General features: G+C 41.9%; 46 protein-coding genes, 3 tRNA genes and 2 pseudogenes (1 of these 51 running past the window's edge). 39 read left to right on the forward strand and 12 right to left on the reverse strand.

Annotation, left to right across the window (positions count from 1 at the left end):
- Positions 1 to 160 precede the first annotated feature (160 nt).
- The gene (locus Q0110_RS14180; RefSeq protein WP_297907679.1) at positions 161 to 1,261 is read left to right on the forward strand and encodes a transcriptional regulator; all 1,101 of its coding nucleotides are present in this window, start codon (positions 161 to 163) and stop codon (positions 1,259 to 1,261) included.
- An 8-nt stretch (positions 1,262 to 1,269) separates the two neighbouring features.
- Positions 1,270 to 1,650, forward strand: a complete 381-nt coding sequence (locus Q0110_RS14185; RefSeq protein ID WP_297907833.1) for a hypothetical protein — start codon at positions 1,270 to 1,272, stop codon at positions 1,648 to 1,650.
- Here Q0110_RS14185 and Q0110_RS14190 read toward each other — a convergent pair.
- Positions 1,647 to 2,057, reverse strand: coding sequence for an N-acetylmuramoyl-L-alanine amidase (locus Q0110_RS14190; RefSeq protein WP_297907682.1), 411 nt, complete (start codon positions 2,055 to 2,057; stop codon positions 1,647 to 1,649). The genes Q0110_RS14185 and Q0110_RS14190 overlap by 4 nt on opposite strands.
- Positions 2,058 to 2,229: 172 nt before the next feature.
- Positions 2,230 to 2,718, reverse strand: a complete 489-nt coding sequence (locus tag Q0110_RS14195) for a DNA-binding protein (RefSeq protein WP_297907685.1) — start codon at positions 2,716 to 2,718, stop codon at positions 2,230 to 2,232.
- Between the two features lie 132 nt (positions 2,719 to 2,850).
- Between Q0110_RS14195 and Q0110_RS14200 the strand changes: the two genes are divergently transcribed.
- The 22 genes and pseudogenes from Q0110_RS14200 (at position 2,851) to Q0110_RS14305 (ending at position 26,875) form a co-directional block, all read left to right on the forward strand.
- Complete coding sequence (locus tag Q0110_RS14200; protein WP_297907688.1) at positions 2,851 to 3,282, forward strand: hypothetical protein; 432 nt, start codon at positions 2,851 to 2,853, stop codon at positions 3,280 to 3,282.
- A gap of 364 nt (positions 3,283 to 3,646) precedes the next feature.
- The gene (locus tag Q0110_RS14205; protein WP_297907691.1) at positions 3,647 to 5,581 is read left to right on the forward strand and encodes a nucleoside-diphosphate sugar epimerase/dehydratase; all 1,935 of its coding nucleotides are present in this window, start codon (positions 3,647 to 3,649) and stop codon (positions 5,579 to 5,581) included.
- 84 nt (positions 5,582 to 5,665) lie between these two features.
- Positions 5,666 to 5,893 (forward strand): annotated as a pseudogene (locus tag Q0110_RS14210) (AAA family ATPase); the annotation flags it as partial.
- Between the two features lie 76 nt (positions 5,894 to 5,969).
- Positions 5,970 to 6,122, forward strand: a pseudogene (locus tag Q0110_RS14215) (transposase); the annotation flags it as partial.
- Between the two features lie 304 nt (positions 6,123 to 6,426).
- Positions 6,427 to 7,851 carry a flippase gene (locus Q0110_RS14220; RefSeq protein ID WP_297907693.1) on the forward strand — a complete coding sequence of 475 codons (1,425 nt, stop codon included), beginning with the start codon at positions 6,427 to 6,429 and terminating at the stop codon, positions 7,849 to 7,851.
- 11 nt (positions 7,852 to 7,862) lie between these two features.
- The gene (locus Q0110_RS14225) at positions 7,863 to 9,074 is read left to right on the forward strand and encodes an O-antigen polymerase (protein ID WP_297907696.1); all 1,212 of its coding nucleotides are present in this window, start codon (positions 7,863 to 7,865) and stop codon (positions 9,072 to 9,074) included.
- Positions 9,075 to 9,134: 60 nt separating this feature from the next.
- Positions 9,135 to 10,010, forward strand: coding sequence for a hypothetical protein (locus Q0110_RS14230; protein WP_297907699.1), 876 nt, complete (start codon positions 9,135 to 9,137; stop codon positions 10,008 to 10,010).
- Entirely contained in the window at positions 10,003 to 10,887 is an 885-nt protein-coding gene (locus Q0110_RS14235; RefSeq protein WP_297907702.1) for a glycosyltransferase family 2 protein, read from the forward strand. Before Q0110_RS14230 ends, Q0110_RS14235 begins: the two co-directional genes overlap by 8 nt.
- A 5-nt stretch (positions 10,888 to 10,892) precedes the next feature.
- Entirely contained in the window at positions 10,893 to 12,272 is a 1,380-nt protein-coding gene (locus tag Q0110_RS14240) for a bifunctional cytidylyltransferase/SDR family oxidoreductase (protein ID WP_297907705.1), read from the forward strand.
- A 1-nt stretch (position 12,273) separates the two neighbouring features.
- A complete protein-coding gene (locus Q0110_RS14245) occupies positions 12,274 to 13,524 on the forward strand; it encodes a CDP-glycerol glycerophosphotransferase family protein (RefSeq protein ID WP_297907708.1) in 1,251 nt (416 codons plus the stop codon).
- Positions 13,521 to 14,039, forward strand: coding sequence for an acyltransferase (locus tag Q0110_RS14250; protein ID WP_297907711.1), 519 nt, complete (start codon positions 13,521 to 13,523; stop codon positions 14,037 to 14,039). Before Q0110_RS14245 ends, Q0110_RS14250 begins: the two co-directional genes overlap by 4 nt.
- 18 nt (positions 14,040 to 14,057) lie before the next feature.
- A complete protein-coding gene (locus Q0110_RS14255; RefSeq protein ID WP_297907714.1) occupies positions 14,058 to 15,338 on the forward strand; it encodes a nucleotide sugar dehydrogenase in 1,281 nt (426 codons plus the stop codon).
- The gene (locus Q0110_RS14260; RefSeq protein WP_366139681.1) at positions 15,338 to 16,330 is read left to right on the forward strand and encodes a glycosyltransferase family 2 protein; all 993 of its coding nucleotides are present in this window, start codon (positions 15,338 to 15,340) and stop codon (positions 16,328 to 16,330) included. Before Q0110_RS14255 ends, Q0110_RS14260 begins: the two co-directional genes overlap by 1 nt.
- Positions 16,320 to 17,129, forward strand: coding sequence for a hypothetical protein (locus Q0110_RS14265; RefSeq protein ID WP_297907717.1), 810 nt, complete (start codon positions 16,320 to 16,322; stop codon positions 17,127 to 17,129). Before Q0110_RS14260 ends, Q0110_RS14265 begins: the two co-directional genes overlap by 11 nt.
- A 12-nt stretch (positions 17,130 to 17,141) precedes the next feature.
- Positions 17,142 to 17,732: a sugar transferase gene (locus tag Q0110_RS14270; protein WP_297907720.1), complete on the forward strand. Its 591-nt coding sequence runs from the start codon at positions 17,142 to 17,144 to the stop codon at positions 17,730 to 17,732.
- Between the two features lie 14 nt (positions 17,733 to 17,746).
- Positions 17,747 to 18,991 (forward strand): aminotransferase class I/II-fold pyridoxal phosphate-dependent enzyme, encoded by a 1,245-nt coding sequence (locus Q0110_RS14275; RefSeq protein ID WP_297907723.1) that lies wholly within the window; start codon positions 17,747 to 17,749, stop codon positions 18,989 to 18,991.
- Positions 18,992 to 19,302: 311 nt separating this feature from the next.
- Positions 19,303 to 21,306, forward strand: coding sequence for a urocanate hydratase (locus Q0110_RS14280; protein WP_297907726.1), 2,004 nt, complete (start codon positions 19,303 to 19,305; stop codon positions 21,304 to 21,306).
- Positions 21,303 to 22,208: a glutamate formimidoyltransferase gene (gene ftcD, locus Q0110_RS14285; protein ID WP_297907729.1), complete on the forward strand. Its 906-nt coding sequence runs from the start codon at positions 21,303 to 21,305 to the stop codon at positions 22,206 to 22,208. The genes Q0110_RS14280 and ftcD overlap by 4 nt, the downstream gene beginning before the upstream one ends.
- 3 nt (positions 22,209 to 22,211) lie before the next feature.
- On the forward strand, positions 22,212 to 23,462 hold the full coding sequence (gene hutI, locus Q0110_RS14290) for an imidazolonepropionase (protein ID WP_297907732.1): 1,251 nt from the start codon (positions 22,212 to 22,214) through the stop codon (positions 23,460 to 23,462).
- 35 nt (positions 23,463 to 23,497) lie between these two features.
- Positions 23,498 to 24,121, forward strand: a complete 624-nt coding sequence (locus tag Q0110_RS14295) for a cyclodeaminase/cyclohydrolase family protein (protein ID WP_297907736.1) — start codon at positions 23,498 to 23,500, stop codon at positions 24,119 to 24,121.
- 3 nt (positions 24,122 to 24,124) lie between these two features.
- Positions 24,125 to 25,621 carry a histidine ammonia-lyase gene (hutH, locus tag Q0110_RS14300; protein ID WP_297907739.1) on the forward strand — a complete coding sequence of 499 codons (1,497 nt, stop codon included), beginning with the start codon at positions 24,125 to 24,127 and terminating at the stop codon, positions 25,619 to 25,621.
- A gap of 99 nt (positions 25,622 to 25,720) precedes the next feature.
- On the forward strand, positions 25,721 to 26,875 hold the full coding sequence (locus Q0110_RS14305) for an acyltransferase (RefSeq protein ID WP_297907742.1): 1,155 nt from the start codon (positions 25,721 to 25,723) through the stop codon (positions 26,873 to 26,875).
- A 238-nt stretch (positions 26,876 to 27,113) separates the two neighbouring features.
- Here Q0110_RS14305 and Q0110_RS14310 read toward each other — a convergent pair whose 3' ends face one another.
- Together Q0110_RS14310 and trmB are read right to left on the reverse strand one after the other, a co-directional pair.
- Positions 27,114 to 28,223: an Mrp/NBP35 family ATP-binding protein gene (locus Q0110_RS14310; protein WP_297907745.1), complete on the reverse strand. Its 1,110-nt coding sequence runs from the start codon at positions 28,221 to 28,223 to the stop codon at positions 27,114 to 27,116.
- A 25-nt stretch (positions 28,224 to 28,248) separates the two neighbouring features.
- Positions 28,249 to 29,007, reverse strand: a complete 759-nt coding sequence (gene trmB, locus Q0110_RS14315; protein ID WP_297907748.1) for a tRNA (guanosine(46)-N7)-methyltransferase TrmB — start codon at positions 29,005 to 29,007, stop codon at positions 28,249 to 28,251.
- A gap of 144 nt (positions 29,008 to 29,151) precedes the next feature.
- Between trmB and Q0110_RS14320 the strand changes: the two genes are divergently transcribed.
- Positions 29,152 to 31,050: a glycosyltransferase 87 family protein gene (locus Q0110_RS14320; protein WP_297907749.1), complete on the forward strand. Its 1,899-nt coding sequence runs from the start codon at positions 29,152 to 29,154 to the stop codon at positions 31,048 to 31,050.
- A gap of 138 nt (positions 31,051 to 31,188) precedes the next feature.
- On the opposite strand, the gene Q0110_RS14325 is transcribed toward Q0110_RS14320, so the two are convergent.
- The 3 genes from Q0110_RS14325 to Q0110_RS14335 all read right to left on the reverse strand — a co-directional run bounded on the left by Q0110_RS14325 (position 31,189) and on the right by Q0110_RS14335 (position 31,476).
- A tRNA-Asn gene (locus Q0110_RS14325) sits at positions 31,189 to 31,262 on the reverse strand.
- Positions 31,263 to 31,295: 33 nt separating this feature from the next.
- Positions 31,296 to 31,369 (reverse strand) — tRNA-Asn (locus Q0110_RS14330).
- Between the two features lie 33 nt (positions 31,370 to 31,402).
- Positions 31,403 to 31,476: transfer RNA gene (locus Q0110_RS14335), tRNA-Asn, on the reverse strand.
- 109 nt (positions 31,477 to 31,585) lie between these two features.
- Between Q0110_RS14335 and Q0110_RS14340 the strand changes: the two genes are divergently transcribed.
- Together Q0110_RS14340 and Q0110_RS14345 are read left to right on the forward strand one after the other, a co-directional pair.
- Positions 31,586 to 32,563: an adenosine kinase gene (locus Q0110_RS14340; RefSeq protein WP_297907752.1), complete on the forward strand. Its 978-nt coding sequence runs from the start codon at positions 31,586 to 31,588 to the stop codon at positions 32,561 to 32,563.
- 48 nt (positions 32,564 to 32,611) lie between these two features.
- Positions 32,612 to 34,342, forward strand: coding sequence for a S41 family peptidase (locus tag Q0110_RS14345; RefSeq protein WP_297907755.1), 1,731 nt, complete (start codon positions 32,612 to 32,614; stop codon positions 34,340 to 34,342).
- 45 nt (positions 34,343 to 34,387) lie between these two features.
- Here Q0110_RS14345 and Q0110_RS14350 read toward each other — a convergent pair whose 3' ends face one another.
- Positions 34,388 to 35,515 carry a metallophosphoesterase gene (locus tag Q0110_RS14350; protein ID WP_297907758.1) on the reverse strand — a complete coding sequence of 376 codons (1,128 nt, stop codon included), beginning with the start codon at positions 35,513 to 35,515 and terminating at the stop codon, positions 34,388 to 34,390.
- A 2-nt stretch (positions 35,516 to 35,517) separates the two neighbouring features.
- Positions 35,518 to 36,612 carry a metallophosphoesterase gene (locus Q0110_RS14355; RefSeq protein ID WP_297907760.1) on the reverse strand — a complete coding sequence of 365 codons (1,095 nt, stop codon included), beginning with the start codon at positions 36,610 to 36,612 and terminating at the stop codon, positions 35,518 to 35,520.
- Positions 36,613 to 36,801: 189 nt separating this feature from the next.
- Here Q0110_RS14355 and Q0110_RS14360 point away from each other — a divergent pair, with 189 nt between their 5' ends.
- The gene (locus tag Q0110_RS14360) at positions 36,802 to 38,091 is read left to right on the forward strand and encodes an ATP-binding protein (protein WP_297907763.1); all 1,290 of its coding nucleotides are present in this window, start codon (positions 36,802 to 36,804) and stop codon (positions 38,089 to 38,091) included.
- 219 nt (positions 38,092 to 38,310) lie between these two features.
- Here Q0110_RS14360 and Q0110_RS14365 read toward each other — a convergent pair whose 3' ends face one another.
- Both Q0110_RS14365 and Q0110_RS14370 read right to left on the reverse strand, forming a co-directional pair.
- Positions 38,311 to 39,003, reverse strand: coding sequence for a response regulator transcription factor (locus Q0110_RS14365; RefSeq protein WP_297907766.1), 693 nt, complete (start codon positions 39,001 to 39,003; stop codon positions 38,311 to 38,313).
- A gap of 8 nt (positions 39,004 to 39,011) precedes the next feature.
- Positions 39,012 to 40,388 carry a HAMP domain-containing sensor histidine kinase gene (locus Q0110_RS14370; RefSeq protein ID WP_297907769.1) on the reverse strand — a complete coding sequence of 459 codons (1,377 nt, stop codon included), beginning with the start codon at positions 40,386 to 40,388 and terminating at the stop codon, positions 39,012 to 39,014.
- A 160-nt stretch (positions 40,389 to 40,548) separates the two neighbouring features.
- On the opposite strand from Q0110_RS14370, the gene Q0110_RS14375 reads away from it, so the two are divergent.
- From Q0110_RS14375 to Q0110_RS14400, 6 genes are all read left to right on the forward strand, one after another.
- A complete protein-coding gene (locus Q0110_RS14375) occupies positions 40,549 to 40,686 on the forward strand; it encodes a hypothetical protein (RefSeq protein ID WP_297907772.1) in 138 nt (45 codons plus the stop codon).
- Between the two features lie 104 nt (positions 40,687 to 40,790).
- Positions 40,791 to 40,961, forward strand: coding sequence for a hypothetical protein (locus Q0110_RS14380; RefSeq protein WP_195474322.1), 171 nt, complete (start codon positions 40,791 to 40,793; stop codon positions 40,959 to 40,961).
- Between the two features lie 117 nt (positions 40,962 to 41,078).
- Positions 41,079 to 42,383, forward strand: a complete 1,305-nt coding sequence (locus Q0110_RS14385; RefSeq protein ID WP_297907778.1) for a radical SAM protein — start codon at positions 41,079 to 41,081, stop codon at positions 42,381 to 42,383.
- Positions 42,384 to 42,447: 64 nt separating this feature from the next.
- Positions 42,448 to 44,718, forward strand: coding sequence for a carboxypeptidase-like regulatory domain-containing protein (locus Q0110_RS14390; RefSeq protein ID WP_297907781.1), 2,271 nt, complete (start codon positions 42,448 to 42,450; stop codon positions 44,716 to 44,718).
- Positions 44,719 to 44,729: 11 nt separating this feature from the next.
- The gene (locus Q0110_RS14395) at positions 44,730 to 46,934 is read left to right on the forward strand and encodes a peptidase domain-containing ABC transporter (protein WP_297907784.1); all 2,205 of its coding nucleotides are present in this window, start codon (positions 44,730 to 44,732) and stop codon (positions 46,932 to 46,934) included.
- A gap of 4 nt (positions 46,935 to 46,938) precedes the next feature.
- Positions 46,939 to 47,124 carry a hypothetical protein gene (locus Q0110_RS14400; protein ID WP_297907786.1) on the forward strand — a complete coding sequence of 62 codons (186 nt, stop codon included), beginning with the start codon at positions 46,939 to 46,941 and terminating at the stop codon, positions 47,122 to 47,124.
- A 102-nt stretch (positions 47,125 to 47,226) separates the two neighbouring features.
- Here Q0110_RS14400 and Q0110_RS14405 read toward each other — a convergent pair whose 3' ends face one another.
- Positions 47,227 to 47,868 carry a SagB/ThcOx family dehydrogenase gene (locus Q0110_RS14405; protein ID WP_297907789.1) on the reverse strand — a complete coding sequence of 214 codons (642 nt, stop codon included), beginning with the start codon at positions 47,866 to 47,868 and terminating at the stop codon, positions 47,227 to 47,229.
- A 183-nt stretch (positions 47,869 to 48,051) separates the two neighbouring features.
- Between Q0110_RS14405 and Q0110_RS14410 the strand changes: the two genes are divergently transcribed.
- The 5 genes from Q0110_RS14410 to Q0110_RS14430 all read left to right on the forward strand — a co-directional run.
- The gene (locus Q0110_RS14410; protein WP_297907791.1) at positions 48,052 to 50,526 is read left to right on the forward strand and encodes an outer membrane beta-barrel family protein; all 2,475 of its coding nucleotides are present in this window, start codon (positions 48,052 to 48,054) and stop codon (positions 50,524 to 50,526) included.
- 105 nt (positions 50,527 to 50,631) lie between these two features.
- Complete coding sequence (locus Q0110_RS14415; RefSeq protein WP_297907795.1) at positions 50,632 to 52,386, forward strand: DUF6057 family protein; 1,755 nt, start codon at positions 50,632 to 50,634, stop codon at positions 52,384 to 52,386.
- A gap of 3 nt (positions 52,387 to 52,389) precedes the next feature.
- Positions 52,390 to 53,874, forward strand: a complete 1,485-nt coding sequence (locus Q0110_RS14420; RefSeq protein WP_297907798.1) for a hypothetical protein — start codon at positions 52,390 to 52,392, stop codon at positions 53,872 to 53,874.
- Between the two features lie 41 nt (positions 53,875 to 53,915).
- Entirely contained in the window at positions 53,916 to 55,916 is a 2,001-nt protein-coding gene (locus tag Q0110_RS14425; protein ID WP_297907800.1) for a fructose-1,6-bisphosphatase, read from the forward strand.
- Positions 55,917 to 56,124: 208 nt separating this feature from the next.
- A protein-coding gene (locus Q0110_RS14430; protein ID WP_297907803.1) for a TonB-dependent receptor crosses the window boundary here: on the forward strand, positions 56,125 to 57,671 show its 5' portion. 1,432 nt of this gene lie beyond the right edge of the window; 1,547 of the gene's 2,979 nt are visible here — the first part of the coding sequence; it begins with the start codon at positions 56,125 to 56,127; its stop codon lies beyond the right edge, outside the window.

The following is a 57,671-nucleotide window of genomic DNA, read 5'->3' on the forward strand; positions in this document are numbered from 1 at the left end:
AACGCTACTCGCCAAGTAGCAATCAGTTTGGCTACTCGCCAAGTAGCATGAATATTAAAGGGATGCAAATTTTCAGTAATTCCTTTTCGTTTTTATATAAGTGTTTATCTATCAGGATATTATAGGATTATCTTGATAAGGCTCTGAATTCTCTTCCTCAATGAATATCATGACAAGTAATAGCTCAGATAGAGCTATGGTGCATATACGCAATCGCCGTAGCCAGGAGATTGTACGCTGGTACGTACTGACGCTTCCTACCGCCATTGGGGGACGTGATAAGATCTATTCGTCAAAAGGACTAGATGCCGAGCTTTCCCGTCGTAAACATTGTGGGGAACCCTTGTTCGAGTACTTCGCCCCCTCGTATGTCGAGGCTCGTAAGGTGGGAGGCAAGATGGTCAATACGAGGAAGCCTCTTTTATACAACTATGTGTTTATCCATGCTTCGGAGAATGAGATTTTCCGTTTGAAACGTATCATGCCCTTGTATAATCTCCTTCCTCGGGTATCTGTGGGCGAACACTCTTATTTCCCTTACCTGTCGGATCATGAGATGGAGACCCTACGCTGGATGGCAGAGTCTTATTCCAATGAACTTCCGGTGTATGTACCGGATAGTGGTCGCTTGCTGAAAGGTGACCGTGTACGTATCACATCGGGTTCTTTTATGGGAATGGAGGCTGAGGTGGTAGTGCAACCGGGTGGAGGTCATAAAGATGTCATGGTACGTATCCTTGACTGTATGTGGGTTCCTCTGTTTGAGGTAAGGCAGGGCGAGTATGAGTTGATAGAGTTGAATACGAAAGGCAAGCACGTTTATACCCATTTGGATAATGATCGTTTATCGGAAGGTATGCACAAGGCGTTGGGGCGTTATTATCTTTCGGGCAAATTGGAAAAGGAAGATGAGCTTTTGGCTCATGAGGTATTGAAGGGCTATGCTTCCCTACGTGTGGAGACCGACGTGATGCGTTGCAAGGTCTATTCATTACTCCTTCCGGCCTATAAGCTGTTGGCCCAGGAAGAGGAGTTCGAACGTTTGCATTCCACCCTACGCAATATGCTTCCATTGGTTAAGGCGGTGAATTCTCGTGCTTTGCTGCTTGTTACGCTTTACGGCTGCACGAATAGCAACCTGTATTACCGTATGGCGCATGAGCTAGTAGATCCTTGGCAGGATACCCCTTCGCCTAAGAGAAGTAAGGCCCAGTTGATACAGCGTTTACACGATTACGATATTTGGCTAAAACACGAATAGAGTTGAATATGTCTCCCCTTCCCTCCGGTATCCGTTTGATGCTATTGTTGAAAGAGCATTTGAGAGAGATCATGGATCGTGAGCGTACGAATCAGGACTCAATCCATTTATATTGTACAGGATCTTATTGGGTTGCGTTCGAGCGTTCCGCTTATCAGTTGCGTCGTGCCTTTCCGGATAGTGAGATCACGCCGATGCGCCTGTACGCTTACCCTTTTCCGGTTGTCATGGTTTCCGTGACGGATCGTTCGCTTCGTTTGTATGAACGAAAACATATAGCTAAGCAGAGCGGGACGGATTACAAGTTATTAACTGTACCTGAACTCTCCGTTCCCGCCTACCAAGCATGGCATACGAAGGAGGTGAAAGGGCTCCCTGTGTTAAACTAACCGGGAAACTCGCTCACCACATCAAAACAGGGACAGGATTTCAACGGGTCTAAGTCTCGATGTCCCACGATCAGGGCTTTGGGGAATCGTTGACGCAATTCACGAAGCAAACCCTGCAGGGCTTCTCGCTGAGTTTCCGTTCGGGTATCCATGGGAGTCTTTCCATCGTTGGCGAGTCCTCCGATATAGCAAACCCCGATACTGTGCCGGTTATGGTTCTTGCAGTGAGCGCCCACTTGTTCAAGAGGTCTGCCGATCTCGATCGTTCCATCGGTAGGGATGACAAAGTGATATCCACAACCTTTCCAGCCGAGCGAGCGATGCAGGCGGTCGATGTCTGCCATCCGTAAGGCACTGCCCTGCCGATTGGCAGAGCAATGCACGATAATCAGCGTGATGGTTCTCATCCGATCAAACCGCTAGCAGCTCCACCGGCGGCACCGGTGATGATCAGTTCGACAATACGGATGATGTAGAGCAAGACGCTCTTCCAATTTGTTTTTTTCATACTTGTAGTCTTTAAATAAATGAATAAAATAAGCTTCATGGTTTAAGAATCGTATTTCTCAATGGCTGGATTTAAATCTCATCGGGAGATTCTGAGTCTCCTTTCTTCAATGCGGCCAAGTCCACCGTGTCTTTATTCTCCTTCACCGCTTTCAGCGATGCGGCTTGGATCGCACGGCTGGTTACTAGGTTGAACTCTGCTTTAGAACGTAGGTTCTCGAAGTCTATACCCGGGTTGAATAGAATGTTTACCGCCTTGATGTTATCGCTGGAGAAGTCCTTGAGTGTAGCGGCCGGCTCGCAGGTAATGGAGATACTAAAGATGCCCAGTTCTCCGAACTGTACCTTGTAGCCGTTCAGCAATTGTTCCACTAGGCATGAGCAGGTGTCGCTTACCACGCCTTTTACCGTGCCGCGTGTGAAAACACCGTTGTGATCTGAGATGTGCTTCACGAAATCATCGAAACTCATCACTTTCGTCACTTGGTTCTTGGCGTACGCCTGTTCCTTTGCGCTCTCATCCAGTGGACTTTTCCACATGTAAGTTGAATAATTAATCATACTTCTTTTTTTTAAAGATTAAACTTATTGTTGACAATACGAAAGTACGGCCCCGGAATAGCGAAATCAAATCCGTTGATAACCGTTGACAAACTGTTTACTTTTCATTGACAAACGATTCATATATACCTTATGTCTGATATAACGATTACCATACACGGCGGCAACAACCAGATACTCCCTAACGCTACGGAAGCTGTCCAGAACTTCTATGTGGGGGAATATTGCGGGGAAACCTCCCAAGAGGAGGTGGACGGTAAATCCACCCTCATACCCGAAGCGATCCGTTTCCGTACCTATATAAATAAGGAAGAGGATTTGGAACGCTATCTTGCGCAGATCGTCGAGTGCCGGACGGTTACCGAGTTGGCCCAAGTTATTTTGGTCATGCAAGAGAACGAGCCGAAAATAACCCCCGAGGAGATGGTCAAAGAGCGTTTCATCTGCCTCTTTCTACCCATCACCCCACGGATTACGAAGGGTAAAAGCGTCAGCAACATCCGTGCCCGTATCAACGACGCATGGAGCAGCCGCCCCAGACACTGTTCAACTAACCGTTTTTGAGAAGATATACTGCATGTGCCCGAGGATATATACTATGTCGGGCAATTGATATGTACTTTACAGGGCAGTTCATATATACTTCGTTTTCCAAGGGAAACGAAAAGTGATAACCTTACTGAAAAAATTACGATATGACAGAAAACCATGAGCGGGCGGAACAAGCACGTTCCGTCCTCCATATCTACGGTTGCAATGTGCAGATCCTGCCCAATGCAACCCATGCGATCCAAATCGTCCACCAGAGTGATGGTACGATCTTGCGGATGGAAAGCTGTATTACGCCCGCCGCTTCGGGGCGCCATGAGTCGCAGGCACCTCCGTTGGAAAAAACTAGGCTTCTGAATATAAAACAAACAAAGTACAAATGATGGATTTTCATAAGGGCAGATGGCGATTAGCCTTGGGCCGTCTGGTGAATTTGCGGTATATCAACCGTTGGGTCATTTTTAGTGCGGATCTTTTCGTCTCGCTCTCCGTATCGTTGCTGGGCGTACTAGGAATGTTCTCCATCCTGCATATACGTATCGGAGAGCCAGATGTGCTGAAAGTGGGCCTCTCCTCATTCGTGGCCAGTGTCGTTTCATTCTTGTTGTTTAAGGCCTACCATGGGGTCATTCGTCATTCCACACTGCGTGGCTTGTGGCGGATCGGCGGTGTGGCAATCGGCAAGTCGCTCTTGATGTTCCTGCTGCTTTGGCTGTTGAAAGCCAGTTTCAGCCCTTCTATCTATTGGCTGGGTGGAATCATGGACGGTACGTTGACGATCGTGATGTTGGTTGCATTGCGTGTATTCGTGATCAATGTCTATAACAGTGTCCTCCTGCAACTTGGCAAGAAACGCAAGCGGGTGCTGGTCTTTGGCACGGAGGAGGAAAGCGTGATGATCGCCACCTCGGCGAACCGTCAGGTGTTCATGCAGAATTATAGCATCATGGGCTTCCTTTCCTTTGGCAGCTCCAAGAAAAGCATCCGGATCGCTGAGTTGCCGGTCTATCAAATCGAGAACTTGGAGGATTTGTATCGCTTGATTCCTCGCAACAATTTGGACGGTGTTCTTTTCCCCAATATAAAGGTTGCTCATCAGGAGCGTGACCGTTTGATCCGTTATTGTGAGCAGGCTTCCTTGAAGACGTTGGTAGTCCCGGAGATGGAAGAACTCCGTGGAGGCGAGGCGAAGCGTTCAGTCCGAGAGATCCGCATCGAGGATTTGCTAGGTCGTGAGGAGATTCGTATCAACCTGGACGAGATCGGCAATTTGTTGGAAGGGAAGACCGTTCTTGTCACGGGAGCAGCCGGCAGTATTGGTAGCGAGATCTGCCGTCAGTTAGCTCATTTCCCGATTCAGAAATTGGTTTGCTTCGACTCTGCCGAGACCCCGATGCATAATCTCCGTCTGGAATTGGAAGAGAAATACAAGGAACTGAACTTTGTCCCGGTGATCGGCGATGTCCGCAATCCGGAACGTGTGGATTATGTGTTCCGAAACTGGCACCCCCAAGTAGTGTTCCATGCGGCGGCCTACAAGCATGTTCCTTTAATGGAGGAAAACCCCTGCGAGGCGATCCGAACAAACGTGTTCGGTACCCGTGTGATGGCAGATGCCGCTGTAAGCTATGGTGTGGAGAAGTTTGTGATGATCAGTACGGACAAGGCGGTGAATCCCACGAACATCATGGGTTGTAGCAAGCGCTTGGCCGAAATCTATGTACAGAGCTTGAGCCTTGCGATCGAGCAAGGAAAGGTGAAAGGCGATACGCGCTTTATCACGACCCGTTTTGGAAACGTATTGGGTAGCAACGGTTCGGTTATCCCCCGTTTCCGTGAACAGATCGCTCAAGGAGGCCCCGTGACGGTCACCCATCCCGATATCATCCGTTACTTCATGACCATCCCAGAGGCTTGTCGTCTGGTATTAGAGGCCGGTACGATGGGTAAGGGCGGTGAGATCTTTATTTTCGACATGGGTGAACCGGTGAGGATAGCGGACTTGGCGAAACGCATGATTGAATTGTCCGGATTGCAGGTAGACAAAGACATCAAGATCGAATACACTGGTCTTCGTCCTGGCGAGAAACTGTACGAGGAGTTACTGAACAACAAGGAGAACACGAAAGAGACCCCTCATGAGAAGATTCGGGTAGCGGCGGTTCGTGAGTATGACTATAAGGATGTGGTAGAGCACATCCGTGTATTGACCGAATTATCCCTCCGTGTTCAGATCCTCCCGATGGTGAAAGAAATGAAATCTTTCGTGCCTGAGTTCAAGAGCCAGAACTCCCGGTTTGAGGAGTTGGATTGATGGGGAATATTTTCAGGAGAAATGTTTTCGGTAACAAGGAATTACATTATATTTGTCTTGACGAAACAATAAACAGAGACGAAGATGGAAGGACGGCGATTATATCCGATAGGGATACAGACATTTTCCAAATTGAGAGAGGGGAATTATGTGTATGTAGATAAGACGGAATTGGTGTACAGAATGATACATGGTGTGTCTGATTATATATTCTTAAGTCGCCCCCACCGTTTCGGAAAGTCGTAGTTCACTTCTATGCTCCATTGTTATTTCGAGGGGCGAAAGGATTTGTTTGAGGGTTTGGCTATCGAGTATGCGGGAGGCCCTGAATTATCTTCACAAGTTTTGGAAGGAGGCTTTCACTTATATATAAAGTGACGGCCGTTATCCGATCTCAAACAATCTGGTGGAGAGGGTGGTTCGTCCCTTTACGACCAAACGAAAGAACTCCCTACACTTCGGAAGCGATGAGGGAGCGGAGATTGTCACCGTATATCATAGCATAATCAGCACAGTGGAACTGCAAGGCAGATCCGCATAGGATTATCTTGGCAAATTTTTTACCGAAATCCTTAACGGTTGCAGATATTTTTTGAGCCTGACATCGCAAAATATAGACTTGGCTGTATGACAATAGTTAAAAATCAATCGAATTTGATAATATTTTTTTATAAGGCACCCATTCTGGTACCTTATAAAAAGGATATACTCTAAATTGAGTATTAACAACTGGTTAACCTGCTGCTACACAAATGGTAACCGGTTATCGTTATTGTTGGGAACTTGAACGGAATTTTCTGAAAAAATTATAAATATCTTTTGTTTTTAATCACTACAGGTCTAAAATGACCGCTTACGGTGGTTTGCAATTGAGTGTTTACAGTACATTGGCAAAAGCTCGTATTCTAAATAATGTTTTTTATAATGGTGCAGTCCAGACTTCAAGTATATTGTTGAATCTGCTGTTAATGCCCTATATTACTCGAATATTGGGAAAAGATGCACTTGGTATCAATTCGTTTGGGCAGGCTATTGTCGGTTATTTCGTATTGTTGGGGAATTTGGGAATCACAATTTATGGTGCTAAAGTAATTGCCGAATGTAGGGATGATAATAATAGAAAGCAACAGAAATTTGCAGAATGTCTAACTTATCAATTCTTTTTCAATGTAATAGCTATTCTTTTGTACAATAGTTGGGTGATTTTACAAGGAGATTATATATATTTCTTGTTTAATATCATCATGCTTACCTCTATGACAGATCTTTCATGGGCGTATACCGGTATGGAAAGATTTGATCTAATTGCTGTTCGCAATTTAGTAATTAAATTTGTAGGCACTTTACTCATTTTTCTTTTTGTAAAGCAACAGGAAGATTTGTCTTTGTTTATTATCATTCAGCAAGGGGTTTTATTAATTAGTAATGTTGTTTTTTGGTTTGAGTTGGATAAATTGGAGATTGTTCCTCGATTTTCATCATTAACTCTCTCTTTAAAAAATATATTTAAGCCTGCGATATTTGTTTTTATTCCAAGTGTTTTTACCTCCTTGTATCTTTCTCTAAATAAAGTCATGCTGGGGTATCTATCAAGTATAGACGAAGTTGCAATTTACGATTATCCCAATAGGTTAGTACGTATTGGTATTACTTTTATAGGGATTTTGGGAACTGTAATGATGCCCCGATTAGCCTATTTGCATCATAATCAGTCGAAGCAGGAATATCAGAATAAAACGAAGGATTTATTTAGATATTCATTATTAATAAGTGTTCCTGCTTTTTTTTTATTAGAGTTAGTATCATTACCGTTGTGCGACATATTTTTTTCTGAAACATTTGAAGGTGCCGACATGGTTATAAAAATAGTTGCACCCACTTTGATTACATCCGGCCTCAGTTTGTATGTAATTTATGTAAGTCTGAATAAAATGAAGACGTTCTTGAATTGTGTTGCCATAGGGGCATTGGTTAGTTTAGTTTTAAATATTTTACTAATGCCTCACTATGGAGCTATAGGAGCTGCTATCAGTCTGTTAGCAACCGAAATGGTAGTACATATATTGTTACTATACTATTTACGCTCAATTTATTCATTAAGATGGTTATTGCACTATCTTTTTAAAATAATTGCTATCTGTACGTCTATTTATGTACTGTTGGTAATTGTATTAGGAGACATTTTGTCTTTATTGGAAATGTGTCTTGCGATATTGTCTTATGGAATCTTATATGGTTTGTGCTTTCTGTTTTATTTAAGGAAAATGTAGTAACTTTAAGTATGTCTTTTGTAGTAATTATAATATTGCTGTTGTTAGCTTGCGCAACATATAGGATTTTTAAAACAATATCACATCCAGCTTTTATAACAAGCTTTTTGTGGTTTTGTATTCTATTGATTTATCAAACATTAGACCATGGTTTATATGCTTTATCTGATAAATTTTATGGAGTATTATTGCTGTGGAATATTGGTTTTTGCTTTTCTTCACTTGCTATTTGTTATGTACGTTTTCCTATATTTGTTAATTGGCGTTATGAAAGATATAATAGTGCAATGAAAGTTCTACTTCCTATATTTATTATTAGTTTAATAATTGCAATTTATGGTTTATATATAAAAGGGAATTATTATAACTCTGATAATATATTTAGAGGTATACGTGAATCAAGTGTTTTAGCAATGGAAGGGGAAGATGATTTCCAGTATCCGATATATGTAACTTTTGCAATGGCTGTAGTGGGGCAAAGTGTAGCGGTATTGATAAGTTTATTGTATGTAGAAAAGAAAAAAAATCTATTTGTTATTATATATGCATGTTTAGTTTTATTGTTTTTTGTGATGCGAAGTAATAAATATGCTATGGCGCAGTTATTATTAGCTTTTTGGGCTATTTCATCTTATAATAATACGCTTTCTAAAAGAAAATTATTTGTTTATTTGGTTTGTTTTTTAGGGTTGATGTTAACAGTTCATTTACTTAGAGCAGGCGATGGTTATGAATTTGATTTTGTGAAATTTATATCTGTTTATTTTTTAGCACCGTTGCCAGCTTTTGATAATGTACTAAACACCTATATTGATTATATCTCAGATTTTCATGGGGAATATACTTTAAGGTTCATTATCCCCTTTTTACAGACATTAGGTTTTTCTGTGGAAGGGAATCCTGATCCTTTTAATTTGTATAATTGGACATACACTCCACTACCAGTAAACGTCTATACAATAATGTTTAGTTATTATGTTGATTGGGGGTATTGGGGAATAATAGTATTTTCTATATTATTAGGCACTTTCTGGGGAGGAATTTGGAAAGGGATGGAGAAAGGATATAAAGTCGCATTGGTTATTTATTCTTCTTTCTTTTATATGCTTGTATTCCAATTTTTTGCAGATTTCTTTTTTCAATACTTTTGGGTGACATTTCAAACGATTCTATTTGCATTGTTTCTGTTTTTTAGTAAGCATACATATAAGAATAGAATTTAAGAAAATTGCATTGAAATAACCAATAATAATAAGTATCGTTAACGTCCAGTTTTGTTTGATATGTTATTCAGAATAGTGAAAGTGTATTTCCTAAGTACCTTTTTTATTATTTCATTATTTCTATTTTGTACTTGTAAAGCTTCGCAAAATGTAAAATACCTTCCTGTAGAAACCAATTATCAAAAGAAATGGGGACAAGGAATGGCGATCTATGAACAATATGCTTTTCTGCTGACTAATACAGGACTATGTAGGATTTATGATATGAGAAAAGATTTGTTTGTAGCCTCCTTAATATTAGCATCTGCTCATGCAAAAAATCATGCAAACAATGCTTGTTTTGGTGTTGAGTATCCAAAAGATAATAATAAATTTCCTGCATTATATATTTCTGAATGTGAAGCTCCACATAGATGTTATGTAGAGAATATTACAGTATATGAATCTCGTTTAATTCAGATAATACAATTTCGGATAGATAATAAACCTCAAGTAGTGCATGATTGGATTGTAGACAGAGAGACTAATCATATTTATGCTGTTACTCAGTTATATCCATTTAATAAAGAACGGAATGGATTTGCTACTCAAATTGTAAAATTTAACTTACCGTCTATTAATATCCCACAAGTAATATTGAGTGATGTTGATATAGAAGATTCTTTTGAAGTTTTTTTTCCTCATATTTTGCAAGGAGGGGTAATACACAATCATACTCTTTATTTGCCATCAGGTGCGTCTGCTGATAGTCAGGTCCAATATGGTAAAGAAAAGGCTATTGTTATAATAGATTTAAAGGAAAAAGAAATAAAAAGAATAATAGAAGTACAGGATATTTTGAATAATGAACCAGAAGGAGGTGCATTTTGGGGTAAATCTTTAATAATTTCTTGTGCTCCTAAAGGATTGTACCAATTTTTCTTAAAAGATGAATGATATATTAGTATCCATAATTATAGTAAACTATAATACATGCGCTTTGACATGTGCGTGTATAGATTCAATTTTTCAGAACGTTCACTCTTGTAAATTTGAGGTTGTTTTGGTGGATAATGCTTCTTCAGATAATTCAGTAGATGAAATAAAAAGAAGATACGCATCATCTGTTAAATTAGTTGCGAGTAATTATAATTTAGGTTTTGGACGGGCCAATAATTGGGGAACGAAGTATGCCTCTGGACAATATTTGTTTTTATTGAACTCAGATACAGTATTAAAAAATGACCCTTTCCCATATTTTTTGGAATTTCTTCATGCAAGAGAAAATTTAGGTGCATTAGGTACTTATTTGAAAGATGGTAATGGTATTTACACTAAAAGCGGTGGCAATTTTTATTCGATGAGAAAATATCTTATGATGGGAGTGAAAAGACTTTTTATGGTTCCTTCCAACGAGGAAATCCCATTATCGGATGCTTCCTGCAAAGTAGAGTACGTGATAGGAGCAGATTTATTTATTAGGAAAGAACTGTTTGAAGAAATAGGGATGTTTGATAAACACATCTTTATGTATTTTGAAGATGTGGAGTTGTGTAAACGTCTTTACGATGCAGGTTATCATTCCTATCTTATTCCAGGACCGGAAATTATTCATTTTGTGAAATCTAGTTCTACATCACAATTTTCACGAGTGTACAATACCGCTTCTCTGATGTATTGCATACAAAAGGAGCATAGCTATGTAAGATTTTTGTTTTTTCAGATAGCCTATTTCCTTTTGAAGACTCCTCTATTGCTGAATATTAAAGATATCAAAAAAGAATGGGAGTATATTATTAGCATATTTAAGTATAAACAATATTTGGTAAAATAAAAGACATGAAGAATATAGCCATAATTTTAGCTGGTGGTATTGGTAGTCGTTTGAACGCAGGAATCCCCAAACAATTTTTGAAGGTTGCAGGCCTCACAGTAATTGAACATACGATATCAACATTTCAACGTCATAGTCTTATTGATGAGATAGCCATTGTTGCCAATGAGGCGTATCATCATAAAATAGGGGAATATGTTGTAAAAAATAAATTCTCTAAAGTAAAGAAGATATTGATGAGTGGTGCGGAAAGACATTACTCTTCTTTATCTGCCATTAAAGCTTATGAAAATGAGGAAGAGTGCAATTTGATATTTCATGATGCAGTTCGTCCTTTGATAAGTTCTCAAATAATAGACCGAGTGATAGTGGCTTTGCAGAATTGTGAAGCGGTAGATGTTGCAATTCCATCGGCCGATACGATTATACAGGTTGGCAGTGACAATACAATTATGGGGATTCCCCCCCGTCGGGTGTTAAGAAGAGGGCAAACTCCTCAAGGATTCCGTTTGAACACCATAAAAGCCGCTTATGAGAAAGCATTAAGAGATCCCGACTTCATCACAACAGACGATTGTGGTGTGGTGTTGAAGTATCTTCCTGAAATAAAAATATATGTGGTAGAGGGGGAAGATAGCAATATGAAGTTGACTTATAAAGAGGATTTTTATTTGATAGAGAAGTTGTTTCAATTACGAATGACTAATTTCCAGGAGCATGTACTGACTGATGAGGAAAAAGAAAAATTGCGGGGAAAAGTAGTGGTTCTTTTCGGTGCATCATCTGGCATAGGTCTTGACGTAATGAATTTGTGCCGCGATTGCGGAGCTATTGTATATGGTTTCAGCAGAAGTATGAACCATGTAGATATCAAAGATTTGGATAGTGTACGTTCTGCTTTTTCTTCAGTTGCCAAAGAGGTGAATAGGATAGATTATGTTATTGATACGGCATCCGTTCTTTATAAAGAACCATTGGCTTACATGAGTTATGAACAGATAGAGGAGGCTATAGACATCAATTATAAGGGAATGGTACATGTGGCTAAAGAGGCATATCCCTATCTTGAAAAGAGCCGTGGGCAATTAGTATTCTATACTTCCAGTTCTTATACCCGTGGTCGCATGAATTATAGTATCTATTCTTCTACGAAATGTGCCACTGTAAATTTTGTACAGGCTTTGGCTGAAGAATGGGGAAGTTTGGGCGTTCGCGTGAATTGCGTGAATCCGGAGCGTACAAAGACTCCTATGCGTACCAAAAATTTTGGAATAGAACCTGAGGATACTTTGTTGAAATCAATGGATGTAGCAGTAGCAACAGCAAAACTTTTAGTTTCTGATTTAACTGGGCAAGTAATAGATGTAAAGCTAAAATTGATATAAAATGGCACCATTAAAATTGTTAAAGACATTTTTGAAAATGCGTGATAAACGATATCTTCTAAGTCGATTGCTAGAAGTCGTATTTGGATACCCTTTATATGTTTTCTCTTTTTTGTGTATTCGTAATAGAAATAAATGGCTATTTGGAACCAATGTAGGATTTACAGATAATGCTAAATATTTATTTATATATGCTAATGAACAGAAAGACGAGATTCGTCCCATTTGGATAACATCCTCCAGAGATACTGTAGAAAGAATTCATAAAATGGGATTTGAGGCATATCTTAAGTATTCGCTAAAAGGATTATATCACTCATTAACAGCTCATGTATATGTTTTTACATATCATTCTAAAGATATAAACTTCTTTACTTCTGGTAATGTGCGCAAGATTAACTTGTGGCATGGTGTTGGGATTAAAGGAGGAAATGGAGGTAAAAAAGATAACAATTTTGCTTCAAAGAAGAATAGTAGTTATTTAACAAAAATACTTCTTCCGCACATGTATGAAAAGAATACTTTGTTTTTGTCTACCTCCGATATGATGGATAAGCATTTTAAGCAAATGTTTTCTTTGGATGATAAGGTCGTTTTTGATGCAGTCTATCCCCGTTGTTATTATATGTGTAAATCTCAGAATGAAATTCTTTCATTTATTGATAAATATGAGTCCAAGTCAATGAGGGAAATGGTTGCTAAACTATCTCATTATGATAAAGTATATCTTTATATGCCAACTTGGCGAGGTAACTTGAGTGATGATTTTATACGTGAAGCTAATTTTGATTTTGAAAAACTGAATGATATTCTAATAAAACAGAATAGATTATTTATATTGAAACTTCATCCTGCAGTAAGAATATTGCAGAATGTAAATGAAAAGGAGTATTCTAATATTTATTTTTTAGATAAGAGATTAGATATTTATCCTCTTCTTCCTTTTGTTGATGTCCTTATAACAGATTATTCATCCATCTATTATGATTTCTTGTTATTAAACAAAAGCATTTTATTATATCCATTTGATAAAGAACGTTTCATAGAAAATAGTAATGATTTAGCCTTTGATTACGACGAATATACACCAGGAAAAAGAGTTTATTCTATGACTGATTTTTTATCGGTGATTGCATCAAACGATACTCTAAAGATTGATGATAAAGATAAAAAACGGATATTACATGCTTTTTGGGGTAAATCAGATAAAAACAGATTAGATCTCCTGTATAACAAGATAAAAACTGTATGAAGCATCGTTTACTCTTATTATATTCTTGGCTGGTTAAAACTGCGCTGTTTTTTTTTCCTGACATTCCGTTAATTATGAGGTTTCGGGGATTCATATATAGTTTAGGAATGCATTCATGTGGAAGTAATTTTCAAGTAGCTCATAACGTAACATTGAATTCTATTGAGGGACTTACTGTTGGAAATAATGTCTATTTAGCAATGGGGAATATCATATATGCTCATGGGAAAGCTATTATTGGTAATAATGTAATGTTTGGTCCTGGTTGTTTACTAACTACTGGAAATCATACTTTTTGGGATGGCTCATATCGTTACGGTATATCTGTAGAGAAAGAAGTCACAATTCAAGATGGTTGTTGGGTTGCAGCTCATTGTGTCATATTACCAGGTGCCATATTACCAGCACGTTCTGTATTGGCTGCAGGTGCTGTATTAACAAAACATTTACAGGAAGCGTGTGAAGATGCTATTTACACAGGTATTCCTGCCAAATTTGCAAAAAAAAGAATTTAACTCTTAGCAGAATATTTCATGAATCAGATTAAAATTGCCGTAATCGGTCTCGGTTACGTAGGGCTTCCTTTAGCCCGCCTTTTCTCGACGAAGTATAAAACAGTGGGTTTTGACATGAGCCAACCACGTGTAGATGCTTTGATGGCAGGACATGATGCTACATTTGAGGTTTCAGATGAATTGCTTCAAGACGCTATTCAAAATCATGGTTTTATCTGTACTACAAAGTTGGAAGATATTAAAGATTGCAATTTCTATGTCGTTGCAGTTCCCACCCCTGTAGATGTAAATAATCGTCCGGATTTGAAGCCGTTATGGGGTGCTAGTGAAACTGTTGGAAAAGTAATTTCAAGGGGGGATATTGTGGTTTATGAATCTACGGTTTATCCGGGGGTAACAGAGGAAGAGTGTCTACCAGTTGTAGAAAAAGTTTCAGGTTTGAAATTTAATGTTGATTTCTTTGCGGGTTATTCTCCAGAACGCATCAATCCTGGCGATAAAGAGCATACAGTAGAAAAAATTAAAAAAGTAACTTCCGGGTCAACTCTTGAAATTGCAGACATTGTAGATGGGGTCTATAATTCGATCTTAGTGAATGGTACGCATAAAGCACCTAGTATTAAAGTTGCGGAGGCCTCTAAGATCATTGAAAACTCTCAGCGCGATGTGAATATTGCCTTTATGAATGAATTGGCGAAGATATTCAATGCTATGGGAATAGATACGAATGATGTGATAGAAGCTGCTTCTTCTAAATGGAACTTCATTAAATTAAAACCTGGCTTGGTGGGTGGCCATTGTATCAGTGTGGATCCTTATTATTTGATACAGAAGGCGCAGGTTTACGGAGTGTTGCCACGTATTATGTCGGCTGCTCGTCGTTTGAATGATGGTATGGGGGATTATGTGGCTAACCAAGTGATTAAATTAATGAACAAAAAGGGCGTACTGGTGAAAGATGCCAAAATCTTGTTACTTGGTATTACATTCAAAGAGAATTGTCCGGATATCAGAAATACAAAAATTGTGGATATTTATAGTACATTGTCTGAATATACTGAAAATATTGCGGTATATGACCCTTGGGCAAATGCAGCTAAAGTTAACCATGAATATGGCATTGCTTTGACAGATTGTTCTTTGGAAGAGCTACGTGGACAATTTGATGCCGTAGTGTTAGGTGTCGCTCATGATGCCTTTAAAAAAGAGGATATCCGGTCGTTCCTGAAAAATGAGAACGGGGTCATCTATGATGTGAAAGGTATATTGGATAGAGAAGTAATAGACGGAAGACTGTAATGATGCTTTCTGTTATTTGTCCTATATATAATGAAGCGAAATATATTGATGTGTGCATTCAGTCTATTTTGTTTCAAGATTATCCCAAGGATTGCTTGGAAGTGCTGTTTGTGGACGGTATGAGCAAGGATGGCACTCGTGATATAGTGGAAAACTATGCAAGGCAATACCCTTTTATCCATTTGTTGAATAATGAAAAGCGTATAGTACCGATAGCTATGAATATCGGGATAAGGGTGTCAAAAGGGGATGTCATTATGCGTTTGGATGCTCATGCGCAATATCCAGCAAATTATTTCTCGGTATTAGTGAAAGCTTTGGAAACTATTGATGCTGACAATGTCGGGGCTGCTTGCAGAACGGATGTGCTTAATAAGACACCTAAAACTTTAGCTATTAGGGAAGTTTTAAGCAATAAGTTCGGTGTCGGAAATTCTACTTTTCGTTTAGGAGTTGACAAAGTGATGGAGGTGGATACGGTTCCTTTTGGCTGTTGGAAAAGAGAAGTCTTTGACAAATATGGAGTGTATGATGAACGCCTGATCCGGAATCAGGATATAGAATTGAACAAGCGTATAGTACGAGGGGGAGGACATATTTATATTGTGCCTGATACATATTGTGTTTATCTAGCTCGTGAGACATTTAAAGGACTGGCGAAGAATAATTACGGGAATGGGAAATGGAACGTATTGACGGTGTACTATACAAAACAAATGGGTTCACTTTCATTACGTCATTTTATCCCCCTGCTGTTTCTTCTTTCATTGATAGTTCCTTTGTTTTGCAGTTTGATTTGGTCGTCGTTTGTTTTTGTTACCATAGTTTCTTTGTTGACTTATTTATTGACCTTAGGTGGCATCGGAATGAAGTTGACAATAAGTAAACATTTGAGCTTTTGTTATTTATTGATTAGTTTCTTTGTCCTTCATGTGTCATATGGATGGGGATCTTTAAATGGTATAATTAGTGTTTTGAAGAATGGAAGATAGCTTTGCTTTATATAAAGGTTGCTGGTTGAGTAAATGCCCTCCGCATTATAGTTGTAATCTGCCAACGAATCAGTGTGTAAAACTGTTAAATAGGGGGGGGTATTTGTTAAGGAATGTGTACGACTGGGACTGTGGACATGAAACTTCATTTTGGTATGTCATAAAGGATTCTTTTGTAGGAATGGAAGAATTGTCTTCAAAAATGAGAAATCAAGTGAAGAAATCATTAAAGACATACGATGTATACCGTGTGCCTGCAAGTGAAATGCTTCGGGTAGGATTTCCCATTTTTCAAGCAGCTGTAGAAAGTTATCGTGTAAAAGCTTCTCCGATAACTATGGAGTCTTTTAGAAACCGGATACAACAAAGTGAAATAGCGGGTAATGTTGATTTTTGGTGCGTATATGAAAAGAAAACCCATAAAGTGGTTGCATTAGCTATTAATACCCTTCATAAGGATTGCTGCGAGTATAATACAATGAAAGCCGACCCTGCTTATTTAAGAAATTCCACTTATCCTTATTATGGGCTTATTTATGAAATGAACCGTTATTATTTGCAGGAGTTATGTTTGAAATATGTAAGTGATGGTGCTCGAAGTATTACAGAGCATTCAGGCATTCAGCCTTTTTTGATAGAGAAATTTCATTTTAGAAAAGCTTATTGCCAATTGCAGATTGTTTATCAATGGTGGATGAAAATAGCTGTAAATATATTATTCCCTTTTCGTAAGTTAGTTCCTGTTCAATCAGTAAAAGCGATTTTGAATATGGAAGCAATGCGTAGAAACAAGTATTGATAGTATTCCGTCATGTTTTTTAAATCTCTTTTTGACCGAGTATCCTCTCTATTCGGCCTGCTTTTTTTGTCTCCAGTCTTATTATTTATAGCTCTCCTGATCCGCATTAAGATGCCAGGAGGTCCTATCATTTTCAAGCAGAAGAGGGTGGGGCAGTACGGGAGGTTGTTTACCATGTACAAATTCCGTTCGATGACGGTTAGCCATTCGGGAAGTTCTGTCTCTGTGAAAGGTGAGAGCCGTATCACTCCTTTGGGGGCGAAATTGCGGAAATACAAGTTGGATGAATTACCGGAGTTGTGGAATGTGTTGATAGGTGACATGAGTTTTGTGGGACCTCGTCCGGATGTACCGGGCTATGCGGATAAGCTGGAAGGGGATGATAGGAGAATGTTACTCTTGAAACCTGGAATAACAGGTCCTGCTAGTTTGAAATATCGGAATGAAGAAGAGCTATTGGCAGAACAGGAAAACCCTCAAAAATATAATGATGAGGTACTGTTTCCGGATAAAGTGCGGATAAATATTGATTATATGGATCATTGGTCTTTTGGGAAAGATGTCAAAATAATTGTTTATACAGTGCTTGGAAAGGATCTTTAATCATAAAATAAATCATGAATAAACGAATTTATCTTTGCCTCGCTCACATGAGCGGTAAAGAACAAATGTATATCAAAGAAGCCTTTGATACCAATTGGGTTGTGCCTCTAGGTCCGAACGTGAATGGATTCGAGAAAGATCTGGAGGAATTCATGGGTGAGGATAAACATGTGGTGGCTCTGTCTGCTGGTACTGCCGCTGTACATTTGGCGTTGCTTGCCTGTGGCGTGAAGCCGGGGGATGAGGTGCTGGTACAAAGCTTTACTTTCTGTGCTTCCTCGCATCCGATCACTTATTTGGGGGCTACGCCTGTGTTCGTGGATTCAGAGGTGGATACTTGGAATATGGATCCGGTATTGCTGGAAGAGGCGATAAAGGATCGTATCGAGAAGACGGGAAAAACACCGAAAGCGATTGTTCCGGTGGCCTTGTATGGGATGCCTTATAAGGTGGATGAGATTATGGCTGTTGCTGATCGGTATGGGATTCCGGTCATTGAGGATGCGGCGGAGGGTTTTGGCTCTCGTTATGATGGACGTATGTTGGGTACGTTTGGGAAATATGGGGTACTGTCGTTCAATGGGAATAAAATGATTACGACCAGTGGCGGTGGTGCGTTGATTTGTCCGGACGAGGAGGCTAAGAAGGAGATCATGTTCTATGCGACGCAGGCTCGGGAGGCTTATCCGTATTACCAGCATGAGCGGATCGGGTATAATTACCGGATGTCTAATATTTGTGCGGGTATCGGGCGTGGTCAGATGACGGTGGCTGATGCTCATGTGGCTCATCATAAGCATACGTGTGATTTATATCGGGAGCTGTTGAGAGATGTGAGAGGGATCACTTTGCATGAGAATCCTTCCGGTCGTTTTGATAGTAATTATTGGTTGAATACGATTGTTTTGGATCCTTTATTGAGGGTGAGAGGACAGGAAGGGGCTTATCAAGCAACGATACAAGGAGCTGTTGGTGGTGCGGGTGGCGTGACTCACGCAGCAGTTAACACACATACGGATTGTGAGCCGAATGCCAATGTCGAGGCGATGCGTATGGGACTCGATGCGATGGGCATAGAGTCTCGTCCTTTGTGGAAACCGATGCATAAGCAACCTGTCTATAAGGATTGCCCGGCTTACGTGAATGGGGTGAGCGAATCTTTGTTTAAAGTCGGGTTGTGTCTACCTTCCGGACCGTATGTGACGGATCGGGATATTGAGTATATCGTTGGAGGTATAAGAGGCTTAATTGTACGTTGATTTTAACAGCATTCCATGAGCTAAACTCGTTTTACTGTGTAGGCTTAAATAAAGGCTGGTCATAAAGATTTTACTTTCGTTACGAAAAGGGTGTGTCATTTTTGATGCGCCCTTTTTTGTGTTCTTTTGCTGAACTTTTATAATTGTGCCCCCGTCTTTCTTTCCCTTAGGGAGGATGAGAGAGACGGGGCTTTTTTATGCTTCTAAACATAGAATGATAATTGGTTGGGATTTGGATAATCGCTAACTTGTCGGCGTTGAATCCGTAAAATTCCTTGCAGATTGTAAGCACCTACTAAATCATTCACGTTATGGAAATACATCTTGATAACTATTTGCCGGAATATCCTTCCTTCGTTTCCGGTATTCGCCGTGCCCCAGATCGCGGCTATTCACTTACGCCCGCTCAAACAGAGACGGCATTGATGAACGCTCTTCGTTATATTCCTGTTGAATTACATGAGAAGCTGGCCCTTGAGTTCATGGAGGAATTATTGACCCGGGGACGGATCTATGGTTACCGTTACCGCCCGCAGGGAGACTTGAAAGCGAAGCCTATCCATGAATATAAAGGTAAATGTATCGAGGGAAAAGCCTTTCAAGTAATGATCGATAATAATCTTTGCTTTGATATCGCTTTATACCCTTATGAATTAGTTACATATGGCGAGACCGGGCAAGTCTGCCAAAATTGGATGCAATATCGTTTAATCAAGAAGTATTTAGAGGAACTGACCCAGGAACAGACTTTAGTGATAGAGTCCGGACATCCTTTAGGGTTGTTTCGTTCTAAGCCGGATGCCCCGCGAGTGATTATCACGAATTCGTTAATGGTGGGAATGTTCGATAACCAGAAAGATTGGCATATCGCAGCCCAGATGGGAGTCGCTAATTATGGGCAGATGACGGCCGGAGGTTGGATGTATATCGGCCCGCAAGGTATCGTACATGGTACATTTAATACGTTGCTGAATGCCGGACGTAAAAAATTAGGGATTCCGCAAGATAAAGATTTACGAGGCCACCTATTCGTCTCTTCCGGTTTAGGAGGAATGAGTGGCGCTCAACCAAAAGCCGCCGTGATTGCCGGTGCTGCCAGTATAATAGCGGAAGTAGATGCTTCCCGTATTGAGACACGCCGCTCCCAAGGATGGGTTCAACATGTGACGGATGATCTGGAGAAAGCCTTTTCATTAGCTAATGAGGCGATCCGTAAGAAAGAACCGATCTCTGTCGCTTTTCATGGAAATATCGTAGATTTATTGGAGTATGCCGATAGGCAAGAACTTCCCATCGACCTTTTGAGTGATCAAACCTCTTGCCATGCGGTTTATGAAGGTGGTTATTGCCCTGTAGGCGTGACGTTTGAGGAACGTACGGAATTATTAGCTCATCACCGGGAGGATTTCTGTGCTTTAGTAGATAAAACGTTGAAGCGGCATTTCGAGGTGATCAAACGCTTGGTGGCTCGGGGAACCTATTTCTTTGACTATGGGAACTCCTTCATGAAAGCGATCTATGATGCCGGCATAAACGAGATCTCCCGTAACGGTGTGGATGAAAAGGACGGTTTTATATGGCCTTCCTATGTAGAAGATATCATGGGGCCGGAATTATTCGATTATGGTTACGGCCCTTTCCGTTGGGTATGCTTGAGCGGTAAGCCGGAAGATTTGATCCGTACGGATCATGCGGCTATGGCATGTATTGACCCGACTCGAAGAGGACAGGACATGGATAATTATAATTGGATTCGTGATGCCGAGAAGAACCGGTTGGTTGTTGGTACGCAAGCCCGGATCTTATATCAAGATGCGGAAGGACGTTTGAAGATCGCCTTAGAGTTTAACCGGATGGTGCGTGAAGGAGAGGTGGGGCCGATTATGTTGGGACGAGACCATCATGACGTAAGCGGTACGGATTCCCCGTTCCGGGAGACTTCCAATATTCAAGACGGAAGCAATGTGATGGCTGATATGGCGGTGCAGTGCTTCGCGGGAAATGCCGCTCGAGGTATGAGCTTGGTCGCCCTTCATAATGGCGGTGGGGTTGGTATCGGCAAAGCGATAAATGGAGGCTTTGGCATGGTTCTCGATGGTAGCGAGCGGGTGGATGAGATACTTCGTTCCGCTATGATATGGGACGTAATGGGAGGTGTCGCTCGTCGTTCATGGGCTCGTAACCCGAATGCGATAGCTACAAGCGCCATTTTTAATGAAAATCATGGTGGGCAATATCATATTACCCTCCCATATATTCCTGAGAAAACGTTTATTCATGAAATCGTACAAACATCATTAAATAAAATGGTATGAGCACTTGGAACAAGATTATGGAATGTGTCCCCAACTTCAGCGAAGGACGGGATCTGGAGAAGATAGATAAGATCGTGGCGCCTTTCCGTGCTAAGGAAGGTGTTAAGTTATTGGATTATAGTAATGACGAGGATCACAATCGCTTGGTTGTTACCGTAGTCGGGGAACCGGTTGCCTTAAAACAGGCCGTGCTGGAGGCCATAGGTGTCGCTGTTGGGTTGATTGATTTAAATAAGCACAACGGACAGCATCCGCGGATGGGTGCCGTGGATGTTGTTCCCTTTATTCCGATTCGCGGATGTACGATGGAAGAGGCGATCGCCTTATCCAAGGAGTTAGGGGAGGAGGTCGGCTCTCGCTACGCCATACCGGTCTTTTTATATGAGAAATCGGCTTCAGCCCCTCATCGGGAGAACTTGGCTGCGATTCGTAAAGGAGAGTTTGAGGGGATGGCAGAGAAGATCCATCTACCGGAGTGGAAACCTGATTTTGGTCCGGCCGACCGACATCCTACGGCCGGTACAGTCGCTATAGGAGCTCGTATGCCTTTGGTCGCTTATAATGTGAACCTAGGTACGGATCAATTACAAATCGCTACTGATATAGCGAAGAAAATTCGTTTTATAGGTGGAGGCTTACGCTATTGCAAGGCGATGGGGGTTGAGTTGAGAGAACGTGGTATCGTACAGGTTTCTATCAATATGACCGATTATACCCGTACAGCTTTATACCGGGCTTTCGAGCTGGTTCGTATCGAGGCTCGAAGGTATGGTGTTCCGGTTGTGGGTAGCGAGATTATCGGCTTGGTTCCTATGGAGGCGTTAATTGATACCGCTTCCTACTATTTGGGATTGGAGGATTTCTCAATGAATCAAGTGCTGGAAGCTCGTATTATGGAATAGTGTATGGAAGATAGCAAGATATTAATCAGGAATGCGGCCCAGATCGTCACCTGTCATGGAGATAGGGCACGGCGGGGAGCGGAGATGTCTGATTTAGGCATTATAGAGGATGGAGCCGTAGCGATGTCGGAAGGAGTTATCACGCACGTAGGGCCTACGGAGGAAGTGCTTCGGGCCATTCATGCGGAAGATTATCTGGAGATTCGGGCAGAAAATCAAGCGGTCTTACCCGGGTTTGTAGATAGTCATACACATTTTATCTTTGGCGGTTACCGGGAGGAGGAATTCTCTTGGCGGTTACGGGGAGATACTTATATGTCGATCATGGAACGTGGTGGAGGTATCGTGAATACGATGAAAGCCACACGTGAAAGTGATTTCGATACATTATGGAATGCGGGAGAAGAACGTCTGGATGAGCTGTTTTCCATGGGGGTTACTACGGTGGAAGGTAAAAGCGGTTATGGTTTAGACTTACGGACGGAGCTGGTTCAGCTTCGCGTTATGTCAGACTTGAATGAATCACATCCGGTAGATGTCGTATCTACTTTTCTGGGGGCGCATGCGGTTCCACCTGAATTTGCCGGTCTTGCGGATGATTATGTGGATTATATCATAGCGGAAGTGCTTCCGGCTGTCCGTGCCGAACATACGGTTACGTTTTGTGATGTGTTTTGTGAGAAAGGGGTTTTCTCTCTAGAACAGAGTGAGCGTTTGCTCCGGGCCGCCCGGCATCATCGTTTTAAATTGAAAATGCATGCGGACGAGATCGTTCCTTTTGGGGGAGCGGAACTGGCGGCTTCCTTGAGGTGTGTGAGTGCCGATCATTTGTTGCATGTATCGGATATCGGTATCCAGCGTATGGCGAAAGCGGGTGTCGTGGCTACCTTGCTTCCTCTAACCGCTTTTTCCTTGAATGAGCCGTATGCGCCTGCCCGGAAGATGATAGATGCCGGTTGTGCCGTGGCTTTGGCTTCCGATCTGAATCCGGGAAGTTGCTTCTCGGCTTCGATCCCGATGATGATAGCCTTGGCTTGTATCTATATGAAGATGACTCCAGAAGAAGCGGTGACGGCATTGACCATTAATGGAGCTGCGGCTGTGGGACGTGCCTCTGAGATCGGGAGTATCAGTGTAGGGAAACGTGCGGACGTGATCTTGCTGAAATATCCCTCTTATAAGTTTCTCCCTTATCATGTGGGTATGAATCTCGTGGATACCGTAATCAAGAATGGGGAACTTTTTATGATGTGAGATAAGAATTGTTGAATCATTTAAATCAAAATACTATGTTAGCAGACTTGACAATTAAAGATTTTTTGGCAGAAACGGCAGGCAGCGCTCCTGTACCCGGAGGTGGAAGTATATCTGCTTTGAATGGCGCTATAGCGACAGCCTTGACGGAGATGGTGGCTCATCTGACTATCGGTAAAAAGAAGTATGCGGAGGTGGAAGGCCAGATGAAAACGATCGCTACTGAGGCGGCTTTGATCCGTGAACGTCTTATTGAATATATCGATAAGGATAGCGAGGCTTATGACCATGTCTTTTCTGCCTTTAAATTGCCGAAAGAGACAGAAGACGAGCAAGCTGTCCGTAAAAATGAGATTGAGAACGCTACAAAGGAGGCCGCTATTATCCCAATGCGGGTAGCGAACGAGATTGGGTCCGTAATGGAGACGATCATTTATGTGGCTCATAAAGGTAACCAGAATGCCGTGACAGACGCTTGCGTGGCGATGATGGCTGCCCGTTCTTGTGTGTTGGGAGCTTTGTTGAACGTCCGGATTAACTTGACTTCTATCCATGATAAGGAGTTTGTCGATACAATGCGTAAAAAAGCGGATGAACTAGAGGCAAACGCTATCCGTGTGGAGCAAAAATTATTGGATTGGGTAAAGACTAAATTATAGGATATGAGCAACGTTTATTATGTAGGTTCCGAGCCTCTTTCCTTTGAGGGAATCGAACGGATTCTTACTCAAAATATGAAACTGGAGCTTTCGCCCGAGGTAAGGGAACGTATCCAGCGTTGTCGGGATTACTTAGACCATAAGATCGAGCAACAGGAAGGGCCTTTATATGGGATTACTACCGGCTTTGGTTCCTTATGTAATAAGAATATCTCTCCGGATGAATTAAGTACTTTGCAGGAGAACTTGGTGAAAAGCCATGCCTGTAGTGTAGGGGATGAGGTGAGCCCGGTGATTGTCCGTCTGATGATGTTATTGAAGGCCCATGCCCTTTCGTTGGGGCACAGTGGTGTACAAGTAATCACCGTGCAGCGTATTTTGGACTTTTTCAACAATGATGTGCTTCCGATCGTGTACGACCGCGGTTCTTTGGGCGCTTCCGGTGATTTGGCTCCTTTGGCGAATTTGTTCCTACCTCTGATTGGCGTTGGCGACGTTTATTATAAAGGACGCAAACGGGAAGCTATTAGCGTATTGGATGAATTCGCTTGGAAACCAGTGAAGTTGAAGAGTAAAGAAGGTTTGGCTTTATTGAACGGTACGCAATTTATGAGCGCTAATGGTGTATTTGCCTTGATGCGTGCGTTTAGTATATCCAAGAAAGCCGATTTGATCGCGGCTTTATCCTTGGAGGCATTCGATGGTCGTATTGATCCTTTCATGGATTGTATCCAACAAATGCGTCCGCATCCCGGACAGATCGAGACTGGGGCGGCTTTTCGACGACTATTGGAAGGTAGTGAGTTGATCGTTCGAAAAAAGGAACATGTTCAAGATCCGTATTCGTTTCGTTGTATTCCTCAAGTACATGGCGCGACAAAAGATGCGATAAATTACGTGGCGGGTGTCCTTCTCACCGAGATAAACTCCGTGACAGATAACCCGACGATCTTCCCGGAGGAGGATAAGATCATATCGGGTGGTAATTTCCATGGTCAGCCTTTGGCGATTTCGTATGATTTCCTTGCGATAGCCTTGGCCGAGTTAGGTAATATTTCGGAACGCCGTGTGGCCCAGTTGATCATGGGATTACGTGGATTACCTGAGTTCTTGGTAGCTAATCCCGGCCTGAATTCCGGCTTCATGATCCCTCAATATGCGGCTGCCAGTATGGTGAGCCAGAATAAGATGTATTGCTATGCGGCAAGTAGCGACTCTATCGTATCCAGCAATGGACAAGAGGATCATGTGAGTATGGGGGCGAATGCGGCGACGAAATTGTTCAAGATCATGGACAACTTGGATCATATCTTGGCGATCGAGTTGATGAATGCGGCACAAGGTATTGAATTTCGCCGTCCGGCGAAGACTTCCCCGGTATTAGAGAAGTTCTTAAAGGATTACCGAAAGGAAGTTCCGTTTATTGATGAGGACATTATCATGTATACGGAAATACATCGTACGGTGGCGTTTATCCGCAGGAAAGACTTTGTATATTGATGAATATCGTTAATAGAGGTTAGAAATCCAGCTGAATCTCCTATTCGGCTGGATTATTTTGTATTTTCGCCCTTAATCTAAACACAATCGATCTACTTTATGCAAAATGTAACAAATCCTACCGTGAAAACACACGTAGTTTGGCTGGATGTCGTACGCTTGATAGCCATGTTTACTGTTGTTTGCTGTCATTGTACAGACCCGTTTAATTTCTATCCCGGTGATTCTCCGATTATTGGAGATATTAAGTTTTGGGGGGCTGTTTATGGGGCCTTTCTTCGTCCTTGCGTACCTCTGTTTGTTATGATCACGGGAGCCTTGTTGCTTCCGGTCCGGGAAGAGACTTCTATTTTCTATAAGAAAAGGATATTGCGTGTATTCTGGCCTTTCTTGATCTGGTCTTTTATCTATAATTTATTCCCTTGGTTTACGGGGGTACTTGGTTTGAAGCCGGAACTTATTCTTGATTTCTTCCCCTATTCGGGAGAAGAGGTGACTCGTCAATCATTGAGCGTATCTTTAGGCTATATTGCCCAGATACCATTCAATTTCTCGTTATTGGATGTACATATGTGGTATATCTATTTATTGATAGGTTTATATCTTTATTTGCCGATTTTTTCTGCTTGGGTGGAGAAAGTTTCGGACAAGGCAAAATTATGGTTTCTGGCAGGTTGGGGAATGACATTACTTATTCCTTATTACCGGGAATTTGTATCACCTTATATTTGGGGTGGATGTTCATGGAGCGAATTCAACATGCTTTATTATTTTGCTGGATTCAATGGCTACTTGTTATTGGGGCATTATCTGCGGAATCTAGACTGGTCTTTAAGCAAGACTGTAGCGATTGGTATTCCGATGTTCCTTGTAGGCTATGCGATAACTTTCTTCGGTTTCCGGTATATGACGGCTTTACCGGAATGTTCGGCCGAACAGTTGGAGCTATTTTTCTATTATTGCTCTCCCAACGTAGTGATGATGACGATCCCTATCTTCTTGTTGGCTAAGAAAGCGAACGTTAAATCAGATTCGATCAAACGAATGCTAGCAAACTTAACGGTATGTGGTTTCGGAATTTACATGATACATTATTTCTTCACAGGTCCCAGTGTCCTGCTAGCGAGAGCCTTGAATATCCCTTTAAGTTTGCAAATCCCTATCGCCGCGGTAGTGGCGTTTGCCGTATCTTGGCTGATAGTATTGGGTATCAGAAAGATTAGCGGAACAAAAGCTAAATATATAGTGGGCTGATTTTATATACGTTAATTTAGGTTGAGGTGTATTATAGGACAATGAGACTGTCTCAAAATAGAAAAATTGGATAGACTTACTTATAATCTATAAGTTACAACATAAAAATCTCCTGCTTTAGCCTTCGTTTATTTTAATTAGATGACTAAAAGCAGGAGATTTTTTACTTTTAAGTTTCAATCTATAAGATTTTTACTTTAGCAATTCTATTTTGAGACAGCCCTATAAGTTTCCTTTTTTATTTCTTAGTCACTACCACCCGCTCTGTGGGAGCTAGGTGTTCGTTGCGGTATTCTATTTGTTTGATTACGTTCTCGGCTAATTCCTGGAATGCTTTTCCTGTGATTGAATCCGGATTTAGGGCTACGGGTTTACCTTGGTCTCCTCCTTCGCAGATGCTTTGTACGATGGGGATTTGTCCTAGTAACGGCACGTTTAATTCCTCGGCAAGGCGTTTACAACCTTCCTTGCCGAATATATAATATTTATTCTCAGGCAATTCGGCGGGGGTAAACCAAGCCATATTCTCAATCAATCCTAAAACGGGAACATTAACTTTCTCTCCCGTGAACATGCTGATACCCTTACGAGCGTCCGCTAAAGCGACCTCTTGCGGCGTACTTACCACCACGGCCCCGGTTATCGCCAACGTTTGTACCATTGTCAAGTGGATGTCGCTTGTCCCAGGAGGTAGGTCGATCAAGAAATAGTCGAGCTCGCCCCAGTTGGCATCGCCTATCAATTGCTTTAAAGCGTTGCTGGCCATTGCCCCGCGCCATAGAACCGCGTCGTTTTTATTTACGAAGAAACCGATGGATAACATCTTGACTCCGTAATTTTCCGCAGGTTTGATCAGCTCCCTGCCATCAACTTCCTCCATATAAGGACGGGCCTCTTCCAGATTGAACATCTTAGGTTGGGACGGGCCGAATATATCAGCGTCCAGCAAGCCTACCTTATATCCTTGCAAAGCCAATGCGACAGCTAAATTGGCGGCTACCGTACTTTTGCCGACTCCTCCCTTTCCGGAAGATACAGCGATGATGTTTTTTACTTGCGGCAACAATTTGTCCGGTTCCGGACGAGCCAGTTGGCGAGCTTTTACCGTGATGTTCCCTTTGATATTCACCTCCGGGCTAACATAGGTTAAAATCGCTGTCTCCGCAGCCTTTACTACGGAACGGATAAATGGGTCGTTCGGCTTCTCGAATAATAACGAGAAGGTGACATTCATGCCATCGATACGAATGTTGTCTTCTACGAGGCCCATGGAAACGATGTCCTTTCCCGTACCCGGGTAACGAACATTCTTCAACGCCTCAATAATCAGGTTCGGATAGATTGTCATATCTGTTGATTTTTTTAGTCGTTCTTTATTTGCCAGAAGCCAAGGCGCTTCGTTTACTACGGTTAAAGCTGCGATAAGGATCTAGCTCTATTTCTACGTCTGGTTCCACCAGTAGTTCCCTTTCCTCGCAGACAAACTTGATATATTTGATGTTTAAGCCCCGATCCAGCCATTGTTGCTCGTAATAGGTCTTGATAGACAGGATGTCGTCCGCCAGGTCGGAATGATATAGGTCGTCTGTGCTGAATAATACGGGAAAATGGTTCGCTTTTACCATCTCGCACGTATAGGTATACATAAAATTACTGTCCGTTTTTAAGTGAATGATACCATCTCCGGAAAGGATTTCCCGATACATTCTCATAAAGCGAGTTCCTGTCAGGCGCTTGTTGACCTTTTTCATTTGAGGGTCCGGAAATGTGATCCAGATCTCTGCCACTTCTCCCGGGGCGAAAAAATGAGAGATTAATTCGATGCTGGTACGCAGGAATGCTACGTTTTTCATCCCGGCTTCCAGCGATTCTTTCGCTCCGGTCCACATACGTGCGCCCTTGATATCGACACCGATAAAATTCTTATCCGGGAAGAGTTTTCCCAAACCTACCGTATATTCACCTTTTCCGCATCCCAACTCCAAGACAATCGGATGATTGTTATTGAAAAAACGTTCATGCCAGTGTCCTTTCATGTCAAACCCTTTTTCTTGCAAGGTCGCGAAGGGGTATTGGAATACGTGCGGATAACCCGCCATATCGTCAAACTTAGCTAATTTATTCTTTCCCATGTCGCGAAGATAATACTTAAAAAAATGCTTTTTACGTTTTTTCTACTGTTTTAGATAGGGGTTTTTATGTGTCGGTGAGTCTTTTGAACATATAGGCTGTCAGAAGTTTTATTAGAGAGTGGAGTTGTAACGAATAAAAAGGATATGTTGAGAGAATTTTTTAGGCGTCCGATATTTAAGAAGCCGCGGTTTGTGGGAATTGCTTGGTTCGCCACGGTTATCATCGTTTGTTTGTTGAAGCTGTCCGCGGGAAAGACTTATAATAATTTCATGATTTATAGGGCTTCTTTCTTCCATGCGTTAGAATTAAAAGACCTTTATGCGTATTATCCGAATGAATATCACGACCGATTTTTATACGGCCCCTCTTTTACAGCTATAATAGCGCCATTCTCTCTTTTCTCTCCTTATATCGGGATGTTGTTATGGTGTCTTGCGAACAGTTTATTGCTTTATATGGCTATCCGTAGGCTCGGTCTTGCGGATTGGAAACAGGCATTTGTTATCTGGCTATGCTTGAATGAGTTGTTCACATGTGTCCTCATGCAGCAATTTAACATAGCCATAGCCGGTATGATTTTATTTTCGTTTATCCTTATTGAGCGAAAACAAGAGTTCTGGGCGGCGCTGATGATCGTTTTAGGTGCGATGACCAAGATTTACGGTATTGTCGGCCTTGCTTTTCTCTTATTCTCAAAACGACGGGTTGTCTTTTTGAAAGGACTCGTTTTCTGGGGTATAATCTTATATATCCTTCCGATGTTGTATACCTCTCCTCAGTATGTGGCAGATCAATATATGAAATGGTATGGTGTACTTCTGGATAAGAATGTGGAGAATTTATTCACTCCCTATACGAATATCTCTTTGTTAGGGATGGTGCGTAAGATATCGGGTATATATACGTATAGTGATCTTTGGGTGGTTTTGCCGGGCTTGTTGTTATTTATCGCCCCTTATTTTAGGATAAATCAATACGAAAACCGGCAATTCCGTATACATTTTCTTTGCTCCACTCTTTTATTCATGGTGCTTTTTAGTTCCGGCACGGAAAATAGCGGATATTTAGGGGCTATGATAGCTGTCTGTCTTTGGTATACAGGTACGCCTAGCCGTAAGACTACTCCTACCTTGAATACGGCGCTTTTCATTTTCTGCTTTATCCTTACCTCCCTTTCTCCCACAGATTTATTTCCTCGTTATATCCGGAAAACTTATGTCATTCCCTATGCGTTGAAAGCGCTTCCTTGTGTATTGATTTGGTTTAAGATCGTGTGGGAGCAATTGACGTTGGATTTTTCAGGAACGCCTCACCGGTCGAAGGCAATCGTCGGAAAAAAAGAAGCGATCGACCTGATCTTGCCTTGCTATAATCCACAAGAGGGCTGGGAACGTTTGATGATTGAGAAACATGCGGAATTGACAAAGATGCTCAAAGGCCGGTCTCTCCGTTTTATTGTCGTGAATGATGCCTCGAAGAGAGGATTCACGAAAGATGCGGTAGGATGCCTTTTGGAAGCGCTCCCGGATACGATCATCGTAAGTTATGATACGAATAGGGGGAAAGGAGCCGCGGTCAGGGCCGGCCTGTCTCATTCCACCTCATCCCTTACTTTATATACGGATTATGATTTCCCCTATGAGGTAGGTTCTATCTGCCGGATGGTAGAATGGTTGGAATCGGGATACGATGTCGTTATCGCCGTGCGTAATTATACTTATTATACCCATTTAAGCGCTCGGAGAAAGATTATGAGCTACGCTTCCCGTGTATTGAATTTTATACTTCTAGGATTAACACATACTGATACCCAAGGTGGATTGAAAGGTTTCAACCAGCGGGGGAAGTCGCTATTAGCCTCGACGCAGGTGGATCGTTTTTTATTTGATACGGAGTTTATTTATAAAGCGTCTATGGAACCGGATGTACTTATAAAAGACATGCCCGCTGATTTGCGGGATAACGTTCATCTTCCCGATATGCGCCGCGGAGTCCTTACGGAAGAATTAAAGAACTTATTTTTAATTGCTTGGAGGGGTTAGAAGGATATACCGAGTTGTTGATAACCTTGTTGAAAACCCTGTGAATTGTTGAAAACCCTGTTGATAAGTATGTGAATAACGGGAAAGAGACAAAATAAAAGAGAGATACTCTTCCATGAGTATCTCTCTCTATTTCAGCTCTTCCTCTTGGACTTGAACCAAGGACCCTCTGATTAACAGTCAGATGCTCTAACCGACTGAGCTAAGGAAGAATTTATTTTCAGTCTTTCCCGATGTCTTTTCAGCTCTTCCTCTTGGACTTGAACCAAGGACCCTCTGATTAACAGTCAGATGCTCTAACCGACTGAGCTAAGGAAGAATTTATTTTCAGTCTTTCCCGATGTCTTTTCAGCTCTTCCTCTTGGACTTGAACCAAGGACCCTCTGATTAACAGTCAGATGCTCTAACCGACTGAGCTAAGGAAGAATTTATCGCTCTTTCACAGGTCATTCCGTAACCCCTTCCTGAAATTGCACTGCAAAAGTACGGGGTATTTTCGAAATATGCAATATCTTTGCGAAAAAAAATTGAAAAAATGAATACGATAGGTTTAGGAAACGCTTTGGTAGATGTTTTATTGAGGCTTGAGAATGATGATCTCCTACCGGAAATCGGCATACAAAAGGGAGCTATGGATATGATTGACAGGGAACAAATGATCGCTATCCGTACGACTTTGGCAGACTTGCCCCGTATACAGACTCCGGGAGGATCTGTTTGTAACACGATGCGTTCGATGTCTTCTTTGGGGGCGAATTCCGGTTTTATCGGTAAAATAGGAGATGATCCGGTCGGGCGATTTTACGAGGATGCGTTGGATAAAGCGGGTGTCGCTGCTTATTTTATCAAGACGGACGGACTTACGGGTAGCTGTACGGTGATGGTATCCCCGGATGGGGAACGTACGATGGGTACTTTCTTGGGCCCGGCCCCGACAATAACCCCGGATGAGATCACCGAGGAGATGCTCCGTAAATATCAATGTATTTATATAGAAGGTTATTTGCTGGTAAACGAGCCGTTGGTCCGCTCTACGATGGAGAAGGCCAAAAAGTTGGGTTTGAAGGTGGCGCTAGACTTGTCGAATTTCAATATCGTGAACGCTTTTAAAGGAATGCTGGAGGATATCATCCCTAAATACGTGGATATATTATTCTCTAATGAGAGCGAGGCGGAAGCTTATACCGGGCAAAAGGCTCCTGATGCCGTACGTACCTTGTCTGAGCTGGTGGAGGTCTCATTGGTCACTTTGGGAAAGGACGGTGCTTTGATCGGCAGCCATGGTCGGTTTTATTCTGTTCCGGCCGAGGGGGGCAAGCCTATCGATACGACTGGTGCCGGCGATAATTTCGCCGCCGGGTTCTTATACGGTCAATCCGTAGGAGCGTCGTTGGTACAATCCGCACGTATCGGATCGATGTTGGCGGGGTATGTGATCGACGTTGTCGGTCCGCAGATACCGGATGATAAATGGGAACAAATAAAGTTAAAAGTAAAAGAGATATTGGCTTAGACGGCGTATTATTCCTTACATTTATGCCGTTAATTAACTAAATATTGTATGTACAGATTGGTTCAACGAAGAGGAATTATAGGTTTATTTTGCTTGCTGTTCGTCGCAAGTAGCGTGATGCCGGGATGGGCGCAGAAAGATAACCGCTTTGAGGTAAGTAAGAACCTGGACATTCTCAATTCCTTATTGAAAGAGGTAGAGATGTTCTACGTGGATTCGGTAGATGTGAATAAAACCGTTCAGCGGGGAATCGAAGCGATGTTGAGTGGTTTAGACCCTTATACGGAATACTATCCTGAGCAAAATACGGAGGAATTGAGTTTGATGACAACTGGCGAATACGGGGGAATCGGTTCCTTGATCCGTCAACGTAATAACGAGGGAGGCGTGATGATTGCCGAGCCTACCGAGGGAATGCCGGCCGATTTAGCGGGTTTGAAACCGGGCGATTTGATCTTGGCGATTGATACGATTGATGTTTCCAAGGCTACTTCATCCCGGGTCAGCGAGTTGCTGAAAGGAGTTCCTAATACGAAAATGGTCTTGACGATCCAACGTCCGGGCGAGAAGAAGCCCCGGAAAATCGAGATTACCCGTAAGCAAATCACCACTCCTCAAGTTACTTACTACGGAGTTCGCAACGATAGCATCGGGTATATTTACCTAAGGGCGTTTACTATCAAGAGCGCCCAAGAGGTGAAAGAGGCATTTTTGGACTTAAAGAAAAATCATGATATCAAGTCTTTGGTATTGGATTTGCGTGGTAACGGAGGCGGTGTGCTGGAAGGGGCCGTGCAAATCGTGGGGATGTTCGTGCCGAAAGGCAGCGAGGTACTTTCTACGAAGGGAAAGATCAAGCAATGGGATCGTACGTATCGAACCTCTGCGGAGCCTTTGGATACGGTAATGCCGTTGGCTATATTGATCAATGGAGGTACGGCTTCTGCCGCCGAGATCGTGTCGGGGGCTTTGCAAGATATGGATCGTGCCGTATTGGTGGGACAACGTTCGTTTGGTAAGGGTTTGGTACAAGCTCCCCGCGACCTGCCTTATAATGGGAAAGTGAAGATTACAATGAGTAAATATTATATTCCGAGTGGCCGTTGCATCCAACAAATCGATTATACGCACCGGAAAGAGGATGGTAGCGTGGCGGCTATCCCGGATAGCTTGACCTCTGTATTCTATACGTCGAAGAAACGTCCGGTACGTGATGGTGGCGGTGTTCGCCCGGAGTTTGAGGTGAAAGAACCGAAAGTTCCTACCATGATGTATTATTTGGCCGCGGATACGGTTTTGTTTGATTTTGTCACGGATTGGGTACGAAAGCATAAAACGATCGCCCCTATTGAGGAGTTCACGGTTTCCGACGAGGATTTCGAGGCCTTGAAACAATATGCCAAATCCAAGAATTTCACATACGACCGTCAAAGCGAGAAGGTCTTGAAGAACCTGAAAGAGGTAGCGGAGTTCGAAGGATATCTGGAAGAGGATTCTACGGCATTCAAGGAATTAGAGGCTAAGCTGACTCCGAATCTGGAAAGAGATTTCGATCGTTTCAAGGATGAGGTGAAACGAGTAATGGCCGCCGAGATCGTAAAACGTTATTATTATCAACGAGGCGAGTTGCAAGAAAGTTTGAAAAATGATCTTGTATTGGAGAAAGCGTTGGAAGTGCTGGGAAATCCCCGATTGTATAACGAGACGCTAAGTACTCCTGTTGCCACGGCACAAACTGTAGAGACGGAGCATGCTCCGTCTCCCACTGCCAAACAGTAATTTAAGATACCTATTTGAGGGGATGAGACGGGGCACGCCCCGTCTCTACAATGAGAATTTTATATGTAATACGACCAATTCCGAGACAGTTCCCACCCGATAAGGAGGTCCCGCTATACCGATACCGGAAGATACGTAGAACTGCGTAGGTCCTTTCTTGTAATATCCGTACGGACATTCATACACAAGTTTCATCAGCAGAGGATAAGGCCATAATTGCCCGTTATGCGTATGTCCGTGTAATCCCAGATCCACCCCGTTCATGTTCATCTCGGCAAACGACCAAGGTTGATGATCCAATACGATAATAGGCTTATCGGTATCCACCCCTTTCATTAACGAATGAAGCGATTTTCGTTTCTTATTGACAAAATCATCCCTTCCTATCAGATAAAAGGTTGAATCCGGTTGGACAACCGAGTCTATCAGTAGCGTACCTCCGGTCTTTTGCAGCCAGCGGTATTTCGCGTTCCGGTTTGCCCGGTACTCGTGGTTCCCGTAAATGATATATACGCCTAACGGGGCTTTTAATTGGTTGAGATCATCTTCTATATGGGCGTTTTCCGCGAACCGGGATTCATAATCCATGATATCTCCCGCCAGTACTACCATATCCGGATGCTGTGCGTTGCTGAGCGCCACGTATTTTTGTACCAAATCCTTTCCGATAACCTCTCCGATGTGTAAGTCGCTCATCAAGACAATTGTCAGGCTATCCCGATCTCCCGCACTTTTGGGCAGCGTGATATATACGTCTTTGACTATCGGGTTCGTCACCGTATGGTAAGCGTGGATCATTAAACCGGCGACTCCGGATACGATAAGGAAGAACAGAGCCAGTTTGGTTTGCCGCCAATGTCCTGTTATCCACTTGGGAAACCATGGTTTAATACGTTGGGAGAGTCTGATCAACTCGATCGCCAATAAAGATAAAGTGATGTAAATAGACGCTATATACCATGTGTTGCAGATGTACTGGATCGCGATTATCACGTTATCAGGCAACTCGTTCCTGAAAATGAATCCGAAAAAATAAAGCGATAACTCTAGTATGAAAAACAGGGTAAAAGGAATCCGGCAACTTTTCTTAGGAGGAAGTGCCTGGTATCCTCTCCAGAAAATATACGGATTTAGTAATAGCTGCGCTACGATCGATTGAATAAATACTTTCATCTTTACTCTTTGAATGTAATATTGAACACCACCATCTCGCTGTCCGTACCGATACGGAAAGGCGGTCCCCACAAAGATAAGCCGGATGAGACATAAATCATACTATTTCCGATTTTTTTCATCCCGTAGCTTAACTCGAACATATGATCCACGATCCAGCTCATTGGCCAGACTTGCCCTCGATGCGTATGTCCGCTAAACTGTAAGTCTACACCGGCCTTTTCCGTTTTCTCCAGGTCGTAGGGTTGATGATCCAATAAGATAACAGGTTTGCTTTTATCAAGGTTCGCGGTTAGCTGAGCTAAAATTTTCCGTCCTTTGTTGTGCCGGTCGTCTCGTCCTACGAGTTGGATTTGGTTGGGTAAGATAACCGTGGAATCCCGTAGAAGCACGATAGGTGTTCGGGCTATAAATTTCTCGCTATCCTCTATACCGCTGATATACTCATGATTGCCGGGTACCATATAGACACCTAATGGGGCGTATATCTTGGACAGTTCCTCTTCCATATGCTCATGCCGTAGGGGAACGACGCTATTGTCTATCAAGTCTCCACCGATAAGCACGATATCCGGACGTTGGGCGTTAATCTTTCGCACATATTCGGCGAGCATGGCTTTGTTGGTAGCGTACCCTAAATGTATGTCGCTTATAGCTACAACTTTCAGCGGTTGTTCATCTATATCGGCCGGCTTGTTGATAACCATGTTGATAACTCGTGTATCGGGGTGTTGATAATTATAATACCCATATCCTAATGAGCTGAGAGTCAAAAATAAGGATAAATAGAATGAATATTTGCAGCGCAAGTGGAAAAGTCGTAAAAGATCAAATACCAACAAAGCCAATACCATATATAAGGTGAATACGAGCCATCCTGTCCCTACTTGAGAAACCGTTTGGGCGAAAGAGGCCGGCATATCCAGGTTCCGGAATAAAAAACTACAGAAGAACGACAAGGCTCCTCCCCAGAAAATAATGGATAACAACACTTTCACACCGGTAGACTGGCTTTTCAACGCTTGTCTTCCCCTCCAGAAAATATATACGTTACCTGCAAGATACAGGATTGGAAGTATGATAAAGAACGATAACATTTCTATTAATTTTCCGCGAAGATAATGAAAACTCTTTATGCGGCAAATGGTATAATTTGCGAATAACAGGGTTTAATGGTAAGGATTACATTTTTAAGGACGAAAAAATGAGTGTTCCTCGCATTTTTAAGGACGAAAAAGTGAGAGGTGCTATTCTTTTTATTATCTTCGTGATAAAAATGAAGATAGATGAAAAGAGAAGCTATAAAACAACTATATGATTGGAAGAACAGGAGAAATCATAAACCTTTGATCATTCGGGGAGCGAGACAAGTAGGAAAAACCTGGTTGCTGAAAGAATTTGCCCGAGAAGCTTATTCTCAATATGCCTATATAAATTTTGAGGATAATGAGATCATGCGGAATATTTTCCAAAAAGATTTTCAGATAGAAAGAATATTACTGGCTCTTCAGTTGGCTACTCACGTGAAAATAGATACGGATACTCTTATTATTTTTGATGAGATTCAAGAGGCTCCCCGGGGAGTTACCGCGTTAAAGTATTTTTATGAGAAAGCACCCCAATATCATATTGTTGCCGCCGGTTCTCTTTTAGGCATATCGATGCACCAAAGTGATTCTTTTCCGGTGGGTAAAGTGGAGTTTATGGATTTATATCCTCTTTCTTTCTCTGAGTTTCTGGATGCGATTGGGCATGCGGACTTTGTTAATCTTTTGCGGCAAAAGGATTGGGATATGATCGGAATTTTCCATACACAAATTCAAGAGTATTTGCGGCAGTATTTTTACATAGGAGGCATGCCTGAGGTGGTTTCTTCATTTGTGGCAGATAAGGATTTTGCGAGAGTCCGGCAATTGCAACGAGATATCCTTGATTCATATGATCGGGATTTCTCCAAGCATGCTCCATTGGGAGAAGTTCCTCGTATCCGTATGGTTTGGAAGTCTGTACCAGCCCAATTATCGAAAGAGAACCGGAAATTTATTTATGGCATTCTGAAAGAGGGAGGAAGAGCGAAAGAGTTTGAACTGGCAATTGAATGGTTATGTGATGCGGGATTGATTTATAAAGTCAATCGAACGAAGAAAGGGTTATTGCCTCTTAGCGCTTATGAAGATTTTTCCGCATTCAAGTTATTTATGGTCGATACCGGCCTAATGTGTTCCTTAAGTAATTTACCCACTCAAGCACTGCTAGAAGGAGATGCGTTATTTACGGATTATAAGGGTGCGCTAACAGAACAGTATGTCTTACAGCAACTGAAGACTGTTCGTGATTTAAGTATTTATTATTGGTCAGCGGATAATTCTCGAGGTGAATTGGATTTTTTGGTTCAGCATGAGAATTTAGTTCTTCCAATAGAGGTAAAGGCTGAGGAAAATTTAAAATCGAAAAGTTTGCGTTATTTTGTGGAGTCGAATCAAGGTTTACATGGAATCCGCTTTTCTATGTCCGCTTATCGGGAGCAAGAGTGGATGACAAATTATCCTTTGTGTAGCGTAGAACATGTGATTTAGAACGCCAAGACAAATTCCAGACAATAAGCTTGTGAATGACATAGGTGTATAATGTATTAAGAACTAGTGTGTTTAAAACATGGCTATCTTTAAGAAAAAACATGTACGTGTTTTACTAAAAAGTCGTACATGTTTTCGTAAAAAGTCGTACGTGTTTTTCCCGAATCATGCGATAGGAAATAAGAGCGTATATAGAAATATACAATAAGCCTCTCTTAATTACGATAAAAGGAGTCTGTCATTTTTTGATAATATATATCCAATTCCTTTTACAGTTTTTATTGAAAGTGTAATGTCTCTTTCTAATAATTTGCGCAAATGTGAGATGCTGTTATTTAGGCTGTCATGGGCTTCTTGTCCATCCCATATTTCATGAAAAAGCTTTTCTCTGCTTACTGGCTGATTTAATTGCTCGGATAACAGATAGAGTAACTTGAAATCTTTAGGGCTTAATGTCTTTGGCAACACTTGTTTATAGGATAATTTATGCGTGGAGAGCTCCAGTTGGTAATCTCCAATAGATATAATATTTGATATTGGACTGGCCTTTTTACAAAATCTTTGGATTAGGAAATCTATTTCTTGTATATCATACGGTTTTTTGGTGTAATGATTAGCTCCGGCTTCGTAGCAGCGTGTTATTTCATCCCCTCCATTATGAGATGAGGCGATCAATATAGGTAATGAAGGATACTTTGAACGAATAAAAGGTAAATAATCCAATGCGTTTTGATTACCTACTTCAAAATCTAAAAGCAGGATATTCGGGAATTCTTTCTCTATTAGGTCTAGGATACAGCTTAATGTATTGGCATAACAAACCTCATAGCCCTTGCTTTGGAGAGCCAATACTATGATTTGACCTAAGTTAAGATCATCTTCGATAAATAGTACCTTTAGTTTTTCTTCCATATATTGTGCTATGCGTTTTCGCCCGGCAAGTTAATGAAAAACGTTGAACCAACGCCTTCCTCGCTACGGAAATTTAGGAAGCCCCCCATTTCTTTAGCCATTAGCATTACGCTGCTCAAACCTAATCCATAACCCGGCTGCGCAGGCTTATCTGTTTGTTTTACCCGGAAAAATTGTTGTCCTAATTTCTTCTGATATTTCTTAGGAATTCCCCAGCCGGTATCTTTTATTGCTATTTGTAAATGGTTGTTTGGTATAGCTAGATTCACGGTTATTTGTACATCGTCATTTGAATATTTCAATGCGTTTTCCAATAGGTTCCGTAAGCAACGCTCCAGACGGACGCTGTCAGCATGTACTATGTTGGGGAAATCATTACTTTTTTCTATTTGAAATGCAACGTTCTTCTGAGGGTATAATTTAGCGATCGCCTGAAAGATTTGCTCGATGAAAGGAGCGATTTCAATAGATGATTTATTAGATGCAGCTTTACCGGAGGGTGTCTTTAATAGGGATAGCATGGACTCAATGATTTCGATTAACTGTCGGATCTGTGTCTTTCCGGTATTTAATAGAGTCGCTTTCATCGAGTCCTTTTCGAGGCTGGCGATAAAATCCATGGAGGCATACGCCGTGTTTAGTGGAGATTTCAAGTCGTGAATGGCGCTATGCACGGCCACTTCCCGTTCTCGGAGTTGGCCATGTGCTTTATGTATTGTTCTTAATAGATAATATAGACAGCCGGCAGAGGTAAGGATTATTAGGCAAGATACGATAAAAGCCAAAAGCATCCGTTGAAAAATACCGGAAAGAGGTAATTTAACGAAAGCCTGTACATATTGTAATCCTTGCGTTCCTATCGGGAGCCTTTCTGTTTGGAACTTATAAAATGAAAGGTTGAATTTTTTTCCTACCGTATTTACGGTTTGCCGGGTAGAGTCTGATATTTCTATATAAGATATTGCTTGTAAATTGTGATCAGTTAATGTTTTATTGAATAGGCTGTCTAATACATTTGGTTTTAAGGGTCTATTTGCATTACGTAGACCGTCTTGCATACGTTGCGCTAATAGGTCGGCATAGTTATCTTTTAGATTCCGATTTTTTATTTGTGGCCAGATTATGGTATCCCCTTTTAGCTTGGCTCGTTCCTCTGGTGTCATATCACTAGCTCTTCTTATGATTCTTTTGGGGTTGTTGGGGTCTTTCGGTTTGTTGCTAACCATTCGCTTGGACATTTCTTGCTTGATAGTTTCTTCGAATAGTTCTTCAAGGACTTCTTGCGTTTTATATTTTTCAGTGTTATATATATTGTATAGCCAATATCCTTGGGAGAGTATTAATACTAGCAACATAATGGCCGCAATATATAAGGAGTGTTTCATGATAGATTCGTTATTTTGGATGTGAAGATAGTGAATAATCTTAAAAAAGATGCGTTTTTCTCGTTTTGTTAGCTTTTTGTTAGATGAAAATTAGGTGTTTGTTAGATAGAGTGCGAAATTTTACTTATATTTTTGTAACAGACTAAAAAAGCATATAGACATGGAAATTGGTGATTTGTTGTCGAAGGAAGAACTTTCCGCTATAAAAGGTGGTGAATGGCATTATGATGAAGAGACTGACGAATGGTATTGGATTGAGGATGGAAGGAGCGTACTGTATTCACAAGAATATCTTTAAGAAATCAAGATTGAAAAAATGAACAGCTATAGATTAATAAAGATGTTCTGTGTTTGATAAATAAATTTTAAAATATGTTTTATTAACAATTAAAAATTATTTGTATGAAAGGTGATTTTATTTCTTTAGATGAGGGTAGTCTTCCTATAGAAAAATTATTAAAGGAAGAAGAGTCACTTATATTAGGAGGTTATGCTTCTATGGTGGACAATGGATGTAATTGTGATTGCGGAGGTTGTTCAGATGAGAAAAATGGATGTCATTGTAATTGTTGAGAAATGATATGTTATTAAATGATCCATTATTTTTTATTGCAGATATGATAGTTCTGTGAAAGATATCATATCTGCAATGTTTAATTTGATTAATATTTATTCCTTAGATCCATAAATATGAAAGAGAGTAATTATAATATATATGTTCCAGTACAAGATAAGGTCATATGTTTTAATACGTTGAATAATATCTTTACGATAATCACTGAAGCTGATTATAGAGTACTTAGAAGTGATATTCTTAATTTACGTGATAATTTAAGAAAGAGATTAGAAGATAATAAGTTTATTATAGCTGATTACTGTGGTGAATATGAACAAATAGAAGCTAGGTATCAAAATAAGGTTAATAGTTCTGTCTATGACTTGACTATACTTCCAACTCTGGATTGTAATTTAAGATGTTGGTATTGTTTTGAGACACATGTTATGGGCAGTAGATTAAGTACTGTAACACAAGATAATATATTAAAGTTTACACAAAATATATTAAATTCGGAAGAGATAACTGCTCTTTCAGTTACTTTATTTGGCGGTGAACCTCTTTTATATTTCAAGGAAGAACTTTATCCTCTTTTAAAGAGGATACGAGATTATGCGATTACTGTTGGAAAATTGGTGAATTTTTCGTTTATAACAAATGGAGTGTGCATTGACGAATCATTCATTCCCATGCTTAGGGATTTAAATGCTGGTTTTCAAATATCAATAGATGGTTATAGGGAAAAGCATAATACCGTAAAAAAGGGAAGTGGCGTAGAGCAATCATATGATATTGTGATGAAGGTGATACACTTGTTACACAATAGTTATAATCCTTATATTAATTTGAGGATTAATTATGATAATCAAACTTTATTACATATTGAAGAGGTTATAAAGGATATTGTTGATATAGATCGTTCACACATACGTATTCACTTGGAACGAGTTTGGCAAACGAGAGGAGGTAATCATGATGGTGAATTGTTGAAAAAAGCTATCACTTTATTTCTAATTAATGGTTTTAGAGTCTCATATCTTAATTTAAATCGTGATGGTGATTCTTGTAAGGCTAGTGAAAAGAACCAAGCTGTAATATCTTACGATGGTATTGTATATAAATGTTCAGGACGGGATTTCACTAAAGATCTCGAAGAAGGAGTCTTATCAGATGAAGGATGTATAAATTGGAATATTGATAAACTTAATAAAAGGTTGTCTTTGAAGACGTTTGATAATGAAAGATGTATTAAATGTAAGATGCTTCCATTATGCTGGGGACCATGCTGTCAAAAAATATTGGAAGGGAGAGATTCAAGGTCGGCTTGTCAGCTGGATTCGATGGAAATTTCTCTTTCTGATTATGTATTGTTTGAGTTTAATAGTTGTATTATAGAAAATAATATAAAGCAGCAAGAAATGAATATGGAAACAGTCTGAGTATTTTATTTGGAAGATGAAATTTGTGGAAGATTGATTTTGTTATCATACAAAAGAGAATATCATGAGGTATTTATTATTCGCTTTATTGCTTATCCTAAATGTACATTCATTTTTAGCTCAGTATCAGTTAAGTGGGCGAATAACCAATTTGGAAAAAGAGATGGTCATTGGGGCAAAAGTAATATTGACTGCTGGAGATGAGCTGGCGGGAATGACTCTGACCGATCAAGACGGAAAATATGGTATAGAGAATCTGAAGGATGGTGAATATCTGCTGTGGATAGAATCTGTTGGATATACTTCGATCTCGGAAAAAGTGTTTTTACGAAAGGACATGAAGTTGGATTATGTCTTATTGCGGGAAATGATCGGAGATTTAGAAGAGGTGGTAGTGAGTGCCGAACGGCAGAACGTAATCAAGGCTACCACGCAGGGTAACGTGTTTTATCTTTCGACTCGGGCGAGAAAGGCGGGTGATGTATATGCTGCTTTACAAGAAATCCCTCGTTTGCAAATAGATGAGTTAAATCGAAGTATATCTACCGTAAGTGGAGGCAAAGTGCTGACGCTGGTAAATGGAGTACCCCGCGGGAATGCGCTTGAAAGCATCGACCCCAAAGATATCCTTTCCGTGGAAGTCATGGAAACTCCCTCGGCCCGTTATTTGTCCGAGGGATTTACGAATGTGGTGAATATCAAGACGAAAAAGAATCCGGGGAAATACAGCCTGTTTAACTTCACTACTCAAAACCATATCGAGCTTCATTATGGCACAGGTAGCGGAGCGTTTGAGATCGGCAACTCCAAAGCCTCTTTTTATATCAACGCGAATGGCTTTTATTTTAATAACAACCATGCGGATGACTATAGGGAGCAGCGTACGAGCCAATTGTATAAACAGGGTGTTAACCGACATGAATCCGATTATTTCTCGTATAATATTACGCTGGGAGGTGACTGGGTGGTAAACACCAAAAATTATTTTTCTTATAATGTATCGTTGAGAAGTATCCCTACAAACGCACAAAAAGAGGGGAAGGGCATATTGATGCGGGAGGCTGATACGATCGATTATGTATCAGTTAATAACAGCAAGACCTTATCCCTTGTGAATGTGTATAATCTCTATCATCGTTTGATGTTCGAGGGGAATAGTTCATTGGAAAATCAAATGAATTTCACGTATAACAAAAATGAAGACCGTGATCATACGAGTGAAACGGGAAGTGATTATTTCTATGATAAAGCCACTCTCTACAAGATGGATTATTATAAAGGGTATCTGCAAAACGTATATGAAAAGAAAGGGGAACGTTTTGAGTTGTCCTTAGGAAACAGGCTCTCTTATGAGAAAACTGGTTTGCGACTTCCTTTATCTGTTGATTTGCCTTTCCGTCATAATCGTTGGAAGGAATATATATATGCGTTATTCGGTCAAAACGCCAAATGGGGCGCTTACTCGGCTTCAGCGGGCATGGACATGATATTCAATCGGATCGGGAATGAGAAGAGTGATTATTATCGATTGAAATATAGTGTGTCGGGTATGCTCCGTCCTCTCTCGTGGCTTACGCTCAAGGCGTGGGCACGTGGTTATACTGAAGAGCCGGGCGTGGCTTATTTGAATCCTTACAATACATCGACAGATAGCTTGAGCATCGTGTGTGGAAATCCTCAATTGAAACCTTCTTATCGGAATGATTGGGGATACAGTATGTCTTTTAATATAGGGAATTTCTATATCAGTCCGGAGATTGGTTATACACATCACTCTGATATAGTTTCTTCTGTAGGATATACGAACGACCAGGGCATTTATACTTCTACTTATGAGAATAAAGACAGCCAAAAATATTTATATATATTTGGTATCGTGCGTTACAATATCCAAGGAATAGGTAATGTCAGTCTCTCCGGAACTTATCATCGCAATGCCTTTTACAGTGGGACGAGAGATTGGTTTTCGAAAATGATTCGTTGGAATTTGGCTTACAGGACTTTTTCCCTTAATGGGCATGTGGATTTTATGGGTACGGCTTATACTCCGACCATGAAAGAGAAAAGTTCGATTGAATCTTTGCTTACGCTCAGTTGGAATATCAACTCTTCTTGGAGGCTGATCGCTTCCGTGCGTTATTTCCTAGGAGGAAAAAAATTTGAGTCTTGGACAGATCAACCGGATTATTATCGTTACACTTATCGTTCGTTCGATGAGAGAAAGAATATGCTCCTTATCGGTTTTCGTTATAATTGGGCTAGCGGCCGGTATAAGGCAAGAAAGAATAGTAAGTTGAAAGTAGATAATAATCGGGTAGAATTATTGAGTGAATAAGGTATTAAATTATGAAATTCCCCCACATCAAACAACCCGACTCCATGGAATGCGGTGCCACCTGCCTCCGCATGATCGCCAAGTTCCATGGCAAGGAGTATTCCGCCGAGACGATGCAAAAACTCTGCGTTGTTTCTCGAGAGGGAGTTTCCTTGTTAGGGATGGTTGATGCCGCCGAGTATATAGGATTCCGTACGATATGTGGACGAATGACCTTGGGGAAGATGGTGGAGCAACGTCCCTTCCCTTGTATCCTCCATTGGAACCAAGATCATTTTGTCGTATTATATGACGTTAAAAAGAAACAGGATGGGAAATCTGTTTTTTATATAGCCGATCCCGGTAAGAATTTGTTGCGTATCGATGAGGAAGAGTTTCGTAATGCGTGGATCAGTACCCGTTCGAGAGGGGAGGAGAAAGGCATATTAATGGCCTTGCAGCCGACCCCCGCTTTTTATAAGCGGAAAGATGAACGCCATACGGGAAGAGATCCCTTTCATTTCCTTTGGGGGTATATGAAACCTTATAAACGTTTCTTTATCCAGTTGTTGCTGGGGCTTGCGCTGGGAAGCGTATTGCAATTAATCTTTCCGTTTCTTACCCAAGCGATCGTGGATAAAGGTATCGCTACTAAGAATCTGAATCTGATCTATCTGATCTTGGCGGAACAATTGATGCTGGTCTTGAGCCGTGCCTCGGTGGACTTTATCCGTCGCTGGATATTACTGCATATAAGCGCGAGGGTGAATATATCATTGTTATCCGATTTCTTGATCAAACTGATGCGATTACCCATGTCGTTTTTCGATACGAAGATGACGGGCGATCTCTTGCAACGCATCCATGATCATGAGCGTGTGGAACGTTTCTTGACGGCGCAGACATTGACGGTGCTTTTCTCCGCTTTCAGCTTCGTGGTGTTCGGTGGGGTATTACTTTACTATAATCGATTGATATTTTTTGTTTTCGTACTAGGTAGCGCTTTATACGCCGTATGGGTGACATTCTTCCTTAAAAAACGCCGTTTGCTGGACTATACTTATTTTGAGCAACGGGCCCGTAATCAATCGAAAACCATGCAGCTGTTGAATGGTATGCAAGAGATCAAGCTTCAGCATTGTGAGCGCCGACGGCGTTGGGAGTGGGAAGATATTCAGGCGGATTTGTTTCGAACGAATATTGAATCGATGCGGTTGCAACAAAGTCAGGAGGCCGGCAGTATCTTGATTAATGAGGTAAAGAATATCGTGATTACGGTGATTGCGGCTACGGCCGTGATCGGGGGTAGCCTGTCGCTGGGTATGATGTTGGCTATACAGTATATTATCGGGCAGTTGAACGCTCCGGTGGAACAGTTTGTGCAGTTTCTTTATAGTTGGCAAGACGTGAAGATTAGTCTGGAACGGATGAGCGAGATCCATGATCGGGAAGAAGAGGAGACGCCGGAACGTATGATAACCGGTTTTAACGGAAGCGATAGGGACATTGAGATTCGTAACGTGACGTTTCAATATGAGGGCATCCATTCGCCGAAAGTCTTGGAGCGGATAAACCTTAAAATACCTCGAGGTAAGATTACGGCGATCGTAGGAACGAGTGGTAGCGGGAAAACCACCTTGGTCAAGTTATTATTGGGCTACTATAATCCGGTAGAAGGTGATATCCGGGTGGGTGAAGATGATTTGCGATCTTTCAGCCTTTTATGGTGGCGTGACCAATGCGGTGCGGTGATGCAAGACGGTTATCTGTTCTCTGAATCGATCGCACGCAATATTGCCGTGGATGACGGTGAGATTGATAAATCTCGCTTGTTATTGGCAGCTCGTATCGCCAATATAGAGGAATTTATCGAGCGCTTACCCTTAAAATATAATACGGTGATAGGTCCGGATGGTCAAGGCGTAAGCCAAGGCCAGCGTCAGCGGATCTTGATCGCCCGGGCGGTTTATAAAGACCCTTCTTATCTTTTTTTCGATGAGGCGACAAATTCGTTGGACGCGAATAATGAACGTGCTATAGTAGAGAATCTGACGGACTTTTACCGGGGTAAGACGGTAATAATCGTCGCCCATCGATTAAGTACCGTGCGCAACGCCGATCAAATCGTGGTACTGGATAAAGGCCGTATCGTGGAGGTAGGTTCACATGAGGACTTGATCAAGCGTAATGGTGCTTATTATAACTTAGTAAAGAATCAATTGGAATTAGGAAACTAAAAATATGGCAACCTATAATGAGATGAAGAAAAAAGCGGATTCCGAGCAAGACCGTATCGAATTGCGTAGCGAGAAGGTACGTAACATGATCGGCGAGATGCCCTCTTTCCTGATTCGTTGGGGGAATACGATCTTGGTGGTGATCTTCGCGTTGCTGGCTTTAATCTTCGCTTGGTGTGTATACTTTTAACGTGACTATTGGTGTGCCCCATAAGCAGTAGTGGCGTAAGCCTACGGCAGTAGTGGTGTTGGCCGATAAGACTACTGCCGTGAGGCGATGGGGGTACTCCTGTTATTTAGCGTAACCCACAGGATGATTGATCATCGGGATTTGGGAGTCGGATAGCTTCAACACTTTTTTCAAAGCATCAGCCTCCATGCTACCTCGGGGAACTGTTACCAAGCCGCATCCGGAACAGAACAAGGCGATATTCTGAGAGACCAGCCCTGCGTCTAACGCTCCAAAACGCTCACGTAATTGTGGTGTACCTACATTGCCGAATTTGGAAACATCTGAAACCATCAATAGGCAAACGGGAGCTGAGTTCACGGAGGTTTGCTTACCTCCGATCAGTGGACGGTGGTCGCCTTCCGCTACCGGGTTCAGTTGATGGGCTTTCGGGTCATACAGGTAAGCGCCCTCCTCCATCAATACATAGACATCCACATCTTGCTTGTTCAAGGCGGAAGCGGCGGTACGTTTACCGTCCTCGCGATTGATCCCGATGGCGGCCCACATCAAATCGGAAAGATCTTGTAAACTGAGCTTTTTGTTGGCGAACTCACGTTCGGAATGGCGATCTGCCAAGGCTTTCATCACCGAAGCGCCCCGGGTTTTGTCGGGAGCATTCAACTTAATGGCTTTTAAACTCTGAGCCTGCAGATTTGTCAGGCTCAACATTAAAGTGGCTAATACACAAAAGATAGTTCTCATAATGTTGTATTTTGAAGGATTATGAATGCAAAAATAATAATATCTAAAAAAAATACTCCTTTTTCATACTTCTTTAGAAGAAAAAAGAAAAGTGAACGTTATAAATAACGTTATTTGTACGATAAAATCGTAAACAGCGTAATTTTTAGTAAAATGGATTATATTTAGTAATAGAATGAACGTATGAAAGAAAAATTGTTTACCTTACTTTGGGTATTGTTCTTCGTGCTTCCTCTGTATGCGCAGACGGATAGAGCCGGTTCCTATTCAATAAAAGGACAAGTGTTAGACTCGTTAAGTAACGAATCTGTACCCTATGCGACGTTGAGTATAGCTTTAGCGAAAACCCCCGACAAGCCGGTCAAGCTTTTAGCGTGTGATGTGGATGGTAAGTTTCAGACGCCATTAAGTAGCGCCGGTAAATACATCATCTCTATGCAATCTATTGGAAAGGCTCCTGCCAAGAAAACATTTACAATCTCGGATAAACAGAGGAGTTTGGATTTGGGCAAACTATATATGCAAGAGGATAACCAGCGATTAGGGGAAGTAACGGTTACGGCGCAGAAACCTTTGGTGAAAGCCGAGATTGATAAACTGACCTATAGCTTGGAAGATGATCCGGAGGCTCAGACAAACAATACGTTGGACATGCTGCGTAAAGTCCCGATGGTAACCGTGGATGGAGATGACCAAATCCAATTGAAAGGTTCCACGAACTTTAAGATCTATATGAATGGAAAACCTTCAAACCTCCTGAGCAACAATCCTGCCGAGGTATTAAAGAGTATGCCGGCTAATTCCGTGAAAAATATAGAAGTGATCACAGACCCGGGTGCTAAATATGATGCCGAGGGTATCGGTGGTATTATCAATATTATTACGACAAAGAACGCTCTGCAGGGATATACCGGTACGGTCCGTGTGAATGGTAGTTCTTTAGGACGCATAGGCGGTGGCGGATATGTGTCTTTGAAAGCCGGGAAATTAGGAATTACCGCCAATTATAATTACAACCGGGAGCGAGACCCTTGGAATGACGCTAGTTCCGTGCGGGAGGATTTACAAAATGACGGGGAGCACTTCTTGACACAAAACGGACGTAGAAAAAGCCGAGGCCCGTTCCAATTCGGTTATCTGGAGGGGAGTTATGAGATCGACTCCTTGAATTTATTGACCGTTGGCGCGAATTTGTTCCGCGGAGAGATGAAGAATTTCTCGGAGTATGACGTGAATATGCAGGATGTCAATCGTAATCCGGTCTATACTTATAACCGTAACTCGGAAACGACAGAGACGTTTGGTTCTACAGACGTTAACGTGGATTATCAGCATTCTACCCATAAGAAAGATGAGTTGTTGACGATCTCCTACCGTTTCAGCCATTCCCCGAATGATAGTAAGGATTATACGGAACTAGAGAATATCGTGAATTACAATCCTTGGCTTGGCTATCCGCAAAATAATATCAATAAGGCTTCTACGAATGAACATACCGGACAGGTGGATTATACGACTCCTACTTGGAAAGACCAGACTTTGGAGGTTGGCGCGAAATATATATTCCGCCAGAGTAGGAGTAATACGGATCGTACCGCTTTTAATGATTCGCTGAATGTGTGGGAGGATGTTACTTCCGAGGATAGCCATTTCCGCCATACCCAACATATTTATTCCGCTTATTTGGGATATTCGATGAAATTCGATAAGTTTGGCGTGAAAGCAGGTGTCCGTGCGGAAGGAACCTCTTTGGACGTGAAGTATGAGATGGCTCCTGATATGGATTTTGACACTCATTATTTCGATGTGGTGCCAAACGCCACGGTTTCTTATCAACTGAGCATGGCGCAGCAACTTCGTTTGGGCTATAATATGCGTATCCAGCGTCCGGGAATCTGGTATTTGAATCCTTACGTAAATAACGCGGATCCGCAAAACATCTCATTCGGTAACCCGAACCTGGATTCGGAGAAGAGTAACAATATTAACTTGAACTATAGTATGTTCGCGCAGAAGTTCAGCGTTAACGCGAGCGCTACTTATACGTTCGTGAATAATTCGATTGAGCAATATACATTTATCGACCCGAAGAATCCGGGTGTTTTCCAAACTACTTATGGTAATATCGGGAAGAAACAATCGACAGGTTTGTTTGTGTACGCAAATTGGAATCCGGTTCCTTTGTTTCGTATTTATATGAATGGGGGGCTGGATTATACGGATTTGAAGAGTGAGATGAATGATATGGCAAATAGTGGTTTTAGTGGCCGTATTTTCGCCGGTACGCAATTTAATTTCCCGATGGATTTCCGGTTGAATGTACATGGAGGGTATTTTTCTCCTTGGATACAGTTGCAGGGGAAAGGTTCTCCGTTCTATTTTACGGGAATTTCCGTAAACAAGGATTTCTTGAAGAAAAAACTTTCGGTCCAACTGTCTTTCCAGAACCCGTTCTGGAAACGGATGAAGATGGAAAATGTCTCTTCGGACGATACGTTCTTCCGGCGGGAGACCAATTACCGCACGATGCGGATGTTGCAAGTTAGCGTATCTTATCGTTTCGGAACTTTGAAAGATGCCATCAAGAAGGTAAAACGAGGTATCAATAACGATGACATGAAGGGCGGCGGTAGCGGTTCTGGTGAACAACAGATGTAATATTCGTAGGGGCGGGATCTACTCGCCCCGAACGAATAATTAAACCTTTTCTTTTGCCATCTTCTATATACTTCCTATCTTTACGATCCGAAAAACGGTTGGAGGATGAAAAACAGACTATTTGTTAACAATAATACCATTATACTATTCCTTTTTATTATAGGTAGTTTCCTATTCATAGAGTTGAATTTTCGATATTGGTATCGTTTTCTGGAGCAGTATATGATGTTTCAGACTACCGGAAGCTATTTCTTGGACCGGTTAGCCGAACCCGGTGGATTGAATGAATATATAGCCGAGTTTTTGTCGCTTGCGTTTATCCATCCTTATGGGGCGTCGATAGTGATCGCTTTATTAGTAGGGCTGATCTCCGGCTGTTTTTTCCTTTATTTAAGAGCTTGTGGGGGGCGTGCTTCTATGTTGGCCGCGGTTCTTCCCTCTTTTTTGATTTGGATTTATCCGCAAGAGTCGATTGCGTTGCTGACAATGATCGCCTTTGTGCAAGTGATCGTATTTCTCTATACATTAATAAAGATTAATTGGGTTCGTTATACCTTTGGCTTCTTGTTTTTGGGGCTTTCTTATTTTTTTATGGCACCCGCCAATTTATTGCTGGCCTTGCTGATCGCGGTTTATGAGTATTGCGCTAAAGAGGATCGGTATCGTTTGGGGGTAGCTTTTATCGCTATCGCTTGGGGAGGATTGTTGCCGCTGATCGCCATGCGTACGGTTTATGTCCTTCCGATGCGGGAAGCCTTCATCAGTAAGCATCTTTGCCATCCCGAATATCCGGTACCTAATTCTTTAGGGTATATCGGGCTTTCATATCCTTTGGTCGCTTTGGTTTTTTATTATGTGAGGAATCGTTTATTTATCCGTAAGGAATCTTGGTGGCTGATGGTTACTTATGCCTTTCTTTTGATAGGGATGGTTTGCGGGATTCTTTATAAGAAAGATCCGATGGAGCAGGCTTACCGATATGATTACCATGCACGACAGGGGGAGTGGCAAGAGATTATCTCACATGCCCGTGAGTATCCGGTCCGTGATATGGATGCCCTGATTTATCTGAATTTGGCTTTATCTAAAACCGGGAGGTTTACTACCGACTTGATGCGTTTCCCACAGATTGGTGAAGGAGGTTTTATCCCGCACGATCCGAAAAGCCGGATGGGATTGATCGAGGCGAGTGAGGTCGCATGGCAGGTGGGCCAGGTAAATGCCGCTCAACGTTTTGCTTTTGTGGGGGTATTAAGCTCACAACGCTGCGTGCAACCCCGTTTAATGAAGCGTTTGGTAGAAACTTATCTGGTTACCGGCGAATACAGGGCCGCCGAGAAATATATCAAGATCTTGGAAGCGAACCCTCATTATCGGGATTGGGCAACCGCTCAACGCCCATTGTTAGACTCCGTAACTTGTGCCTCCGAGGAGTGGATCATGGCGAAACGGGCGATGCTTCCTATTACCGATAATCCTTTCGACCTGACCTTGACTTTCCCGAATGCGCTAGCGTTCTTGATTGATGATCATGCCGATAACCGCCCGGCTTTTGAGTATGGGATGGGATATCTCTTGGTTTATAAGGATTTGATGACTTTTATGCATTATATGGAATTGATGAAAGAACGGGGTGAGTCATTTCCGGTACTTTATCAGGAAGCTATTTGTCTGTTTTTCGCTGCCGTGAAGAACGATCCGGAGGAGTTTCGGACATATCCGATCAGTCCGGAGATACAAAACCGCTTCTTGCGATTCATGAAAGTGGCGCGTTCTATGCCGCCGGCAGCCTTGAGACAGCAATTTGGTGATACCTATTATTATTACGCTCAATTTATTCCGACTCCTAAACGACAATAATACATGGATAATACAAAGAAAAGAAAGATCGTCCGGAATTTTGTGATCGTGTATCTGATATTGCAGATATTGATACCTGTATTGGTTTATAAGGGTAATCGGGAAAAGCCGGTGTCGGTGGCCCATGAGCGTACGGACATTCCTCCTATTTTCCCTGATTACGTAGGCGTGACCGTTCCTTATAATATCGCTCCCCTGAACTTCAGGATCGATATACCCGCGGAGAAGTGTTATGTTAAGGTAGGAGATCATGAATATTACGGAACGGATGCGATCCGGATTGATCCGAAAGAGTGGATGCGTATGACCCGGGAGAACCGGGGAAGACCAATCCGGATAGAGATCGCTACAAAACAAGGAGGGGAGTGGACACGATGGGCTTCTTTCCCGGTTTATATCAGTGATCGACCGATCGACTCTCATTTAGTATATCGCTTGATAGAACCGGGATATGAGAAATGGCATATTGTCGGTATCTATCAACGGGATTTAGAGTCGTTTGACGAGCAGCCGATTATCCGTAACGATATGACCGGCTATAATTGTATGAACTGCCATTCTTTTTGTATGGGCGATCCGGGCCGGATGATGTTCCATATGCGTGCGGCAAATGGTGGAACCTATATTATCCAAGATAAGAAAATCAGTAAGTTGAATACGAAAACGAAGCAGACGATCAGTGGTATGACGTATCCTTATTGGCATCCGTCCGGACACTATATCACCACATCCGTAAACGATATCAGGCAGTTTTTTCATTCCGTGAAAGAAAAAAAGATGGAAGTGTTTGACTTGGAGTCCGATGTGATCGTATATGACGTGAGAAACAAAGAGATCCTTTCGAAAGCCTCATTAATCACGAAAGATGCCTTCGAGACTTTCCCTTCTTTCTCCCCGGATGGAAAATGGCTTTATTTCTGTACGACCCCTGCTCAAAAGATGCCGGAAAACTATGATAAGGTTCGTTATAATCTTTGCCGTGTAGCGTTCGATCCGGATCGCGGGGAAATCAGCTTCCCGATTGATACGTTGGTGCGTGCGGATAGCTTGAGCTATACATTTCCTCGTATCTCTCCCGACGGGCGTTTTTTGATGTACACGGAAACCGCTTATGGGCAGTTCCCTATATGGCACTCGGATGCGGAGATCCGGATGATAGATTTGGAAAACCGGACAGCGGTGGATATGTCTGCCTTGAATAGCCCGGATACGGATAGCTATCATTCTTGGAGTAGTAATAGTGATTGGGTCGTGTTTAGCAGTCGCCGGGATAATGGGCTGTATACTTTACCTTATATTTGCCACATAGGGGAAGATGGGAAACCTTCGAAGCCGTTCTTGTTGCCTCAGGAGAATCCGGATAAGTATGACTATCAGTTGTATTCTTATAATATCCCGGAATTGACGAGAGGAGCTGTTGAGACCAGTCCCTATGAGATCCAGCAAGTAGCCAAGAAAAATAAACCGGAACAGGTTCGGTTTAAATGACCGGATCTATTTATTATATTCGCGTATAAATAAGAGATAAGATGACAAAAGATATTATAGCCGAATCTGTGCAAAACGATTTACGGTATTTGCAATTGCTGGCGCGGAGTTTTCCTACTATCGCAGACGCTAGTACGGAGATCATTAACTTGGAGGCGATCTTGAACTTGCCGAAAGGAACGGAGCATTTTCTAAGTGATTTGCATGGTGAGGACCAGGCTTTTAGCCATGTGCTGCGAAATGCGTCCGGGGCCGTAAAACGTAAAGTGAACGAGATATTCAGTAATACGCTCCGGGAATCTGAGAAGAAAGAACTTTGTTCCTTGATTTATTATCCGGAAGATAAGCTGGAACTGATCAAGAGCCAAGAGCAGGATCTGGAAGATTGGTATCAAGTGACCTTGAACCAATTGGTACGTGTTTGCCGGAACGTGTCTTCTAAATATACCCGTTCGAAAGTACGTAAGGCTTTACCAAAAGAGTTCTCATACATTATCCAAGAGTTATTGCATGAGTCTTCCGTAGAGCCGAATAAGTCTGCCTATGTAGACCAGATAATCTGTACGATCGTTTCTACAGGCCGTGCGGATGATTTCATTATCGCCATGTGTAACTTGATCCAGCGGTTGACGATCGACCTGTTACATATCATCGGAGATATTTACGATCGTGGCCCGGGCGCTCATTTGATCATGGATATCCTTTGTGATTATCATAATTTCGATATCCAATGGGGGAATCATGATATTTTGTGGATGGGAGCCGCCTCCGGCAATCTGGTAAGTATTGCCAACGTGATTCGTATGTGCCTGCGTTTCGGTAATATGGCAACCTTGGAGGATGGGTATGGTATCAATCTTTTGCCGTTGGCCACTTTTGCCATGGAAGCGTACGGGGATGACCCTTGTATGTTATTCATGCCGAAGACGAAGTTCTCAGACAACGTCATGGATGAGAAGACCATCCGTCTGATCGCTCAAATGCATAAGGCGATCACGATCATCCAATTCAAGCTGGAGGGGGAGATCATTCGTCGTCGTCCGGAATTTGAGATGGATGACCGGATGTTATTGCATCATATTGACCTGAAGCGTGGAGTCGTTCATATCAATGGGGTGGATTATACGCTTAAAGATACCAATTGGCCTACTTTAGATCCAAGGGATCCTTATCGTCTTTCTATTGAGGAAGAAGATCTGATCCGTAAGATCTTACATTCTTTCGAGAGCAGCGAGAAGATGAAAAAGCATATGCGTTGTTTTTTCAGGCATGGGGGGATGTATCAGGTTTGTAATTCCAATTTATTGTTTCATGCCTCTATCCCGATGAATCCGGATGGTACGTTTAAGTCGGTACGTATCTTAGGACAGGATTATAAAGGCCGTGCTTTACTGGATCGTGTGGACCAACTGATTCGTACGGCGTATTTCAAGACCGGAGAGCAGGAAGAGGTGGAATATGCGCATGACTATATCTGGTATCTCTGGGGAGGGAAGGATTCTCCGTTATTTGACAAAAGCAAGATGGCTACTTTTGAGCGGGCTTTTATCGAGGAGACCGAGACTCATAAGGAGGAAAAAGGAGCTTATTATACCTTGCGTGAGCAAGAGGATATTTGTGACAGGATATTGGATGAATTCGGAGTGACAGGTATGCATCGGCATATCATAAACGGGCATGTACCTGTCCGTTCCAATCAAGGAGAGAACCCGATCAAGGCGAATGGTAAGATGTTGGTAATAGATGGTGGTTTTTCCCGTCCATATCATTTAGAGACCGGTATCGCCGGTTATACGCTGGTATATCACTCTCGTGGCTTTCAGCTTGTGCAACATGAGCCTTTCGAATCTCGTGCGAAGGCGATCGAGGAAGGTTTGGATATTAAATCTACGACGATCGTGGTAGAATTAAGTTCCCATCGGCAGATGGTGAAAGATACGGATAAGGGGGCCGAGCTTCAAAGTCAAATTAAGGATTTGGAAAAATTACTTTACGCGTATAGGAATGGGTTGATAAAAGAAAAAGAGAGAATGGAGAGATAAATTTTTTGACAAAGTTCGTCAAGAACTACGGTTGAAAATAGGGAATTTTAGACATTACGGAAGGGAAAACACTAGAATAAGAGTTTTTAGTGTTTTCCTCTTTTTTTACATAATCATAGCTTCTTTTAAAAAAATAAGTTATATTTGCACTTAAATTTTCAATTGTGTTTGTAAATTCAATGAATGTTAACCTAAAAATTAAGTAATTATGCAACGAAAGAAAACCTTTGCTTCTTTCAAACATTGGAGGATAGCAATATTCTCCATGTTGATGTCTTTGTGCATGACAGCTGCTTTTGCCCAATCCGGCACTGTCAAAGGTAAAGTTCTTGACGAACTAGGTGAACCCATTATTGGAGCTAATATTGTGGAAAAGGGAACTACCAATGGTACGATTACCGATATTGACGGTAATTATTCGTTAACCGTAAATGACTTGAAAAAAGCGGTTCTTCAGGTATCTTTTATTGGTTATAACTCTGTGGAAGAAAGTGTCAAGGGGCGTTCTAATATAAACGTCAAATTGGGTGCTTCGGTCGTGAATTTGGGTGAGGTCGTAGCCATCGGTTATGGTACGCAGACTCGTCGGGAGATTACGGGCTCTGTTGCGAATATTTCCGAGGAAAATTTTAATAAAGGTGTTAACCGTGACGCCTCCGACTTGTTACAAGGTAAAGTCGCAGGTTTGACCATCACTTCTGGTTCCGGTGATGTGACTCGTAGTTCTCAGATCCAGTTACGCGGAACCTCTACTTTGCAGAATGATCAAGGTCCGATGATCGTTATTGATGGTGTGCCGGGTGGTGATATGTCTACAGTATCTCCTTCCGATATCGAGTCTATCTCAGTGTTGAAAGATGCTTCTTCTGCCGCTATCTATGGTTCTCGAGCCGCTGGAGGTGTTATTTTGATTACGACGAAGCGTGGCTCCGGATCTAAAACACAGATTAATTATGACGGTTATGTCACCGCTTCTTCCGTGGCCAACAAACCGGATATGCTGAATGCGGCAGAATGGCGTGAGGCAAATAAGGTGTTGGGTAAAGATATTTCTACTTATGATAAATATAACTCGGACACAGACTGGTTTGATGAGATGACCCGTGTAGGAGTATCTCAACAACATGCGATTTCTTTGTCCGGAGGTTCTTCAAAAAGCAATTATCGTGCGTCTTATACATTCTTGGATCGTAATGGTGTCGCTCGTGACAACTACATGACCCGTCATAGTTTCCGTTTCCAATTCCAGCAACGCGCTATTAATGATCGTTTGCGTATCGGGTTGACTGGAGCTGCGACGTTGACAGATATGCAGATGCCGTTTGCGGACGATTATATCTTGGCTTATAATATGCTTCCTGTTTATCCGGTTTATAATGAGGATGGTTCTTATTTCACAGATGCCAACCACAATTATGATCAAGGTAACCCTGTTCAGAACCAGGATCAGAACTATAAGAAATCGGCTAACAACTACTTCTATGGACAAGGTGATGTTCAATTTTCTATTATTGACGGACTGACAACAAAAGTGAATTTATACAAAAGCCGTTTCTCCGCTGATTACAGTGAATGGCAAGATCCCCAGAATTCTCGTGGACAGGGTGATACTGGCAAAGCTATCCGTCGGAATAGGTTTTGGGACCGTAATTTGTTAGAGTGGACAGCGAATTACGTAAAAGCTTTCGGTGCGTCGGAGGAACATAAGGTAGACGCTATTATCGGTTATTCTTGGGAGAATAATTTATATGCGGA

The organism is uncultured Parabacteroides sp. (assembly GCF_947855115.1).
In the GTDB taxonomy this organism is placed as follows: domain Bacteria; phylum Bacteroidota; class Bacteroidia; order Bacteroidales; family Tannerellaceae; genus Parabacteroides.

What these genes read in the sequence shown, in the direction of transcription:
- Q0110_RS14180 (WP_297907679.1), top strand. Translation starts at nt 161, where the DNA reads ATGAATATCATGACAAGTAATAGCTCAGATAGAGCTATGGTGCATATA.
- Q0110_RS14185 (WP_297907833.1), top strand. Translation starts at nt 1,270, where the DNA reads ATGTCTCCCCTTCCCTCCGGTATCCGTTTGATGCTATTGTTGAAAGAG.
- Q0110_RS14190 (WP_297907682.1), bottom strand. Translation starts at nt 2,057, where the DNA reads ATGAGAACCATCACGCTGATTATCGTGCATTGCTCTGCCAATCGGCAG.
- Q0110_RS14195 (WP_297907685.1), bottom strand. Translation starts at nt 2,718, where the DNA reads ATGATTAATTATTCAACTTACATGTGGAAAAGTCCACTGGATGAGAGC.
- Q0110_RS14200 (WP_297907688.1), top strand. Translation starts at nt 2,851, where the DNA reads ATGTCTGATATAACGATTACCATACACGGCGGCAACAACCAGATACTC.
- Q0110_RS14205 (WP_297907691.1), top strand. Translation starts at nt 3,647, where the DNA reads ATGATGGATTTTCATAAGGGCAGATGGCGATTAGCCTTGGGCCGTCTG.
- Q0110_RS14220 (WP_297907693.1), top strand. Translation starts at nt 6,427, where the DNA reads ATGACCGCTTACGGTGGTTTGCAATTGAGTGTTTACAGTACATTGGCA.
- Q0110_RS14225 (WP_297907696.1), top strand. Translation starts at nt 7,863, where the DNA reads ATGTCTTTTGTAGTAATTATAATATTGCTGTTGTTAGCTTGCGCAACA.
- Q0110_RS14230 (WP_297907699.1), top strand. Translation starts at nt 9,135, where the DNA reads ATGTTATTCAGAATAGTGAAAGTGTATTTCCTAAGTACCTTTTTTATT.
- Q0110_RS14235 (WP_297907702.1), top strand. Translation starts at nt 10,003, where the DNA reads ATGAATGATATATTAGTATCCATAATTATAGTAAACTATAATACATGC.
- Q0110_RS14240 (WP_297907705.1), top strand. Translation starts at nt 10,893, where the DNA reads ATGAAGAATATAGCCATAATTTTAGCTGGTGGTATTGGTAGTCGTTTG.
- Q0110_RS14245 (WP_297907708.1), top strand. Translation starts at nt 12,274, where the DNA reads ATGGCACCATTAAAATTGTTAAAGACATTTTTGAAAATGCGTGATAAA.
- Q0110_RS14250 (WP_297907711.1), top strand. Translation starts at nt 13,521, where the DNA reads ATGAAGCATCGTTTACTCTTATTATATTCTTGGCTGGTTAAAACTGCG.
- Q0110_RS14255 (WP_297907714.1), top strand. Translation starts at nt 14,058, where the DNA reads ATGAATCAGATTAAAATTGCCGTAATCGGTCTCGGTTACGTAGGGCTT.
- Q0110_RS14260 (WP_366139681.1), top strand. Translation starts at nt 15,338, where the DNA reads ATGATGCTTTCTGTTATTTGTCCTATATATAATGAAGCGAAATATATT.
- Q0110_RS14265 (WP_297907717.1), top strand. Translation starts at nt 16,320, where the DNA reads ATGGAAGATAGCTTTGCTTTATATAAAGGTTGCTGGTTGAGTAAATGC.
- Q0110_RS14270 (WP_297907720.1), top strand. Translation starts at nt 17,142, where the DNA reads ATGTTTTTTAAATCTCTTTTTGACCGAGTATCCTCTCTATTCGGCCTG.
- Q0110_RS14275 (WP_297907723.1), top strand. Translation starts at nt 17,747, where the DNA reads ATGAATAAACGAATTTATCTTTGCCTCGCTCACATGAGCGGTAAAGAA.
- Q0110_RS14280 (WP_297907726.1), top strand. Translation starts at nt 19,303, where the DNA reads ATGGAAATACATCTTGATAACTATTTGCCGGAATATCCTTCCTTCGTT.
- ftcD (WP_297907729.1), top strand. Translation starts at nt 21,303, where the DNA reads ATGAGCACTTGGAACAAGATTATGGAATGTGTCCCCAACTTCAGCGAA.
- hutI (WP_297907732.1), top strand. Translation starts at nt 22,212, where the DNA reads ATGGAAGATAGCAAGATATTAATCAGGAATGCGGCCCAGATCGTCACC.
- Q0110_RS14295 (WP_297907736.1), top strand. Translation starts at nt 23,498, where the DNA reads ATGTTAGCAGACTTGACAATTAAAGATTTTTTGGCAGAAACGGCAGGC.
- hutH (WP_297907739.1), top strand. Translation starts at nt 24,125, where the DNA reads ATGAGCAACGTTTATTATGTAGGTTCCGAGCCTCTTTCCTTTGAGGGA.
- Q0110_RS14305 (WP_297907742.1), top strand. Translation starts at nt 25,721, where the DNA reads ATGCAAAATGTAACAAATCCTACCGTGAAAACACACGTAGTTTGGCTG.
- Q0110_RS14310 (WP_297907745.1), bottom strand. Translation starts at nt 28,223, where the DNA reads ATGACAATCTATCCGAACCTGATTATTGAGGCGTTGAAGAATGTTCGT.
- trmB (WP_297907748.1), bottom strand. Translation starts at nt 29,007, where the DNA reads ATGGGAAAGAATAAATTAGCTAAGTTTGACGATATGGCGGGTTATCCG.
- Q0110_RS14320 (WP_297907749.1), top strand. Translation starts at nt 29,152, where the DNA reads ATGTTGAGAGAATTTTTTAGGCGTCCGATATTTAAGAAGCCGCGGTTT.
- Q0110_RS14340 (WP_297907752.1), top strand. Translation starts at nt 31,586, where the DNA reads ATGAATACGATAGGTTTAGGAAACGCTTTGGTAGATGTTTTATTGAGG.
- Q0110_RS14345 (WP_297907755.1), top strand. Translation starts at nt 32,612, where the DNA reads ATGTACAGATTGGTTCAACGAAGAGGAATTATAGGTTTATTTTGCTTG.
- Q0110_RS14350 (WP_297907758.1), bottom strand. Translation starts at nt 35,515, where the DNA reads ATGAAAGTATTTATTCAATCGATCGTAGCGCAGCTATTACTAAATCCG.
- Q0110_RS14355 (WP_297907760.1), bottom strand. Translation starts at nt 36,612, where the DNA reads ATGTTATCGTTCTTTATCATACTTCCAATCCTGTATCTTGCAGGTAAC.
- Q0110_RS14360 (WP_297907763.1), top strand. Translation starts at nt 36,802, where the DNA reads ATGAAAAGAGAAGCTATAAAACAACTATATGATTGGAAGAACAGGAGA.
- Q0110_RS14365 (WP_297907766.1), bottom strand. Translation starts at nt 39,003, where the DNA reads ATGGAAGAAAAACTAAAGGTACTATTTATCGAAGATGATCTTAACTTA.
- Q0110_RS14370 (WP_297907769.1), bottom strand. Translation starts at nt 40,388, where the DNA reads ATGAAACACTCCTTATATATTGCGGCCATTATGTTGCTAGTATTAATA.
- Q0110_RS14375 (WP_297907772.1), top strand. Translation starts at nt 40,549, where the DNA reads ATGGAAATTGGTGATTTGTTGTCGAAGGAAGAACTTTCCGCTATAAAA.
- Q0110_RS14380 (WP_195474322.1), top strand. Translation starts at nt 40,791, where the DNA reads ATGAAAGGTGATTTTATTTCTTTAGATGAGGGTAGTCTTCCTATAGAA.
- Q0110_RS14385 (WP_297907778.1), top strand. Translation starts at nt 41,079, where the DNA reads ATGAAAGAGAGTAATTATAATATATATGTTCCAGTACAAGATAAGGTC.
- Q0110_RS14390 (WP_297907781.1), top strand. Translation starts at nt 42,448, where the DNA reads ATGAGGTATTTATTATTCGCTTTATTGCTTATCCTAAATGTACATTCA.
- Q0110_RS14395 (WP_297907784.1), top strand. Translation starts at nt 44,730, where the DNA reads ATGAAATTCCCCCACATCAAACAACCCGACTCCATGGAATGCGGTGCC.
- Q0110_RS14400 (WP_297907786.1), top strand. Translation starts at nt 46,939, where the DNA reads ATGGCAACCTATAATGAGATGAAGAAAAAAGCGGATTCCGAGCAAGAC.
- Q0110_RS14405 (WP_297907789.1), bottom strand. Translation starts at nt 47,868, where the DNA reads ATGAGAACTATCTTTTGTGTATTAGCCACTTTAATGTTGAGCCTGACA.
- Q0110_RS14410 (WP_297907791.1), top strand. Translation starts at nt 48,052, where the DNA reads ATGAAAGAAAAATTGTTTACCTTACTTTGGGTATTGTTCTTCGTGCTT.
- Q0110_RS14415 (WP_297907795.1), top strand. Translation starts at nt 50,632, where the DNA reads ATGAAAAACAGACTATTTGTTAACAATAATACCATTATACTATTCCTT.
- Q0110_RS14420 (WP_297907798.1), top strand. Translation starts at nt 52,390, where the DNA reads ATGGATAATACAAAGAAAAGAAAGATCGTCCGGAATTTTGTGATCGTG.
- Q0110_RS14425 (WP_297907800.1), top strand. Translation starts at nt 53,916, where the DNA reads ATGACAAAAGATATTATAGCCGAATCTGTGCAAAACGATTTACGGTAT.